We start from the raw sequence: 57,671 nt of genomic DNA, 5'->3' as shown, positions 1-57,671 counted from the left end.
AAGCCATACAACGATTTACTCAACTATACGAGCATTACCAAAGGGTGAGTTGAAAAAAGACTTATTATCCTGTCTGCGTCATGAAAATAAAAAGCGAAAAGCTAACGGTGAACCTAAAAAAGATTCTATATTACAGGATATTAAAACTATTCATGAGCGCCCAGCCGAAGTTCAAGAAAGAAAAATACCGGGTCATTGGGAAGCCGATTTAATTAAAGGTAAAGACAATAAAAGTTCGATAGCAACACTTATTGAACGAAATACACGGCTCTGTATCTTGGCAACATTACCTGATGCAAAGGCAGAATCCGTGCGCAAGGCTTTAACTGAAGCTCTGAAATATTTACCTGCAGAACTGCGTAAAACGTTGACCTATGACCGTGGACGTGAGATGTCAGAACATAAAAAACTCGAAGAAGATTTAGGCATAGATGTATATTTCTGTGACCCACATTCACCCTGGCAAAAAGGCACATGCGAAAATATGAATGGTTTAATTAGGCAATATTTACCTAAAGGGATTGATTTAAATCAGGCAGATCAGCATTATTTAAATCAAGTTGCCATGTCACTGAATACTCGTCCTAGAAAAGCGTTAGATTGGCTTACACCATTAGAGAAGTTTGCTCAGCTTGTTGATTATCATAAGGCTTTTGAAACTGTCGCACCTCATGTTTGAATTCGCCATGTCTCAAATTATTCCTACAACTTTAAAAATAACTGAAACAAGAGCAGATCTACATACTTGGATGGGTGATTTTACAGGCGACAGACAATATAATGATAGAGCAAGAACCCTTCTAATTGATCATCAAATTAATAGAATAAGAAATGAAATTGATGACAACAGAATTTATGTCGATTCTTATAGATTTAATGAATGGATATGCGATGATATATTAAGGGAATTTAATAGCTGTTTATCAAGTTTGAGCCAAAATGGTTTATTAGATTATTATGACTCTCCTCAATTATTATTACTAATAGAAAAAGCATACTTTGAATTTTGTAATAATAAAATATTTGGAATTTCATCATATCTTGGTCGGAGAATTAGACATGGTACTTTTAAAGGACATTTGTTTTCAAATGTAATTATCCCTTTAGAGGAACAATACGAAGTTCTTCTGTCCGACCCTTCCTTTCTAACCCAATGGAAAATTTGGAAAAATGAATATGAGAAAAAAATTGATAATATCATTCGACATAATTTACATATTAAATCCACCAAAAATAAAGATGGTTTAATACAAACTGACCTAAATTCTCCTAGTAAAACAGATGTTGCTTATGCTTGTGCCAAAAATATAATTTCTGAATTTATTTCAAAAAATGGCACTAGTACTTTAAGTACCGTTATTGTTGAATATTGCTGGCGCTTAATCGTAATTGATTTAAGAAACATTAATGATTTTCTTAAAAATCAAAAAAATGAAATATTAAATAAAACAAAAATAGAACAATTAAAAATCAATCAAAATCAAAGAATTAAAGAACTAACAACTAGTTTTACATTAGAGTTACATAGAACAATTAATGATAAATTTATTTCTATATATGAATGGTTCAAAAGACCTCATTCAGTGGCTCCTAAAGCAAGTTTATCACTTCTTTTTAAAGCTGTTATTGAAGAAGTCAGAGACACGTTTCCTTTGTTCAAAGATATAGATGGAGATAATCAATTCGATTTCGAGTTGTTTGGTGGAGCGTATCATGTTATATATGATGCATTATATGTGATTATCTATAATGCAGCGAAACATGGAAAACCAACTAGCCATTTAGAAAAATTCTATACAATTGATCCATCAAATTATAAAATTATAGTTTCTGTTAGCTCTGATATAAAAGATAGCGACAACGAAGATTATATCAATAGCAGACTCCAAGTCGATCAAGAAATGGACATTGATAATGCACAATTATCTGAAGATCGAAGCGGAATAAAAAAACTATACCATCTTATGAAATATGATAATAATTTCGTAATTGAAAAAATTGAATGTTCAAACCGCAAAGTAAATATAATATTCTCATATAAGGTATTACATAATGTTTGATATTTTAATTGTAGAGGATGATAGTTTTAAATTAAAAAGTTTAAAGGATTTTCTCTATGCCAATATGGTAAATATTAATATTGTAGTAGCTACAAACCTTCAAAATGCTATAACCCTAATCAATGAATCTATTTTTCACTTAATATTAGTTGATATGGCAATACCAAGCCATCCTATAGAATCAGGAACAGGTTCCCCAATAAGCTTGCTGAATGGAGGCTTACAAGTAATTCTTGAAATTCAATATTTAGATCGTAAAGATGATTGTATCGTTCTGACTCAATATCCTGATGTTGAAATATGTGGTGAATATTTTCCTATTGATCTTGCCTCTTCCAATATTAAAGATTTGCTAGATTGTACCGTGTTAGGATGTATACAATATTCAGAAGATACAACAACATGGAAAGAAGACCTCAAAGAGCTTTTACAATCGTATGAAAATTTTAATTCTTGAAGATGAAACCCATAAATTTAATTTAATTTCAGAAGAAATTTTAAATTTTAACCCTGACATAAAAATTGATCGTTCTGAAGATCGTACTAATTTTATCAAAAAGTTAGAGCGTGAAATTTATGATCTAATTATTATTGATTTAATTGTACCTACACATCCTCAAAGTGACCCAATCGATTTAAGTGGATCGATTATATATGACTTAAGAGATGAAGATTGCCCAAATATTAGGACTCCTGTACTTGCTCTAACACAGTTTGATGCCGTTGCTATTGATAATTTTGAAGAATTAAATAGTCATAATATCAATGTAATAACTTTTTCTTGTGAAAAAGAAGCTTGGAGAAAACCACTTCTACAGCGCTTAATAGATAATTTTCCCCCACCCAAATATGATTTTGTTATTGTATGTGCTTTACCAAAAGAAAGCATTGCATATAGAAGTATAGGTCTAGACATTTCTGAATCTAAATCAATTCAAGGTCTAGACTGTTTAGATATTAAACTAGACAGCCTCAAAGGATTAGTAATTACTTGCCCTAGGATGGGATTAGTTGATGCAGCTATTACTTCAACTATGGCATTACAGATATTCAAACCTAAGCTGATTGCAATGAGTGGAATTTGTGCAGGAATAGAGGGGGAAGCAGAAATTTATGATATTACTATTCCCGAACTATGTTACCAACATGATTCTGGTAAATGGACTGCAGATGGATTTACACCTGAACCCTACTCAATTCAGCTTGATCATACAGTGAAATTAAAGATCAAAGAATTAATTTCTAGAGAGGGATTTGTTAATCATATCCTTAGTGATATTTCTCCTAATAGATCTGAAATACCTCAACATCTTGAAAAAATTAGCACTTCCATTAAATTAGGTATTTTATCTAGTGGTAGTGCAGTAGTTGCAGATGAAAATTTTAATAAGATTATAAATATGCAACATAGAAAAATTGCAGCATTTGAAATGGAATCATATGCTCTTTATGAAGCGGCAAGATTAACAGATTTTAAACCAATGTTTTTTAGTGCTAAAGCAGTTGTTGATAATGGGACACCAGGAAAAAATGATGACTTCCATAGAATAGCTTGTCTAGTATCTGCAAAAACAACCATTGAAATTATTAAAGTACTTCTTTGATAAAATTCACAAATGGTTCTAAACCTCTAGAGCCATTTGTACTTTTAAAATCACAACTCCACATTCTAGCAAACATACTAGTTCTTTATTATTTGACTATACCTTTAAAATAATTTCTTAAAAGCCTTATTTTTTTATCAAAAGAGTTCCTGGCAGGAATTAAATTATTAATTTATCATTTTCGTTGCAAGTTAATAGGTAAATAATAATGACTGTTAGAATTTATGTAAGAGCAAGTACGAAAGAACAAGATGCAGAACGTGTATTAGATGACTTGAAAAAATTTGCAAAAAATCATATTGAAAGTGACCTAATACAATATATTGAGAATGAGTCAGGTACTAAGTTGGAACGCCCAATTCTAAACAAATTACTTGAAGAATCATCCAATGGAGATATTTTATTAATCGAAAGTGTAGACCGCTTATCACGGCTTTCTCAAAATGATTTTGAAATACTGAAGAATCGTATCAAAGAAAAGGGATTAAGATTAATAGTTGCTGATTTGCCCACTACACATATGCTAGTTGCACAAGATGAAAGTATCACTAGCTCAATTCTAACTCTTATTAATAATATGCTGATTGATCTCCTAGCCACTATGGCTAGATTAGATAATGACAAACGCAGAGAACGCATTAAGCAAGGTTTAATGAGAAGTGGCTACATTCCAACTGGAAAAAAGGCGAACTTAGAAAAGCATCGAAGAATTAAAGAGCTAAATATTAAAGGGCTAACAAAAGAAGAAATTGCAAAAGCCGTCGAGTGTGGAATAGCAACTGTGTATAGAGTTCTAAAAAATTAGTAAAAAAAAAGCGATACAAAAGTATCGCCTTTAAAATCATTGTGTTATTGATTGATTGGTTTTATTATACCACCAAAGTTCTACTGCCTTAGCATCAAAATATACGGCGGATTGTCTATTAGTTCCATCCTTAATTGGACGAGGAAATTTTTCATCATTATTAATTAATTTAATCAATTTATCTTGTTTTATAGACAACATGTAACACACTTCTTTTTTTGTTAGTCTTAATTTCTTCATTTCTATCATTTTCTTCCCCCTTTTTTTCTTTTATATTTCTTATTATTCTTAATTTTAGATTTGCTTTAGATTTATCAATATTTCTATCACTTATGATTATTTTCATTTTAGTAGCTTTCTTTGTTCATTTTTTATATTTAAGTCTATACCATACTCATTTAAAATTTTTTTCTTCTTTAAATGAATCATTGTCCTAGAATAATAATCTGAAATACAGCCTTCTTCATAAAGTGTTATAAATTTTCTATCAGATTTATTTTCTATATCTAGAATATTATTTCTCTTATCAACATTGGGAAGCTTTAATTTAGAAAATACATCATCGAACATTCTTCTTATTTTTTCTAAATCATTCCATTGGCTTGCATACATCAAATTCCAGTCTTTAAGTTGAGCATTTAGAATTTTACACTCTGCTCTAACCATTCTTTCAGCAATTTCATAAATTTTTGGCTCTATAGAAAATCTTTGATTTTTTTCTCTCAACTCATTTCCTTTGTGATAATACTTTAAACTCCATCTAGTTTTACTACTCATACCGAAATAACAGCCATTTTTATATAGTTGTTTAGCCTTATAAGGAAAATAACCAAGCATTTGTACATTATTTAAATATCTTAAAGCATCTTGCTTAGATGCAAAAATATAATCAAGTTTCACATCAACTCGATATACTCTGAAATTCCCATTCTTGATATTTTTAAACTGTTCTTCTGAAAAAGAAATCAAATCTTTAGACTTTAAAACATTAACAAATTCCACAATCAAATTAAGTAAATTTTTTTCACCAGTAACATTTTGTGATTTCAACCACTTATAAATATTTCCTGAAACATGAATATAATCTTTTTTGTATGTCAAAGTAACAGTTTTACCTTTATCAGATGATATAATTTTAGGCTTAAATTTTATCTGACAATTTTGATCAGACAATTTATAAACGTCATCGACTGTATCTAAATGCAAAGTTGTATACAAGATTGAACCCTCTGTAATTTTCTCTGCATTCCCATCAACAAATAAATCAAAATCAATCCAATCTATTTCATAATTATTATTTTTCTTCATATCAAAATCTCCTTTTTTTATAATTTTTCCAAATTAGGAACAAAAAATAGAACCCAATAAAAAAATTATGGATTCAAAATTAAAATAGTATTTTAAAAAATTAAACAATTGTCGCCTTAATATATATAATATGAGCTTTTATTATTTTTAAATATATATTTTATACTTGTTATTATACTGCTTTATATTATAAAAGTCAAATTTCAACTAAAAACTACCATAATAAATTAGATGACTAACTTCTTTCTCATACTCATTTAAATTAAACACAATATGACCAAAATTTTTAAAAAATTTTATATTATTATCATCATTTCTTAACAAAAATACTTTTGGAATTATTTTACTTAGATCATCTAATTTTATATTTTCAATTTTTGGATAAATTAAACCATATCCTATCCAGCACTCAATCGCATAAGATAAAACATGGCGAATTCAAACATGAGGTGCGACAGTTTCAAAAGCCTTATGATAATCAACAAGCTGAGCAAACTTCTCTAATGGTGTAAGCCAATCTAACGCTTTTCTAGGACGAGTATTCAGTGACATGGCAACTTGATTTAAATAATGCTGATCTGCCTGATTTAAATCAATCCCTTTAGGTAAATATTGCCTAATTAAACCATTCATATTTTCGCATGTGCCTTTTTGCCAGGGTGAATGTGGGTCACAGAAATATACATCTATGCCTAAATCTTCTTCGAGTTTTTTATGTTCTGACATCTCACGTCCACGGTCATAGGTCAACGTTTTACGCAGTTCTGCAGGTAAATATTTCAGAGCTTCAGTTAAAGCCTTGCGCACGGATTCTGCCTTTGCATCAGGTAATGTTGCCAAGATACAGAGCCGTGTATTTCGTTCAATAAGTGTTGCTATCGAACTTTTATTGTCTTTACCTTTAATTAAATCGGCTTCCCAATGACCCGGTATTTTTCTTTCTTGAACTTCGGCTGGGCGCTCATGAATAGTTTTAATATCCTGTAATATAGAATCTTTTTTAGGTTCACCGTTAGCTTTTCGCTTTTTATTTTCATGACGCAGACAGGATAATAAGTCTTTTTTCAACTCACCCTTTGGTAATGCTCGTATAGTTGAGTAAATCGTTGTATGGCTTACATTCATTGTTTGATCCAAATCAGGAAATGTCTTTAAACGCTTTGCTATTTGCTGAGGAGACCATAAACAACGGATCGCTTCAACAATAAATTTCCAAAGGATTGAATCGATTTTGAGTTTTCTATGACCACGTCTACGTCTAGCGAAGGTGTGATCAGAAGCATATCGGGCTTGATAAACGTCATTGATGCTATTTCTTTTAAGTTCACGATAGATCGTACTAGGATGTCTTTTAATAAGTTCAGCAAATTTTCTGGGTGAAAAGCCTTCTTTTCTTGATTCAAGCATTAATGCAGTACGATCTTCAAAGTTAAGATGATGGTATGACAATTTTATATACTCCATAAACCCTTTAAATTAATTAGGTGGTTTATGTCGCACTTCAAGTTTTACTCTGCCCATCATTATTTTCACTTATATCTTCAGCCAAAATTGATTCAACATTTTGGTATTTCATTAAATCTTTGACTGAACATTTAACAACCCTACTATTCGCTAAGAAGAGCTTCATTCATTTTCTCTTTTGATTTTAAATTCAGTAAGTCTCCATATTCATGAGGAGTTATATACGGATTATTTTCAATATAGGTTAGCCAGTTACTCCATATATTCATAATTTTTCTACGTTCTTCTAAGTATTCTGCAATATGAGTATACGCTCCAACGGTATCATTCTTTTCTATATGACTCATTTGCTTTTCTAAAGCATCTCTTTGGAACAAACCCATTTCAGCTAAAGAAGATCTTGCTAAAGCCCTAAAACCATGTAAACAAATCTCTTCTTTGTCATATCCCATACGCTTTAAAGCATTATTAGGTGCTTCCCCACTCAAGAATTTATTTTTGTCTTTCACACTTGGAAAAACGTGATTACAGTTACCACTATAAGTATAAATTTCTTTTAAGATTTCTATCACCTGTGGAGATAATGGCACAAGATGTTCTCTTCTTGATTTTGCCCCTCGATTCGAATACTTAATCCCTTCAATTAATTCTCTTCTAGCAGGTACACGCCACTGTTTCTTTTTAAAATCAATCTCAGTCCAACGTGCGTATCTAACTTCAGAAGAACGAAGGAATGTATGTAATACTAGTTTTAAACAACTCTTAGTTAGAAAATGTCCAGTATCTTTCTTAATCCCTTTTATAAGGTTTGGGATTTCATCTAGTGATTTAAAAGTAGCTCTATGTTTTTTGGGAGCAGATAAATCTAAAGTATCTTTCAAATCTCTAGCTATATTTGTTTCGATAAAACCATGCTGTAGTGCATATGCATAGATTAATATCAAGTCTGCTCTGATTCTCTGTGCATGATCTGCTGACTTTTCATAGATTCTATTTAAAAGATTCATCAATTCTTTTAATGTAATTTTTTCAATCAGTTTATCTTGAAGGATTGGAAAAACATGATTCTCAAATTTTCTTAGTCTTTTATGCTTAGTTTCTTCATCTAATTCAGCTTTTTTTGCATAAACTTCTAACCAAGCAAGTGTGATTTTCTTAAATGTGTGCTGATTATCTTTTTTCTGATTTTGTAAATGCTTTTGTTCTTTTGGATCTAAACCTTCTGCAAGCATTGTTCTGTAAGCTGAACGATATTCTCTAGCTTTAGCTAAACTTAGTTCAGGATAGGTTCCTAACGTCATTTTAGACACTTTATCAGCTATTTTATTTTTATATTTGAATTGCCAACTTTTCGTACCAGAGGGTCTAACAAGTAAAATTAGACCATCACCATCATGCAATGGATATTCTGTATCTTTAGGTTTGGCAGAAGCACATTTAGTATCAGTTAGAGGTTTAACTTTTATTGCCATTCCAAATCAATACCTTGAGCATATGAGGTACTCATTAAGGTACTCATTTGGCATAGGTGTATCAAGGAATATAACGTGATATAACGATTGATAATTTAGATAAATGCAGGATTTACAAAGATATTTTATTATATTAATCCATATATCTTAAAAGATATGGTCCCGAGGGTCGGACTCGAACCGACACGTCATCGCTGACAGTGGATTTTGAGTCCACCGCGTCTACCAATTTCACCACCTCGGGAGAGGTTGTGTGCGTATAATAGCGCGTTTCATTTTCTTGTCAACGACAAGTTTTCACATTTGTTTAATTTTAAGGCAGTTCTGGTTTTTTTGGATTATAAAACATCAATTTCAGCCATTAATTTGAAAAACGACTATACTAGCGGCAGTTTTTAAATCCCAAATGTCAGTTTTTCTTCCTCATGATGCAACTCTCCGATTTTAATTTCGAACTTCCCGACGAACTCATTGCGCGCTACCCACTTGAAACACGTAGCGCTTCTCGCCTTTTACATCTCAATGCAGATGGTTCATACCAAGATCTTCACTTCACCGATGTTTTTGATTTATTCAATGAAGGTGATTTATTGGTACTCAATGATACCAAAGTAATGAAAGCACGTTTAAAAGGTAAACGCGCCTCTGGTGGTGCTATTGAAGTTTTGGTTGAACGTATTTTTGATCAGACCATTGCACATTGTCATATCAAAGCCAGCAATTCGCCTAAAGCAGGTGCTGAATTATTTATTGGCAAGGATGAAGTCAAAGTGACAGTAACAGGTCGTCATGAAAACTTATTTGTGGTGGAGTTTTCACAGCCTATTTTGCAAGTTTTAGATTTATATGGACAATTGCCTATTCCGCCTTACTTTAACCGTGAAGCAGAAGCCATTGACACAGAACGCTATCAAACCGTGTTTAACGATCCAACCAAATTAGCAAGCGTAGCGGCACCAACAGCAAGTTTGCATTTTGACCAAGCCCTATTAGAAAAATTAGAGCAAAAAGGCGTAAATAAAGCGTTTGTAACCTTACATGTGGGTGCTGGAACATTCTTACCCGTACGTACAGATCAGATCGAAAATCACATCATGCACAGTGAATGGTGTGATGTACCTGAAGCAACAGCAAAATTGATTCAAGAAACCAAAGCACGTGGCAACAAAGTGATTGCCGTTGGAACGACAGCAACACGCGCTTTAGAAAGTGCAGCACAAGCATCTGGTGGAAAAATTGCCGCGTGGACAGGTGATACACAAATCTTTATTTATCCAGGGTATCAATTCTGTGTGGTTGATCGCTTGATCACCAACTTTCATTTACCAGAATCTACCTTGTTAATGTTGGTATCTGCATTATCCAACCGTGACAATATTATGAATGCATATCAACATGCTGTTGCAAGCAAATATCGCTTCTTTAGTTATGGCGATGCAATGTTGATTGAAAACGCAAATGGTTAGATTCAACTAAGCGCAATCTATTTAAAAATTATTGCTTAGTCAGCATACCAATATGCAAAGTGTGGTTTAAACACCACACTTTGCATTCAAAATCATTTTTTCGTTACAATCAGGCATCTAAGCACTTGCTACAATAATGAATAAAGATGAATGATTTACTCACAAAAATTCAAAATGCCTTTAGTCAACAACACGCCAACAATGGAAAGACTCAGCACAATATCCATGCGATCAATCAGTTACTCTCGTCAAATCAGGATTTTGAACAGATCATTGCAAGTTTAAAGAATTGGCAAGATGATCCGAGTCTGTCTATTCAAAATTATACTTTTTGGCTTTTTATCGCGATCGCGATTGGTTTATTTGTGCTGGCTATTTTTACCCACCCGATGCTCTTACTGGTTGCGGGTGCGAGTGTGGCTTTTGCTTTCTATAAGCGCACTTCGACAAAAGCCCTCAATCAATTGGTTGAAGATGCTCATCAAAAGAACCTAGAAGCGAAATATCAAATCCGCTTCTATCCCAATGCCTTCGATGAAAATATTGAGTCTCCTTATAATTTCCCGTTATTTGGATTAGGGGATCATGAAAATACGATTGGTCATTGCATTTATGGCGCTTGGCAGGTCAACGGCATCAACTATCCATATATGCTGTTTAATTATCATTATGTGGATGAAGTCGAAACGCGTGATTCAGAAGGCAAAAAAAAGACTGAATATCGTCATTATGATTTATGGGGGATCATTCTAGAAAACTTCCCTGCTCAAGGTATCAGTATTTCATCTAAACAAAATCGAGCCTGCCGTCTTGGGGTAAAATGGTCGAGTGGGGATATTCGTTTCGACAATCAGTACCAATTAAGTGGTACAAATGAAATGCAACTTGCCAAATTTTTCACACCAAATCATGTATTAATGCTTGATCAAGCCATGGCTTATTTTAAAGGTGATTTTTATGTTCAAGCCCAGCGCCCTTCTTTGTGCTGGCTGTTTAAAACGGATATTACCAAAGCGCAGATGCAAGTCGATAAAGTTCAAACTGTCTATGATTTGGCTGCACAACTTGAAAGTATGAACATGCCTGATTATGAGCAGCTTAAAGATTCACTGATCACGATTCTACAAGAAGTCCAGCCTCATTACGCGACAAATAAAGTTGAAAAATAAACAATTTACTTTGTCGATACAATAATTTATCGCATACTGATCAATCTGGAATTCGAACTTTAATAAACTTCAATCATGATTATTTGCTATGCCTATAGAAACCGTTGAGCGATTACTTCACCTACGCACAAGAAAAAATAAACATGTGATGCGCAATATCGCTCGGCTTTGGGAAATTGGACAACAGGCTCAATCTGCACAAGATATTTTAGATGGCTTACATCCGTGGGGAGAATGTAGAGAGTTATTTTTTCATAACCTCATCCCCAGACTGCTGTTTATGATTGGGGTACTGACTGCAATTTTTGGTTGGCTGATTCATCACTATATTCCCTACCCACTGAGTCTATTAGCAGCCTTGTTATGCTGTTTTGCTGCTTATTTAATTTATGAGCAAAGCGATCCAATTGATGAAGTCATCAATTTTTTAGAACAGCGCATGATGTTTCTCCGCTACGAGTTAGATTTTAATAAAACCCCAAGTCATATCTCCACAACAAGCAATAGCTTTTTGGTCATGAGCAAGTTAAAACAAAGTTTTCCGTTGTTTTCGCAAGGCAATGTGTTGAATGAGATTGAACAATTTGCATCCACCAAATGGTTTGATGGTGAACAAGAACATCATGTGATGTTATTTCAGTATCATTATGTCGATGAGTTTTCACTGCCCAATACTCAGGGTGAAAAACAGAAAATTAAGGAAACTCATAAAAACCAATGGGGCGCTTTTATTTTTCAATTACCCGCCCTCGGCTTTGCCGCCAGTAATAAACATCATGAATTTATTCCGCCCTATACCCAAATATGGAAAACTGCGGATATTCTGGTCAGTCAAAATTTATATATTTTTGGCTATGATCAACATCAACTTGCCCGTACCATTAGTCCAAGTATCACCTTAAAATTAAGTGATTTTTTTCAACACTATTCAGGTGATATTGTTTATCATTTTGAAGAAAATATGCTGTGCTATATGGGAGATCAAGATCTCTTTCGCATTCGTCGTAAAAAACAAAAGCTTCAGGATATTTCAGCACTTCGTGGACATTTAAGAACATTAACCATGCCTGAATATGAAAAATTTAAACAGTGCATGCTAAACTTGATTTCATAAATCAAAAGGAATAATCAAAATGGGTTTAATCATATTTATTGGGATTTTTATTGTTCTGATCGTTTGGGGTATTCTGGTCAGAAATAACATTGTGCGTTATTTCAATGCGACACAACGCGCATGGGCTGAAGTTGCCAACTTTGAACGCCAGAAAGTAAAAACACTGGAAACTTTAGAGCAAACTTTGGCGCAATATACACAGTTTGAAAAATCAACTTTGGAAAAAGTGACCGAGTTACGTCAGCAAATTTTGAATCTAAATCTAAACAATACCGATGTTTCTCAACTGCAACATGTTGAAAAACTCAATCAAGATTTAATGAAAAGTTTAAATGTGGTGGTTGAAAATTATCCTGAACTCAAAGCAGATACTTTGTATGCAAAAATGATGGATGATATTCAAGAACAAAATGAAAATGTCGGTGCAGCAATCACCATCTTTAACCGTAATGTTGAAGAATTTAATAACACCATCGAAATTTTCCCAAACAATATGATCAATACCATTACTTTGGCAAAGAAAACAATTCGTCCATTTTCCGACAATGTGGTTACTCAGAATTTTGATTACAAGCCTAATTTTAACTAAGCTTTACTCTATATTATTGGAAAAACCATCCTTCCCAAAGAAATATTGGGAAGGTTCTTTAATCAAACATCACTTAAATAAATACGTAAAAAACAAATAATCACAATGGATTTATCAACAGGCTTGGTAAAAAACAATTGGCAACAGTCCAGTCCTTGCATGCGATTAAACTGAAATTTCAAATCGTCTGTAGGGTTTAAATCGGGTATAAATTACCAGCAAATTACACCAGCAGCATTATTTAGAATTACAAACCCTATGTTGAAAATCTTTTCCCCCCATCCCTTTCGCCTTCTTTTCAAAAACTGGAATATATTTGAAATTGTTTGGCTTTTTAGTTTTATTTTCATCGGCTGTATCATTACTTTAGTTCAACAAGATACATGGTTTAATTTCGTGGTATTACTCAGCGGAATTCTCTGTGTGGTATTGGCAGCAAAAGGCAATATTCTCAATTATAGTTTTGGTTTATTTAATAGCTGTGCTTATGCATGGATTTGCTATAACAACGGGCTTTATGGCGAAATGGGACTGAATCTCTTGTTCTTTGTCCCAACCGCTTTGATCGGCATGCTACTTTGGCAGCAACATACCAAAGAAAAACAATTACAGCAGGCCTATACCCTTCGGCAGGCTTATTTGATTTTGATCATCCTGAGCAATATAGGTTGTATTGCGATACTCGGTTATCTGCTTGCCCAAGTTGCCACTCAAAATACGCCTTATATCGATGCAACCACCAATATCCTTGCAATCACAGCAACGATTTTGATGCTGCTGCGTTTTAAAGAACAATGGTGGTTCTATATTACTTTAAATATCTTCAGTATTTTAATGTGGGCGATCCGGACCATTGATGGGAGTGGTGATGGTGCAATGATGTTATTGATGTGGTCAGCCTTTCTGATCAATGCCATCTACGGCTACTTTAACTGGAATAAACTTGCACAAAACCACTCAAACCCATCCTATTGAATTTAAAAACTATGAAAAAAATCGGACTGACACTCGGTAAATATGCACCCTTACATGCAGGTCATATGCATATATTTGAAACAGCATTACAAGAGGTAGATGAGCTGTATGTATTGATCTATCAAAGTTCAATTACAAGCATCCCCTTAAACATTCGCGCCCAATGGATCCGTGATTTATTTCCTCAAATTCATGTAATTGAAGCATGGGATGGGCCTGAGGGTTATTCCAATGATCGGGCGTTTGAAATAGAACAAGAAAATTACATCATTCAAAAGCTCAATGGTGTGAAAATTTCGCATTTTTATAGTAGTGAATTTTATGGTGAGCATGTCAGCACAGCACTCAATGCAATTGATCGTAGAGTGGATGAGTCACGTTTACAGGTGCCGATCTCCGCTACAATGATTCGAGCAAATGCCTTTCAAAATCGAAAATTTATTCCCAACTGTGTCTATGCAGATTTAATTAGCAAAGTCGTCTTTGTCGGTGCCATGTCTACAGGCAAGTCTACCTTGGTTGAAGCACTTGCGAAAAAGTATGCAACAACTTTTGCCCCAGAATATGGACGTGAATATTGGGAAACTCACCAAATTGATCGTCGTATCGGTTTTGAGGATTTCAACATTATTGCAGATCGTCATATCGCCTACGAAGATCAGGCCACTTTAGATGCAAACCGTTATTTATTTGTAGATACCAACGCGATAACCACAGCGATGTTTTGTATGGATTATCATGGACGATTACCAGAACATCTCAAACAACTTGCACTCGAAAATGCACAACGCTATGACTTATTTTTCTTGTGTGAAGATGATATTGCTTATGACGACACTTGGGATCGTAGCGGCCCACAAAAAAGAGCTATTTTTCATCAGCAAATTATTGCGGATCTCAAACAACGTCGGATTCCATACATTGCTTTAACAGGAAGTTTAGAACAACGGATTGCCAAGGTTGAACAAGTGCTAAATCAGTTTGATAAATTCAATAATTTTTTTGGATCAGCTTTTAAGCCATGAACAGGAATCGATTATGGTGATTGAGTATATTTGCCTCGGAACATATCACCTAAATCACCATGTGGAAATTTGAATAAAAAATTCAGTCATAATCCTGTTTATTTTCAACATAAAAAATGACATTTTGATGATTTTCTGATATTTTCAGACCGCTAAAAAATGACTATTTTTAGAACAAAACGATCAACTTAAAATGATCAACTTAATAAAAAGACAATCTAAAGATTGGAGTAAATCAAATGTTAAAAAAATTATTCATGATGTTATGTCTGTGTTTTCTTTGGCAAGCCCCTGCTCAAGCGAAAGGCCTGTTAGTTTTCAATACAGGCGATGAAATGTTTAAGGTTGGCCCATTTCCACAAGAGCTGTTAAGTCAATATGAAGATCTTAAAAGTTTAAGCGTAGGCTATAAATGTAGTCACTTTGGAATCTTATGGGCAGATGTCAAAACATGGGACTGCACCTTGGTCGGTATGACTGATGCAGAACCAGATACGTTTTATGAATTACCTGATGATGTCATTTCAACCTTAAGTAAAAACCCTGAATACCAAGAAAATAAAATGCAACGTAATTTTTGGAATCATTATGGAATATTCATCATGATTCTGGGAGTTATCGCCTTGATCATTATCGGTCGTAAAGCAAAAGACTAATTTTCTATCTTGTCCAAATCTAAGCTCAAAAGCGAACCACTATTCGCTTTTGAGCTGCATAAAAATAATACCTTGATATTCAAACAATAATTATTCAACGATAAAAAAATGATTCTCCTATCAACCTATTGCTCTTCAAGGCGCTAAATCAATAATTTTAAATTTAACATTATGAAAAACAACATGACTGGTATTCGACCATAAAATCAGGGAAAATAGCCCCCTTTTGCAATTATCAATCAGCGAACTGTTTTTTCGCCAGATTTAGGTTATTTATGAAGTTTGAAAAATTAGGTCAGTCGGGGCGTGCTCGTCGTGGTCGTTTAACTTTAGAACATGGTGTGATTGAAACACCTGTGTTCATGCCTGTGGGAACTTATGGCACAGTTAAAGGCATGTTGCCACGCGATATCGAAGACATCAAAGCACAAATTATTTTAGGCAATACCTTCCATCTTTATTTACGTCCTGGACTAGATGTTATCCGTGAACACGGCGGTTTGCATGAGTTTATGAAATGGGGCAAACCGATTCTTACTGATTCAGGCGGCTTCCAAGTCTTCAGTCTGGGTGCTATGCGTAAAATCAAAGAGGAAGGGGTGACTTTCCGCTCACCTATTGATGGTTCAAAAGTCTTTTTATCTCCTGAAATTTCAATGGATATTCAACATACATTGAACTCAGATATTGTGATGATTTTTGATGAATGTACGCCATACCCAGCAACCCATGAAGAAGCACAGAAATCGCTTCAACTGTCATTACGTTGGGCGAAGCGTTGTAAAACACAACATCACGATGTTTTAAAAAATAGAAACGCATTGTTTGGAATCATTCAAGGCGGCATGTATGAAGACCTTCGTGAAGAGTCTTTAAACGGTCTTAAAGAAATTGATTTTGATGGCTTTGCGATTGGTGGTTTATCTGTCGGTGAACCCAAAGAAGAAATGATCAAAGTTTTGGATTATCTGCCTGCAAAAATGCCAGAAGATAAACCACGTTATTTGATGGGTGTGGGTAAACCAGAAGATATCGTTGAAGCAATTCGTCGCGGTGTCGATATGTTCGACTGTGTCATGCCAACTCGTAATGCACGTAATGGTCATTATTTTGTTACCGATGGTTTGGTTCGGATTCGTAACAGCCAATATCGTCATGATCAAAGTCCACTGGATCCACATTGTGACTGTTACACCTGTACCAACTTCACTCGTGCCTATTTATTCCATTTAGAAAAATGCGGTGAAATGCTCGGTTCAATGTTGGGCACGATCCACAATTTACGTTATTACCAACGTTTTACCCAAGATATTCGTGATGCTTTAGATCAGGGAACTTTTGACGAATACGTGACTGATTTCTATCAACGTCGCGGTTTAGAAGTTCCTCCTTGTCCTGCTGACTAATGCCCCAATATAAAGTTGAATTGAAGATTAATTCAACAGTATTTGCGCTGAAACCCAAGACAAGGTAAATTGCTGAACAAGTCAATTTAAAAGCCATGAAAATGGCAGATAATTTTTAACATTAGGAAATTAGAATGAGCTTATTTATTTCTTCTGCTCACGCTGCAGCAGCGCCTGCACAAGGCCCAGGCATGATGGCAAACATATTGATGATTGTAGTATTTGTTGCAATCTTTTATTTTCTCATCTGGCGTCCTCAAGCAAAACGTGCAAAAGAACACCGTACTTTAATCGAAAGCTTAGGTGTTGGCAGTGAAATTGTCTTTGCAGGCGGCTTAATGGGTCGTATCCTAAAAATTGATGGCGACTTTGCAGTGGTTGAATTAAGCAAAGGAAATGAAGTCAAAGTTCAACGTGCAAGTGTTATTTCAGTACTCCCTGAAGGCACATTAAATAACCTTTAATCATAAAACGGTCGTGCACTTAGCACGACTTTTTCATTTTAAGAAGAAAGCGAATGCGTTACCCTGCATGGAAATATATATTGATTCTAGTGGTACTAGTGATCAGTACATTATATGCGCTGCCGAGTTTGTATCCTGACGAACCTGCTGTTCAAATTTCTGGTGCCAAGGCTGGTACCACAATTGATCAGTCTGTCATACAAAAAGCAGAGCAAATTTTAAAAAGTGAAAATATTAGCAGTCATGATAATACCTTCACCAACAATGCTGCCCTTCTGCGTTTAAATACGTCTGAAGCACAGTTAAAAGCAAAAGATGTCCTCAGCAAAGGTTTGGGTGAGAACTATACCGTTGCATTAAACCTTGCACCAACCACACCTGAGTGGTTGCAAAAAATTGGCGCTAAGCCAATGAAGCTTGGTTTGGACTTACGTGGTGGTGTTCATTTCTTACTTGAAGTAGATATGGACAAAGCTATTGCACAACGTATGGAAACCTCAGCAACAGACTTACGTCGTGAGTTCCGTGACAATAAGATTAAATTTAATAGTCTTTCATTGAACAACAATACCATTACGATTCAGTTTGCAAATAATGATGACCGTGCAGCGGTAATGGACTTTTTACGTCGTGATGGGAATAAGTTCAATCAACAAGCTTTAGCAACGGATACAGGTTCTACGCTTAAGTTGACTTATAACGATGCGACCAAGCAAGATATTCAATCTTATGCACTTAACCAAAACTTAACGACTTTACGTAACCGTATTAATGAGTTAGGTGTGGCTGAAGCATTGGTACAAAGCCAAGGTAGCAACCGTATTGTGGTTGAATTGCCTGGTGTACAAGATACTGCCGAAGCTAAACGTGTCTTGGGGCGTACTGCAAACCTTGAATTCCGTTTAGTGTCTGATTTAAATGATCAATATATTGACCGTTTCACAGGTAAATATAATGGTCAACCTTTACCGCCAGGTACTGAAGTTTTTGCTTACGAATCTTTGGACAGTGGTCGTGAACTGTTATTAAATCGCAGCCGTATCCTTACGGGTGAACGTGTACAAAATGCATCAAGTGGTTTTAGCCAAGATAGCGGTGGTGCTGAAGTAAATATTACTTTAGATACTGCTGGTGGTAAGTTGATGTCAGATGCAACCCGTACTGCTGTTGGCAAACGCATGGCGGTTTTGTTTATTGAAAATAAACAAAAAATCACCTCTGTTGCTGATCCAGTTACAGGTGCAATGACAGAAGTTCGTACCCCATATACTGAATCTGTGGTAATCAATGCTGCAAATATTCAAGCGGTTTTAGGTTCATCTTTCCGTATTACTGGTTTAGATTCTCCTCAAGAAGCGGCTGAACTTGCATTGATGTTACGTGCTGGTGCTTTAGCTGCACCAATGTACTTTGTAGAAGAACGAGTTGTTGGTCCAAGTTTGGGGCAAGAGAACATCGACAAAGGCGTATTATCAACGCAAGTTGGCTTCCTGCTTGTTGCAATCTGGATGATCGTGTTCTTCCGTCTATTTGGTTTAATTGCTGATGTAGCATTAGTGATTAACTTAGCAATGCTTCTCACCATTATGTCTTGGATCGGGGCTTCACTGACCTTACCAGGTATTGCCGGTATCGTAATCACCATTGGTATGGCGGTCGATGCCAACGTACTGATCTGTGAGCGAATACGAGAAGAAATGCGCTGGGGGGCCTCGCCCAAACAGGCCATTATTGCCGGTTATGATCGAGCCTATAACACCATTCTCGACTCAAACTTAACCACATTCTTGGTTGCATTTATTCTGTTTGCGATTGGTACAGGTCCGATCAAAGGCTTCGCTGTAACGCTGATGATTGGTATTATTTGCTCAATGTTTACTGCAATTACAGTAACACGTGCAATTGTCCAATTGGTATATGGCAGAAAACGTAACTTGAATAAGTTGAGCATATAGGAGATCGAAGATGACTGATGTGACTCAACCGAAAAAGAAATATGGTCGCCCAGATGATGAGCATGTAATTAATTTCATGAAGATTGCCAAACCAGCGGCAATCATCTCAATCCTTTTGACCATTGCAAGTATCTTCTTTATTGCCACCAAAGGCTTAAATCTTGGTTTAGATTTTACTGGTGGTGTTTCTGCAGAATTGAACTATCAATATGCAGCAAAACCAGCAGACGTGATTTCGAATTTGGATAAAGCCGGCTTTAAAGATGCAGTTGTACAAACATTAGGTTCAAACAAAGACTTAATTGTACGTATGCCTGCGCAAGACCTTAAAGTTGAAGACTTAAGCAATACCATCACCAAAGCGGTTCAACTGCCAAATAACACTGCTGTTGTTCATAAGGTTGACTCTGTCGGTGGTCAAGTTGGTAATGAGCTATATTTACGTTCTGCAGGTGCTGTAGCGCTTGCAATGCTACTTATGCTGATCTACGTGACCATTCGCTTCGAGTTTAAACTTGCAGTTGGTGCAGTGCTTTCATTACTGCACGATGTGATCGTAACGATTGGTATTTTTGCAATGATGCAATGGCCATTTGACCTTACTGTTTTAGCGGCTATTCTTGCCTTAATCGGCTTCTCGTTAAACGATAACATTGTTGTATCGGATCGTATCCGTGAAAACTTCCGTAAGATTCGTGGCGCGACACCGTTAGAAATTGTGAATATTGCCTTAACTGAAACCTTAAAACGTACCATTCATACCTCGATGACATTATTGCTGGTTGTACTTGCAATGATGTTCTTGGGTGGTGACGGTCTACACTGGTTCTCAGTTGCGATGTTTATTGGTGTATTTGTAGGTACGTATTCTTCAATCTATATCGGTACTGCATTTGCATTGTGGCGTGGTCTTAACCGTCAAGACTTTATCGTACAAGTTAAACCTGAATTTGAAGATGAAGAGCATATTCCTCACTAAGTTTCAGTTTTAATTGAAAAAGCTCATCTTTGGATGGGCTTTTTTATGCTTAAAAATTTAACATCACACCGTAAAAGAAGTTGTTCTATTCATAAGACCTTACTCTGCCCTACAATTCAGCATCTGTTGATTTACATCATATAGCGATATCAATACAGAATAGGTATACGAGGTAAATTGTGACTACTGAGCATAATATTTTGCAGTTGGATAATACTTGGTCTTTTCCTTCCATTTTCCATTGACCAGATTGCGATCTGTGACTTCAACTTGATCACCTTGTGGTGATGTTGCATCCTCAATAAACTCTCGAACCAGCAATAAACCTTTTCTAGGCACAACTTGATACTCAGAACGAATATGGTAGCAACAGCCACTTTTATTAAAGGTGATGATACGTTTGCGCTTTTTGTCTAGCTCGAACATACCTAAATTTTCTTGAGTGAGTGCAGACAGTTCCTGACTTAAAACAAATTTATTCTTGCTTTGATTAAATACATAAATGTCATACACCGGACCGCCATAAGAACCATAATTGCCGTTTCTAATCGCGAGGTCTTCTGTTCCATCGAAGTTAAAATCATCAAAAATCAAAGGACTTTGTTCGCCATAAAGCTGTATAACATTAACACTCGGTTTAAACTTTTCATCCAAATACATGGTCAGTTCATCAGAGTGAAATGCTTGAAATACCGCTTTACTGCCCTTTTTTAATAGTTTTACTTCAGCCTTAGCCCCACATTCATCTTTTTCACATGCAATATCAATTACGGCATCATAGTGTTTCGAGCCATCTTGAATTTCAAAAACTTGTGCATGCGTTATAGACAAGGAAAATGCCAGATAGATGCCCAAGCTGTTACAGATTATTTTAAATGGTTGATTCATCATTTTTTTATTCAGTCAATTTTATTAAAATCATAGCATTAAAATTGCTTAAATAAAAAACCGCCCGAAGGCGGTTAGGCTCCCTCCTTTATCAAAGGAGGCTTGGGGTGGATTTAATCCGATAGCGGCTTAGTGCCCACCACCATTGATTGCTTTTGTCATCTCTTCAACAACTTTCTTAGCATCACCAAAGATCATCATGGTTTTGTCATTGTAGAATAAGTCATTGTCTAAACCTGCATAACCTGTTGCCATAGAGCGCTTGATTACCATAATGGTACGTGCTTTATGTGCTTCAAGAATCGGCATGCCATAAATTGGTGAGCTTGGATCATCTTTAGCCGCTGGGTTAACAACGTCATTCGCACCAATCACCAATACAACATCAGTCGCCGGGAAATCAGAGTTGATCTCGTCCATTTCCAAGATGTCTTCATATGCAACATCAGCTTCCGCCAACAATACATTCATATGACCAGGCATACGACCTGCAACTGGATGGATTGCAAAACGAACTGTTACACCTTGCTCTTTTAAGATTTCACACAATTCTTTCACTGCGTTTTGTGCACGACCTTGCGCCATACCATAACCCGGTACAATCACAACGCTGTCTGCATTTGACATCAAGAAGCCCGCATCATCCGCAGAACCGGAACGGTAATTACGTTGAACTTGCTCACCTTTATCAACCGATGCTACAGCCGTACCACCCATCGCACCACCAAACAATACATTGATGATTGAACGGTTCATTGCTTTACACATGATGTAAGACAGAATTGCACCTGATGAACCCACCAGAGAACCCGCTACAATTAGCATGTTGTTTTCAAGTGTGAAACCAATACCTGCCGCAGCCCAACCAGAGAATGAGTTCAGTAGTGAAACCACCACTGGCATATCACCGCCACCGACTGGTGCAATCCAAACCCAACCAAATGCCAATGCCAGTGCAGTCATCGCCCAGAATGCTTGCATATTGCCTGTGGTAAAGAAATACACACCACACGCCAGCATAGCCAGAAAAATGATCGCTTGAACGGGTTTAACCCAAGCACCTGAAATGGTTTTTGCCCATTTCTTTGCAGCTAACTTACCATAAGCAAATACAGATGCAGTAAAGGTAATCGCACCAACGAAGCAACCGACGAATAATTCAAATAAATGAACTTTACTCATATGCGCATGCTGTACACCAGCAGCGGTTAAAGCAGATTCGTTTTGTGCAAACAAAGCAGTCAGTTGGTTATTATGTAAAATTGCAGCAATTGCAATTAATACCGCAGCCAAACCAACAAGTGAGTGCATCAACGCCACTGTTTCTGGCATTTGTGTCATTGGAACTGTACGTGCACGTGCAATACCGACAATTGCACCCAACACCATTGCACCACCAATCATCCATACAACAGGATGATCTGCGACAAAGAATGTAGTGATTACCGCAATCGCCATAGCGATCATACCGTAACGGTTACCAGCAATCGCAGTTTTAGGGCCTGAAAGACCACGTAAGGTTAAGATGAAAAGGACAGCACCTACAAGGTAGAACCAATCCGCATATTCTCGAATAAATTCCATAGATTAGCCCTCTTTTTTCTTTTGTTTTGGCTTAAACATTTCAAGCATACGTGCAGTCACTGCGAAGCCACCAAAAATGTTAATACTTGCCAAGAACACTGCAATTGCACCAAGTACACTAACAACATTCACGGACTGGAATTGTACACTTGCATCTACAACACCAGGAATTCCAACTGTTTGTATCATCGCACCCACAACGATAATTGAGGACAATGCATTGGTTACTGCCATTAACGGCGTATGCAATGCAGGTGTGACACCCCAAACCACGTAGTAACCAACAAAGATGGCTAAGACGAAAATAGTAATAGTTTCAACCATGATGACTCTCCTTAACCACGCTTCAGCAGTACTTGACCGCCATGAGTTACTAGAAGTGCTTTTTGAATTTCGTCTTGTTGATTGATGGCAAAGTTTTTCTCTTGATCAAACAAAGTTTCTACGAAATTGAAAACATTACGTGCATACAGTGCCGAAGCTTCTGTCGATACTGTAGAAGGAATATTTGGAATACCTAAAATCGTCACGCCATTGTCAGTGACAACATTTTCACCATTCTTAGAACCTTCAACATTGCCGCCTGATTCAACCGCCATATCTAGAATGATTGAACCCGGTTTCATTTTGGCAACAGTTTCAGCTTTGATTAAGCGAGGTGCATCACGACCTGGCAACAACGCAGTAGTAATCACGATGTCTGCATTTGACACGGCTTTATCTACGATGATGGCTTGGTCTTGAATATATTGCTCGCCTGGCATCCAGCCATAACCATTTTTAGCGGCATCGGCAGCTTTTTGTTTTTCTTCATCAGACATCGGTACATCTAACCACTTACCACCAAGTGATTCGACTTGGTCACGTGCAGTTGGACGTAAATCTGTTGCTTCAACAACTGCGCCTAAGCGTTTTGCAGTTGCAATGGCTTGAAGACCTGCGACACCCACACCCATAATCACGATACGAGCGGGTTTCACAGTACCTGCAGCAGTCATCAGCATTGGGAACATACGTTGATATTCCGCAGCGGCCAATAACACCGACTTATAACCTGCAAGGTTGGCTTGAGAAGACAATACATCCATATTTTGCGCACGAGACAGTGTTCGTGGCAAAAGCTCTAACGCAAATGCAGACACTTGTTGTGACGCAAATTGGTCAAGTTCAGTATTACGGTATGGGTCAAACATTGCTACCACAGCTGTTCCAGCGGCAAGCTTTTGAATTTCCTCACCTTGTGGTGCACGAACTTTCAAAATAATTTGACTACCTGTATAGGCATCATCTGTAATTTTAGCGCCGACTTGTTCATAAGCACTGTCAATATAAGCCGCTTTTTTACCAGCGCCTCGTTCAATGACAATACTATGACCAGCACTAATCAACTTTTTTACTGTCTCTGGCGTAGCGGCTACGCGGTTTTCACCGACGACAGATTCTTTTGGGATTCCAATCTGCATGAGCGTTCCTCAAGCTAATTTTTCTTCAAGTAAACATCGTAAATAACCCGATGTTTCCCCCAGATGCGTTGTTATGAATTTTTGGATTCTAATTGAACTTTTTTAAAATACCACCCAATATTTATTTAATAAATACCCATATTTTGAACTGATGATTCATAAATATAATTGTGCGACATACCCTATATTCAATTTATTGTATTTTTCTCGTATTATCCTGCTCAGTTTTTTTGACATATCCTGTCTCCAATTTTTAAAAACGATGTTTTTTTAAGCTTATTAGCATATTTTAGGCTGCTCACCCTACCCTACTGATTGGCATTTACAGCAGTATGATTCACTTTTAAGCATTCCAGCTTGCTGTTTAAATACTCCATAAAACAATAGATTTAGCACAAAAACCAACATCCCTATTGACCTTTCTGACAAATTACATGGTTTTTTTATCAGCTTATATTGGCCTTTTCTATCATTTTTTCCGTCAAAAATGTAAGTCGGTTTTTATTACATTTTTTAATTTCATTAATAAAAAAAAGTACTTGGAATAACCATTAGAATTACCCTAGAACTAAGTCTAAAGCAATTACAAAAAATTTTAGTTTTTTTTTATTTGCCATTTTGTCAGTTAATAATACTCGAACAGCTTGAACCAACCATTACGATGTTGCACCTTTTTTGTGCAAAAAATAGCATATTGAATTTGAGCAGTTTATAAACAAGGATTTCAAGGTTGATTTTTATACAATTTTTATTTCAATCTATTTAAATGCTACTTAAATCCACACAAAAAGAAGTAAGCAAGTGTGTTTTATATTCCTTTTATTGCGTCAATTCATTCTTTTTTTGTATTTCCACAGATTGAAAACAACATTTATACTGCTTGTTCAAATTTACATGTCGTATAGCGACATCGTCAATGCAGTCAAATTCATGAAACTTTCTTTATCCAGTACCCAACTCGGTTCGATTTTCGCACTTGGTGCGGCTTTCTTATTTAGTACCAAAGCTATTTTTATTAAACAGGCTTACGCATTATCACCATTGGTTGACAGCACCGTGCTTATGGCATTGCGAATGGCAAGTGCCTTCCCCTTTTTCCTTTTACTGTGTTGGTTCAATCGCCATCATAATAAAAATATGACAGAAAAAGACTGGGCCTTATTGGTTGCTGCAGGTTTGATGGGCTATTATCTTTCAAGTTGGCTCGACTTCGCTGGTCTGATGTATATCAGTGCTTCGTTAGAACGTATTATTTTATTTCTCTATCCAACACTGACAGTGATTGCCACAAGCTTTATTTATAAGCAAAAACTCAACTTTAGAACCATACTAGCGATTGCATTAAGCTATGGTGGTACAGTGATTGTGATGCTACAAGAGCAAAGCACAGTACCGCATGAAGGAAATTTCTGGCTAGGCGTGAGTTTAGTCTTTGCCAGTGCGGTCTGTTTTGCGACGTACTTACTCATGACCCCACGTTTAATTCAAAAATTTGGTTCATGGAATTACACTGGTTTGGCATTAAGCATTGCATGTTTTGGTACGCTAACCCATTTTATCATTGCAACACCCCAGCCGATTCAACTGCTTACTCAACTTCCGACACAAGTCATTTGGTATGGTATCGCCTTAGGCTTATTGGTGACGGTTTTACCGACGATTTTGGTCGCGCAAAGTATTTCTCGTTTAGGTGCTGCTCAAGCAGCTATGATTGGTTCGATTGGCCCGATCCTAACCATTATTTTGGCTGTGGCTTTGCTCGGTGAGCATATGAATGCGATACAATGGTTTGGTTGTTTACTGAATATCATCGGTGTCATGATGATTACTTTGTCTAAAAAGAAACTTGCACACTAAATTGTGCGGAAGCTTGGAAGGAATATGCATTTTAAAATTGTATCGCCGAGTGCCTGTGTAGATGTTGAAAATATCCAGTTGGCACAGTCGCATTTGGAACAGTTAGGTCATACAGTCAGTTTAGGTGAACATGTATTTTCACAACATCGCTATTTGGCAGGTACAGTTGAACAACGTATTCAAGATTTAAAACAAGCATGTTTAGATCCAAACATTGATGCAATTTGGTGTGGCCGTGGTGGTACCGGCGCTGCAATGTTATTGCCATTTTTAGGTGAGTGGATTTTGAATAAACCCATTATTGGCTATTCAGATACCACCGTGTTATTAAACTATATCGCGATGCATCATGGACAATCTTTACATGCGCCTGTATTTCAGGAAATTGCCGTTAAAAATTTAGACAATAGCCCCCTGTCGTATGATGCTTTAAAAACCATCAGCCTGTTATCTGCGGATATAAACCAACATGATCATTATCCCTTATCCAGCGCAAATGGTTTTGCTCAAGATCAGCACATTGAAGATGTTAAAATCTTAGGCGGAAATCTTACAGTACTGTGTACTTTACAAGGCACACCGTCTGCCTTAAAACTAAATCAGCCGAGTGTTTTACTGATTGAAGATGTAGGCGAACCCTATTATCGAATTGAACGTTCATTGACTCAACTCCTACAAAGTATTGATACTTCAAACTTAAAGGCTTTGGTCTTGGGTGATTTTTATCAATGCCCACAAAAAAATGTCCCGCAAAGTATTGTTGAGATTGTGAAAGAACATCTCGATCCACTGCTCATCCCACTTTACCAATGTGACTGGTTTGGTCATGGTGAAGTCAACCGTCCATTTTGGTTAGGGAAAACGGGCAAGATTGTAGATTCACAACTCATTATTTAACGGCTAGGTTATTTAATGACTGGGTTATTTTAGTACAGGGCTATTTCAGCTCATTGAATATAAAAAATAGCCAATACCTTGCTTAAGATAGGCCTCTACGAAATCCTAGTCAGTGCTTACTGGGATTTCCTAAGAGCATCAAAGCAAAGATAAACAAACTATATACTTTTAATACTGAGCAATACTTCACTTGCATTGTGCTTCTTCTGATTACTTTTCTATATGACGGTTTTCTTGTTTAACAGCCCCTTGATTGTTCATTCATAAATACGATCAGTTGCTTCGGTTTTTTCTTGGCATTTTCACTTGACCTTAAGTTAACTTGAGCTTTGATACTGACGGAAATTTCTAGTCAATCAAAAGAGTCATCCATGAATTCCAGATCAGAATCCGCGCAGATCAAATCGTTCCAAATGATTAACCCAAATACACTTTATAATCCAACAGCATTTGCGTATAGTCATGTGGCTGAAATACGCCATTATTTGCGTATTTTGCATATATCTGGACAAGGTGGTGAAAACCAACAAGGACAATTATCCCAAGATTTTGCACAACAAGTTCATCAAGCTTTTGTCAATCTGCAACATGCCCTACAAGCGGCTGATGCATCATTATTGGATATTGCTGTTTTAAGAGTGCTTGTGGTCGATCACAGTACCAAAAAACATCAGTTTTTAATTCAGGAAATGCAACAACTTTGGAAAGATCAACCTTTCCCTGCGTGTACACTGATTCCTGTCCCGTGTCTTGCTTTACAAGGAATGCTCATTGAAATTGAAGCAACTGCCTATTGTATGTAACTCCAAGAACTAGGATATTTTTATGAATGCTCAACTCGATATTAGCCAAAATAAAGCATTACTTTGGCTGATGGCGATTGCCTGCGGTTTATGCGCAGGAGCAAACTATTATAGTCAGCCGCTGATTCACTCGATTCAACTCTATTTCAACATGCCAGAATCACAAGTGGCACTTACAGTGACCTTTGCCCAAGTATCTTATGCGCTTGGTCTTTTATTCATTGTGCCCATGGGTGATATTGTCAATAAAATCAAATTTATTCCTTGGTTAATGTTTTGTGCTGCGATTGGTTTATTGATGTGTGCTTTTGCTGTCAATTTACCCATGCTTTGGGTTGGCACAATTATTACAGGTCTATTTTCAGTTGCGGCTCAGGTGTTAATCCCTCTTGCAACGATGGCAGTTAAACCTGAAAAAACAGGTGAAGTTGTTGGCTTTTTAATGAGTGGGCTTTTAGTCGGGTTATTGCTTTCCACCAGTCTTGCCGGTTTGTTATCTAACCTGTTTAACTGGAAACTGATTTACTTTGTCAGTGCGGTATTAATGTTGATTCTTGCCTATTTATTGAAAAAACGTTTGCCACATGTACCTGTGTTTAAAATGAGTTATGGCAAAATTTTCTACTCAATGGGTGTGTTGTTAAAAGAAGAACGTCGTTTAGTCTATCGTGCAATTATTGGTGGCTTTGCATTTGCAGCCATGAGTATTTTATTTTCAACGATTGCTGTTTTACTGACTTCTGAACCGTTTAAATTACCTGATGTTTTGGTTGGTGTTGCAACGATCATTGGGGTATTTGGTGCTTTAGCCACTGCAAAAATTGGTAAAATCGCAGACCGTGGACATACCAGTATCCTGACATGGATTGGGGTAGCGTTGATGATCATCAGTTGGGCATTGCTTTATTTCGGTGGAAAGTACCTCACCAGTTATATTTTAGGGTATGGCCTGATTAGCTTTGGACTCGCTGTGGTTCATACCAGCAATCAAAATATCATTTTCCGTTTACGCCCAGATGCCAAATCTCGGATTAACTCTATCTATATGACAGCCTATTTCACAGGTGGTGCATGTGGTTCCGCTTTAGGGGTTTATGCATGGCATCATGGAGGTTGGACCATGACTTGTCTTGTCGGTGTATGTCTGGTTATGGGGTCTGCACTATTTTCTCTGCTAGATCGTCTATATCTCAATAGAGCACAGACCATTTAAAGCATTCTAAAATCAAAATCCTTCAAAATTTGAGGGATTTTGATTTTTTAAGAAACTTATTATTTTAATAAAAATACGGATACCCAAATCATTCTATTTGAATAATATTCACTGTAACTATTGTGTGAAAAAACCGATCATAATATATTCACATCAATAGTCTGCGATAACATTCCAAAAAATGCGATGTACACAATTTCAATTTAAATGAATATGCGGGTTACTATCTTGAAGCTATATGAATAAACAGTTGAGGAGCAGTAATTGTACGGAAAATAAATCTCAGAGCTTTAAAGAAATTTGTACAGGACAATCTATATTTTTGGAAAAAAACATCCAAATATCCATGATTATTCAAATTTAAAGTTGATACACTTTGGTCAAAATGATACCTCTGTTTGTCTTTGTTTGTCTTTGTTTGTCTTTGCTAAAGCGTGATTGACGATACTCAAGCAAGGTTTTATTCAGCTCGCACAACAGTCAACATTCATCCTGATAGATCAATCAAGAGTTTATCCCTTATGAAAAAAATACGATTAGCATGCTTACCGATCAGTTTTTTATGTTCTTTTTCAAGCTTGGTCTTCGCTGCACCAATAGGAAATGAAAACTTATTAAGCCAAGCTTTTATAAACTGTGACAACAGTGCCCAAGGTATTATAGAACAGGCAACTTGTCTAAAAGATGAGGCTGAACGTCAAGATGCGCGATTGAATAGTACCTATAAAAAATTACAATCGCATTTGAGTGCTACCCAGAAAACAAAACTGGTTGCATCACAACGCATTTGGCTACAATCACGTCAAAGTGATGCTGAACTGGAAACAACGCTGTATGGTCAATCACAGCCAGACAACTTGCAAACTGAACTTAATGATATACAGCGTATCGCAGGCCGTACTGCACAATTGCAACGCTATCTGAATTTACTTCAATAATGCGAATCAAAGCATAGAGATATTCAAGAACGAACATCGAGATCAAGATAAAACTAAAGGTCAAATATATGAAAAAATTTAAAAGTACTACATTGTTGTTCATCTCTCTTCTTCCTTTTGCAGCTTTTGCCGATGATGAAATGTCTCGTCCCCTTCCAGATGATTCTTATATTCATGCCAAATTAAGCAGCAGTTATGGCCAATGTATCAAGCAAAGTGGTGCAGTAACATTTGAAATGCAAAGCTGTATGGACCAAGAATATGCCCAACATAAGAACCGCGTTCAACAGGCCTTTGCCAAAATCATCAGTCGTCCAGACAGTGTGAAAAAAGACCGGCAGATGGATGAAATCGCAGCATGGTGGGAAAACACCGACAAGTATTGTAATTGGGATCCGAAAACCGAAGGACAAGGACAAATGTTAGATGCACAGTCTTGCCGTCTGAACCGTATTGCCAATCTTGCGGATAAAATCAGCCACTATTGAGTCTCACAAATTAAAACTTAGCATCCCATCGTATTCAATAAAGTACTGTTGATTGGCATATAGTGATCCGCGAAACTAGGCTTACCTATGCCCAACGGTTGCATACTTATCTTCACATATTCACTTGGACTTTCTGAGAGTCTGTCAATCTTGTTGAGTAAGTAATTGATGCCCGAATGTAGCTAAAAAGTATTTTTATAAATTATTGTCATTCACAATCAATACAATAGCGTATCTGCTATTTTGAGGTTGTACTTTTGGATAAATTTGCCTTCTTAAAGAATATTCAGGAATGGTCTGATCAGTATCCATGGCTAGAGATGCTAACATCATTATCCATTCTAATTTTTTTCGCCTTTGTCGCAAATTATATTGCAAAACAAGTTGTTGTCCGTGGGATTCGTAAACTTATTTCAAAAATGAAGTTTGCACACAGTGAAATTTTTTCCCAGCATAGTGTTATCCGCAGAGTGGCGAATATTGTTCCTGCAATTGTTATTTTAAATGGTATTACCACAGTTCCACATTTGTCCTTAAAAGCGGTTGGCCTGATACAAATGGCTGCACAGGCGTTTATCTTCCTGACCATTGCATTGGCCATCAGTGAACTTTTAAATGTTTTCAATTTGCTTTATCAACGTAATCCAAAATCACTGAATAAGCCCATCAAAGGCTATCTTCAACTGATCAAGTTGATTCTGTTTATCGTTTGTGGTCTGCTGATCTTAGGTACCTTCTTAAAGAAAGATGTTTTTACCCTGCTTGCTGGTTTTGGTGCGATGGCAGCGGTATTATTACTGGTTTTTCAAAATACGATTCTGTCCTTGGTAGCATCGGTGCAAATCTCTTCCTACGATATGGTTCGTATCGGTGACTGGATTGAAATGCCAACATTAAATGCAGATGGTGATGTTATTGATATGTCCTTACATACCATTACCGTACAGAATTTTGATAAAACCTTTACCACAATTCCGACCAATAAGTTGGTGACGGACACCTTTAAAAACTGGCGTGGGATGAAATTGTTGGGGGCGAGACGCATTAAGCGCTCAATCTTTATTGATCAAACCAGCATTCATTTTATTACCCATGAAGAACAACAGAAATTAAAAGCGTTCCTGTTACTGGATCAATATCTGGATAATAAACAATCTGAATTGGACAGCTTTAATCAACAATTTGAAGATCAGTCAGTTTATAACCAGCGCCGCCTAACCAATATTGGAACATTTCGGGCCTATGTCGAGTTCTACTTAAAACAACACGCTGGTATTGCTAAAAACCAATCCCTAATTATCCGTCAGTTACAACCAACGAGTGAGGGATTACCGCTGGAAATCTATGCATTTGCCAATACAACGGTATGGAATGATTATGAAGCAATCCAGTCTGATATATTTGACCATCTGATGGCAATTATCCCTGAATTTGGGCTAAAAATTTATCAGGCTCCTTCTGGTTCAGATTTACGTTCATTGTCAAAACATGCTGAAAGTAGTTCGGAACTTCTGTCCTGAGTTGTTCATTTACATCAAAAAAGCCCATGCGGTAACCATGGGCTTGCTTGCAATGAAAGAAGAAGGTTTGTAGCGTCCTCCATAATCAATTCAAAGCATAAACTTGACGGCTAAAACCCTCACTAAATATCTTGAACATAATTCTATTTTTATTTCACCGCTATCTAATTATAAAAGGTCTATCGGTTCTATTTCAGCGAGATAGTCATTATCCAAAACTTTTAACGTTTTATTTTTAAGCTGAATGATGTTTAAGTCTGATAAATCTTTTAAAATCCGATTTAGCTGTCTGGTCGAAATTCCTAACATAGCAGCAATAGAATCACGTTTTTCCAAGTGAATCATACTCCCCTCCATTTCCACCCTAATTGCTAAATATTTACGTACTTTTATAAATGCTGGAAGCGTTGCATTTGTTAACAGTTGAGTAGAAGCATATAATTTTTGACTGAGATGAGAGCAGATAAAACGTAGAAAAGCTGGATCGTTAAACGCATATTGCTCAATTTTGTTCAGGGATATCTCGAGAATATCCGCTTTTGAAATCGCAGTCACCGTACTTACTGTACCTATATCTCTATCTAAAAAAAGCTCTAAATCACCAATCACGGAAAAAGCCCTTTCAATAGAGAATACGGCACAACTCCCATCTTTTTGGTAATGTTCTACTTGTAATTTTCCATTCACAAGTAAATAGAGGCTACTTAGCGAGCTTCCTTGTGCAAGCAGATACTCACCTGCTTCTATTTGTTTTAATAAGAAATTTTCTAACAATATTGGAGAAAAATAACGCGATAAAAAAAACTTATCGATATAATTCTGTATTAATTCATCATTACTACTAGTCCTCATCTTTCACGACTCTTCATTCAAAACTATCTATATTTTCAAAGTCTTTATCAATATTTGAAACCTATACTGGGCCTAGATAATAGGTAATAAACAGTGACATGACCCAAGTTATCTTCTTGAGACAAGGTATTTTACGGTCAATATAAAAAAAGGTCATCTGTCCTTTTTTTAATTTATCTTGAAGCATAAGCTGTAGACCACTCCAATAGCCAAAGTTGTGTCACGATGAGCCCCTTACTGATCCATATACAATGCTTCGGCTGATAAATTTACAATGCAGCGATCAACGCATACGCCTAAATTGAAGATGTTAGCAAAAAGTCATCTGGATATTATGTTATTGATTGCTTCTATTTAATACATAAGCCTGTAGCTGCTCTCGTAGTAACCAGAATCAAAACAGATTACTTTAAAAAGCATTTATTAAGCTTATTAAAAGTAAAAATCTATAATTTTGATAGGAATAAGAAACCGAAATGAATACTGACATTATTAAAGGTCGTCTACTCTTTTTGAAAGAGGCTGAAAACCTGAAAAATATAATGCGTTCCTCTCATACCTCTAAAGGTAGAATTGAAAGTACAGCCGAGCATACATGGAGGCTTGCCCTGTTAGCTCTTGTATTTGAAGATGAATTAAAATATCTAAACTTTTCAAAGGTTTTAAAGATGTGTCTTGTTCATGATTTAGGCGAGACAATCAATGGTGATGTTCCAGCGACTGAAAAGAAAAACCATCCAGATAAAGACGTTCAAGAACGTAACGATCTATTATTACTTACTCAATCCCTAGATGCTCCCCTAAGAAACACCATACTTGGGTTATGGGAAGAATATGAAGCTGGTCTAACGCAAGAAGCTGTTGCAGTAAAGGCTTTGGATAAGCTAGAAACAATTTTACAGCATAATCAAGGAATTAATCCTGATGACTTTGATTATGAGTTTAATCTTAGCTATGGTGAAAAATATACAGATAAACATCCATTATTTAAAAGTATCCGTGCCCTCATGGATACAGAAACAATGCAAAAAATTAATAACAGCAAATAGAGATAAAAAGTCCATGCTCTAACCATGGGCTTGCTATAAAAAACTATATCATTTATAAATTCACACCTTTAATAGCGACAGATTTTATTGTGTCAGATAATTGACAAATTAAAACTGAGTCTAGAAGTCAACTCAGTTTTAATAGTTAAGCGTATTCAATATTTAGAAATTCATATTAAATTTCACCCCACCGACCCATGCATCACCATAGGCTTTATTGGCACCAATATTTTTTACATATTGAATATTTGGACGTACTGTCAACCAACGAGTCGCTTTTAAGCCATAATAAATTTCTGCATCCAATTCATCATCAAACTTTTCATTCTCGACTTTGCCATTAAATTTGATCGCATCAGTATTTACCCCAATCCGTGCTAATCCGATTCCAATTTCATCGCTTGGGCGAGCATCAAATAATCCCTTATAGACCACTGCAATATTTTGCGCATCGCTATATGCACTGGTTTTGTCATCATAAAAAGTGGCTTGCCCCATCAGGGTCAAACCACGAGATTCATCGCCATGATGGCGAGTCAATTGTTGCTTTGCTGAAAGCCATGCAGCCCATTTATGATGATCAGCATCAAATTTTTGGGAGATTCCCGGAGCAGAATAATCCACCTGAACATTCTGCGTATCCACCGTACTTGCAAAATATCCAAGTCGGTACTCTCCTGGTAAACTCAAATTGTTACTGGTTTTTTTTGGTTGCCAGACAATTTCCAATGGAATCACTGCACCATCTGAGCCATCTGTACTTAAGTTAAAACCATCACTGGCAGTAGTCGCATTGGCGTTGACCGTATTACGTTCATAAATTCCCATTTGAACGGCCAATTCTGGGTGAATATTGTATTTAACTCTTCCTGCCCATTGGCTGACAGGACCGTTATACCATTGATCTCCAGCCCAATTGGCAACCTGTCCACCACATAAAGCAAGGTTTTGAAATTCACAATCAAAACCTGCAAAGTCTTCACCAATACCAAAACGCCCTAGTTTTACATCCAATCGCTGATCTACAAATTTTTTCTTAATCCATAAGTCTGTTAAACGCCAAGTTTGTCCTCGACCATAGACTTCTTGCGTTTGGTTAAATTGAGGTGCCATAACATCCGCTTCAGTATTCAGGGCTTTTCCACCACGATGGGTAATGACAATTTTTGCTTCTGTATCACGCCAACCCAATATCTTATTTAAATCAAAGTTTGCACCAAATGCCCACTGATCAGCATAAACATTGCCCTTACCATCACGATCTGCATTGATGACACCTGCGAACTCACCTGTATAACCGATATTAAAGTCATAGCCTTGGTCCTTTAACTCAGTTCTTTTACCATTCCAATCTCCAAACATCCATGGGCTATCTACACGAAAAGCATCTGCTGCCATGGCAGAGCTCATCGTTAAACCACTTGATAATGCAAGGATTGCGAAGTGTACTTTTCTACGGCTTCCATTTTGAATTTTCATTATATTGTCCTTAATCCTATAATTTTCGCCTTTTATTATTAAATGGCGGTGTTATCACGCTTATCGCACTCACTGCGATAAAATCGGGATATTAATTGATCTGTGCCAATGCGATTTTTTGATAACTCTTCGCATAGAAAAATACGATCACAAAGCAGATCAATGGCAATAGATAGGAAATATGAGTTCCATAGTGATCAGCCAATTTCCCCATGAAAAAAGGCATGATTGCACCGCCCACAATCGCCATGATCATAAATGAGCTACCAATTTTTGTTTTAGATCCTAGATTCTTTACTCCCATCGCAAAAATGGTCGGGAACATAATCGACATAAAGAAGAAAATACCAATCGCTGCAATCACTGAAATATACTCAGCGCCAGATAAAATCACGATACACAGCACACTGTTAATCACGGCATAAATCAGCAACAAATGGTTGGCAGATATTTTTGACATGATGCCTGTACTGACAAACCGCCCAATCAGAAAAGCCAGCATGGCAATAGATAAGAAATATGCGCCTTGTTGGCTTGAACTCTGTGGCCAAGTTTCTACCACCAAGTTAATGAAAAATGCACCTACCCCCACCTGCGCGGCGACATAGAAAAACAGGGTGATGACGCCAAATTTAAATTCTGCGTGTGACCACATCGATGCATTGTTATTTTGAAGATTGGCTGCATCCAGTTTCGCCTCATTTTCACGCAAATCAGGTAGTTTTGCTTTAGCAAAAAATACAATCAAAACAATGACAATTGCGGCAATACCAACATAGGTATAGGTCACAGCATCAAAACTTGCAGCACTGTCACCCTCTACAGAGTTAAAGAAAAATAAACCGCCAATCAGTGGACCAAAGAATTGCCCTAGACCATTAAAAGACTGAGATAAATTGAGCCGCTGTTCAGCAGTTGACGGATGTCCCAATGCAGATGAGTAAGGATTTGCAGCTGTTTCTAAACAACCTAATCCCAAGGCAAGTACAAATAATGCAAATAAGAAAAAACTAAATGTCATCATATTTGCGGCAGGGACAAAGAGCAGTGCCCCGATTGCATAAAGGGAAAGACCGAGAATAATCCCAGCTTTGTAGCCTTTTTTTTCGATAAATAAACCCGCAGGTAATGCAATCACAAAATAGGCACCAAAATACGCAGCCTGAATCAGCCCCGATTGTGCTTTAGAAATGTGCAAAGCTTCCTGAAAATGTTTATTTAAAACATCGACCAAACCATACGACAATCCCCACATAAAGAAGAGTGTCGTGACCAATATCAACCCCATCCTAAATTGAGGTTCTGTAATTTTTGCCTTCATGGCTGAATTCCTTATATCATTCGGATTATTGTTTTAGATCAAATATTTTTTCCATTTCGATCCATTTTTCACCACGTTTTGCACTAGGCAGTACTTGCTGGTACTGCGACATCAAACTTTCCCACTCAAGATTTTTCGGTTCTGAAACAGCAACATTTTCTGCAACATCAGGGTCATAATCGTCGGTAGTATCCATGATCATAAAAAGATGATTTTCGACTTGCCAAATCTGCATATCCAGCACACCACGATTGCGAATATTGGTGATGATTTCGGGCCATACTTTTTGATGATACTGCTGATATTGTTGAATCTTTTCAGCATCATCCACTAGGTCTAAAGCCAAACAATAGCGTTTCATTTTTCGCTCCACTTTGCGGCATATCAGTCTTCGTTTTGATCTAAGGCTCGATCTAAATGGGTATAACCACCATCGACATATAAAAGTTGTCCAGTGGTATGCGAAGAACGATCAGACAGTAAAAATACCGTGGTATCTGCAATTTCATTGGTCGTCGTCATACGATGACCAAACGGAATATTTTGGGTAATTTGTGCTAACTTTTGGGTTGGGTTATCAAAGCTATCTACCCAGCGTTGATAAAGTGGTGTCATGACTTCAGCAGGTAAAACCGCATTGACTCTGACACCATCATCTTTAAATTGCGCTGCCCACTCTCGTGTTAAAGCCAATCGGCCACCATTTGCAGCAGCATATCCACTGGTATGTCCCTGCCCTGTGACTGCGACTTTAGAACCAATATTGACAATGCTGCCTTTGCTTTGTTTGAGATGCGGTATGCAAAAGTGAGCCATTGTAAAATAATGAATCAGGTTTTTATCTAAAGACTGTCTAAACGCATCAATACTGTCTTCAAGTCCGACATTGTCATTTATTCCTGCATTGTTGACTAAACCATCCAGACGTCCATATAGGTCAATGACATTCTGAACTTTTTCTTGGCAGGCTTTTTCATCAGTCAAGTCCAGTTGATGGAAGGAGTAGTTTGCCTCTGTTCCCTGTAAAGATATTTCAAATTCGGAACTCAGGTCTGAACGACCAAAAATGGCAACCGTTGCACCTTCTTGTGCGAGCAATAATGAAATTGCGCCACCAATTCCTGCACCACCACCCGTAACGATAAAGACTTTATTTTTGAGGTGTAAATCCATCTTTCCTATCTCCTATATTTAAAATCTTTTAAATTTCATAGCTTATATAAGCGCTTAGGTGTATCTATTTCGACTTGTTGACGTTCTGAGGCACTCCATTTGCATGTCCATTCATCCCAAAATGCCAATAATGTTTCATAACGATGGGTCGCAAAAGACACAGGCCAATCAGAACCCCAAAGCAAGCGTTCAGGACCAAAAAGTTCTAAAGCAATATCGAGGTGGGCTTGAAAATCCTGTGCTTTGCAGTGTGCGCCCGCCTCTGTCACCAAACCTGAAATTTTGCAATTTACATGCGCTAAAGCGGCTAATTCTTTCATGCTCTTTTTCCACACAGAAAAACCTTCACTGGAATACATCTGAGGTTTTGCTAAATGATCTATTACCAACTCATATTGATCATGCTGTTGGGAAAATTTTACGGCTGCATCCAAATCTTTCTGGTGAATCAAAACGCCATAAAGCAACTCAGCCTGCTGAATTTTTTCTACGCCCAGATTAAATTGGTGGTTGTTCAACATATAGGCTGTAGGATCAGGCTCATCTTGAAGCATGTGACGAAAGCCTTTTATCCGCTTATTTTGTTTGAATTTTTCCAACTGTATTTCAGCGTCTTTTTTAAAATCAAACCATGCCACAATGCCTTTGATGATAGAGTGTTGCTCTGCCAGCCCATTCAGATATTCATTTTCCACCCAAGAAGGTCTTGCCTGAACAGCGATCAAACCCTCTATTCTGGCAGGCAATTGTGCCAACAAATCTTCAGGCGACATATCTTGTGCAATGACACTTAAATCACCCGTCATCCACGGGAATTCAACTGGATTGTATTTCCAAAAATGAATATGACTATCAATCACTTATATACTCCTTGTGGCTTTATGCACTTTCATTCTTTCCAGATTGGATGAACGTTAAAATCACCCTTAAAAACTCATCCACGATAAAACCACAAATCAGTTAGATTTACTTTATGAATCATGTCCTGTGGTACTAAAATTTGTTGACATTTCAACCATGTATTGTATATCAGACTGATCTAATAGTACTTGCATACCACTTCCCTTTGGCATGCATGAGCTTGACCCTCAATAACTCAGTCAATCAACCCTTAAATCGATATTTCTCTATGGATGCCTGTTTCATTTCAATTGAAAAACCCGCGAGTGTTGGAGGCATATAAGCTGCATTTTGAATCACACAAGGATCGATAAAGTGCTCATGTAAATGGTCAACGTATTCTGTGACACGACCTTCTTTGGAAGTTGAGAACCATAAATAATCAATCATAGAAAGATGCTGAACATATTCACATAAGCCTACGCCACCTGCATGCGGACAAACTTTAAGTTTGTATTTTGCGGCCATCAGTAATACAGCTAATACCTCGTTAATTCCTCCCATTCGACAAGCATCAATCTGAACAATATCAATTGCTTCACGCATAATAAATTGTTTAAACATGATGCGATTCTGGCACATTTCACCTGTAGCCACTTGAATCGGCTGAATCGCAAATCGAATAGCACGATGCGCTTCGACATCATCAGGTGATGTTGGTTCTTCAATAAACCATGGGGTTGAAAATGCCAACTGTTTAACCCAGTCGATGGCTTGTTCACGTTCCCAAATCTGATTGGCGTCAATCATTAAATGACGGTCAGGACCAATAATGTCACGCGCAATCTTGACACGGCGCTTATCCTCTTCAATATCGCGACCCACTTTTAATTTGATATAGTTAAAGCCTTCATCAACAGCTTCCTGACAAAGCCGTGCAAGTTTTTCATCGCTATAACCTAACCAGCCGGCTGAAGTTGTATAACAAGGATAGCCTTCTACACGCAGGGTATTCTCACGTTGTGCTTTACCAATCTCATTAGATTTCAATAAATCCAAAGCTTCCTCAGGCGTAATACAGTCGGTTAAATAACGAAAATCAATACAGTTCACTAACTGTTCAGGAGTCATATCTGCAACCAGTTTCCAAACCGGTTTAGCTTCGCTTTTCGCCCATAAATCCCAAATTGCATTGACCACTGCACCTGTCGCTAAATGCATCGCCCCTTTGTCTGGACCAATCCAGCGCAATTGACTATCCGAAGTTAAATGTCGCCACATCAAAGCAGGATTTTTCTTAATTTCATCGATATCTAGACCAATAACAAGATGACGCATCGCTTCAATTGCTGCACAGCAAATTTCATTACCACGACCAATGGTAAATGTCAGACCATGTCCTGTCAGCGCTGGATGATCCGTCTTTAAGATGACATAAGCAGCTGAATAATCTGGATCTGGATTCATTGCATCTGAACCATCCAACTGCTGTGAAGTAGGGAAACGAATATCCAATACTTCTAAATCCGTTATTTTTAACATTCCTATTCCTTTTTTAAATTCTGAGCTTTTTTAAAGACAAGTCTTCCTAAGACATCGAATTTAAATGCCTCTTTTGTATTACTTAAAAATTAAATCTATTGAGATAAATCTGGCTTATTCAGCATCAACAACTTTCTGTTGTTGTTCGCCTAATCCCTCAATACCTAACCGCATCACTTGCCCTGCTTTTAAATACACAGGTGGTTTTTGCCCAAGTCCTACACCTGGCGGTGTGCCTGTAGAAATTACATCACCTGCCTGTAAACTCATAAACTGACTTAAATAGCTCACAATGGTTGGTACATCAAAAATCATGGTATCGGTATTGCCATCCTGATAACGATGACCATCGACCTCTAACCAAATTTTCAAATTATGTGGATTTTCAATTTCATCTTTGGTGACTAACCATGGACCGGTTGGACCAAAAGTATCGCAGCCTTTTCCTTTATCCCAAGTTCCTGTGCCTTCAAGCTGAAATGTGCGTTCAGAAACATCGTTAATCACGCAATAACCTGCAACATAGTCCATTGCCTGTTCTTTACTAATGTAACGGCCATCTTTACCAATGATGACACCCAATTCAACTTCCCAGTCTGTCTTGAATGAATTCTTTGGAATTTCCACATTATCATTTGGTCCAACCACTGCACTGGTCCATTTATTGCAAACCACTGGTTCAGCGGGAACTTCTGCACCTGTTTCTGCGGCATGGTCAGAATAATTCAAACCAATGCAGATAAATTTACCGATATTACCCACACATGCACCAAGGCGCACACCCTCAGCAACCAAAGGCAGACTCGATAAATCCAGATTTCGAATTTGATCTAACTCGGCCGCAAGCACCTGACCATTGATGTCTTGAATCACTGAGGACAAATCCCGAATTTGTCCCTGTGGATCTAAGATTCCTGGCTTTTCCTGTCCTTTTACACCATATCTTAATAATTTCATTGTTCTATCCTAGATCTGCTTGAAAATTAATTTGACCAACCACCATCGATCATATTGATGGTTCCAGTTGTGAATGAGGATTCATCACTTGCAAGATAGAGTGCGAGTGCTGCTATTTCTTCTGCTTTACCGACTCGTCCCATAGGTTGGCGAGCAACGAACTGAGCATAGACTTCATCAATGGTTTTGTTTTGTTCTTTTGCTTGAGCTTCAATACGATCATGCAGTGAAGGAGAATCCACAGTTCCCGGACAAATCGCATTGCAACGGATCCCTTGACCGATAAAATCAGCTGCTATGGATTTGGTCATACCAATGACTGCCGCTTTAGTGACACTATAGGAAAAGCGGTTCGGCACACCTTTGATACTTGATGCCGCTGAAGACATATTGATAATTGAGGCATTGGCACTTTTCAGCATTGCTGGTAAAAAAGCCTGAATCATGTGGTACATCGAATCTACATTCATTGTAAAAGCACGTTGCCACTGTGTTTCATCACATTCTAAGATTGAACCCGCTGGAACCCAACCTGCACAATTAAACAACACATCGACTTTCTGATATTTTTTAGAAAATTCAATAATTTGCTGAGGATTAGTAATATCTAAATATTCAACTTGAATATTGTCAGAATGACTTTTGAGTTGTTCAAGCAGCTCCAAATTAATGTCTGTTGCGATTACTTTTGCACCTTGTTCTGCAAAGCTTAATGCAGTGGCTCTACCAATTCCCTGAGCTGCTGCCGTAATCACACACGTTTTATTTATCAATCTCATACCTTCGTCCCTGCTTTTTACTTTATACTATGGTAAATGCCAAATTGACTAGACCAATTAATTGGTCTAGTCAATTTAATTGATCAAAAGGGTTTTGGCAAGACCAATTTTTTGTAAAAGTTGAAATTTATGACTCAAACTCGTCTTTATCAAAATATCTTTAATAAAATTCAAGATGATATAAAAAATGGAATTTATCAGTTAGGCTCCAAATTACCGCCTGAGCGCGATCTTGCCCAGCAGTTAGGTGTGAGTCGTACTTCTGTACGTGAAGCAATCATTGCACTTGAAGTCAATGGGATTGTCGAAGTTAAACTTGGCAGTGGCGTGTATGTCATTAAAGATCAACAAGATCAGGATTTAGAACAAACGGGTTTTAATACCAATATTCATCCGTTATTGATCCCTCATTTAAAAGAGGATTCTGCTGTTACACCTTTTGAAGTTTTAGAAGCACGTTTGCAAATTGAACCGTATCTCGCTGAACTTGCCGCAAAACATCGTACAGATGAACAATTAGAAGAGATTAAAGAAGCGTTTTTTATGAATGTCCGAGATAATTTGGAACATTCTAGTGAGCATATTGGAGATCGTTTATTTCATATTCGTATTGCCGAAGCGAGCCAAAACAGTGCTTTTTCTTTTTTTCTGAAATACTTACTTGGGAAGCAATATACCGAGTTGTTCAGTCGTATGCGTAGTCTATACACTCCTGAAGATATGCCTTTAAGGTCTCAGCATGAACATCAGGAAATTATGGCAGCAATCCAGAGCCAAGATGGTGCTGCGGCATATAAAGCCATGCAGAAGCATTTGCAGAATGTCATTAATATATTTTCAAGAAAAGTATAAATTTGGGTTATTTAGGATGAGCAACTTTTGATTTTAAAATAAAGCACATTTAATTCGCTTTGTGCTTTTCTAACTTTTTCAGATTTAGTTTATGTTTAAATAAAAAGCACAACTCATCTCATCCGAAGACATCATATTGATACATAAGAAGATGAGGTACCGAATAAAAATCTTTTTAATAGGTAATGGATTGCCTTAATGTCTTAATTAACAGCTCATATAAATGATCAACCGCTTTTGAATTAAGCGAGACTCGACTTCTATATACAGATGCTTCCATGGGTGCTAATGGACCTAGTCCATGCTCTGCTCCTAAAATTTCTAAATGCGGAGGCGCGCTACATTGTGTAAAAACTGCGACGGCCAAACCACTTTCAACTGCTGCAATTTGCCCGATTAAACTAGAACTATTATAAACTACCCGATAACGGCGACCTTGCAATGCGAGCGAATTGATCGCACTTTTTTTGGCTAAACTGGTACTTTCATAAACAGCAATCGGTATCGGATCTTCACGCCATAATTCAAATTGGGGAGAACCTACCCACACCATTGGCTCATGAAACAATAAGGTGCCTTGACGGGGGTTATCCCTTGAAATCAATGCTAAATCAATCTCACCATTTTCTATACGTGGGATCAATGAAGTCGATTGTTCACAAATAAATTCTATTTCAACGCCACTATAACGTGGTGCAAAACGCTTAAGCACTGGCGTTAAATATTTAGCAGCGTAATCATCGGGTACACCTAGTCTTATCCGACCAGTTAACTCTTCTCCATTAAAAGCCATTTGTGTTTCATGATGTAGATCAAGTATCCGTCTTGCATAACCTAAAAGAAGTTGCCCTTCAGAAGTAAGTTGAATTTGTCTATGCGTTCTAACTAAAAGTTGGCATTTTAAAGCACCTTCCAATTTTTTTAACTGCATACTGACAGCGGACTGTGAACGGTATAGCTCAGGTGCTGCATTTGAAAGAGAACCTGTATCAACAACTGCGACAAAACATTTTAACCAATCAATCTGTAGATTTTGTAGATTCATGATTTCACCAAATTATTCGATTTTCGAATAGTATATGTAAGAATTATGCGCTTTTCATTCTAACTTTCTAAGTCCATAATTTATTAAGAAAAGAAGGAAATTTCCCCTAATTTTCATCAGCGATCATTAGGTATATAGCTCACTAGAAAATTTAAAAAGATAAGGAAATTATTTTGTCGAATGTTGACCCAAATATTTACAGTTTAAGTCATTCCCAAGTTTGGTCAGGCTTTAAGAGCCTTCTTCCAATTTCATCTTTCGTGGTAATTTTTGGGGCTGCTTTCGGTTTAGCAGCAACGCAAACAGGACTAAACAATAGCTCTATCATGTTAATGAGTAGCTTTGTTTTTGCAGGAGCATCTCAATTTGCGACTTTAGAACTATGGGGCGCGCAAATATCACTGATTCCCTTAATAGTCACAGTTTTCTTTATCAATGCTCGGCACCTTTTAATGGGCGCATCTCTTTACCCTTGGTTACGCCACCTGCCTCCCATCAAACGATACAGTATCTTGCTGGTTATTTCTGATGCCAATTGGGCACTCTCACTACAAGCATTTAATCGTGGTGAATCAGGGATGGGCTTATTGTTTGGAGGAGGCCTTGCGCTTTGGCTCGCGTGGGTTTTAGGCACAGGACTGGGTTTCTATTTTGGTAATGTCATTCATCATCCTGCATTGCTGGGATTAGATATGGTCATGGCTTGTTTTCTACTGGCGATGGTTGTCGGTGGACAAAAAAATCTCAGAATACTCATCATCTGGACAATCGCAGCCTGTAGCTCATTATTGGCTTATTGGTACTTACCAGAAAATAGTCATGTCGTTGTGGGTGCTTTATTTGGCGGAATTGTCGGAATTTTCTGGAAAGAGAAACAGCTATGAACTTAGAGATTAGCACCACTTATCCATTAATTATTATTTTTATTATGGCCATTGTGACATTAGCCACTCGCTGGGGTGGTGTTTTGATTATGTCTTATGTACCTATTAGCGATCGTGTGCAACGATTCATTAATGCAATGTCAGGATCTGTACTGGTTGCACTTTTGGCTCCTATTGCGGTTGAAGGTGATCATGGCGCTCGTTTGGCGTTACTGACAACATTGATCGTTATGCTACTGCTTAAAAAACCACTGTTGGCGATTGCTGCAGGAATATTGGCCGCAGCCTTATTCCGTCAGTATTTTGTATGAAATGATAGGGAGCTCAAAGAAGCTGCCTTTGGCTATATTAAACCTAAACAAAATTGAGCAATGACTACACATTGCGCATAAACGACATCGGGTTCATTTAGTGAAACTACAGTGTATCGTGATTCATTTTTTTGAATAGAAGAATCAACCAATTAATAAATTCACTTAGTCTGCGGGGTTGATTATTTCGCGATTCATATAAAATCGACAAAGACATCGGTGCACTGGTAAACGCTGTTAATACTTCAATAAGGTCACCATTTGCCAATTGTTGTCTAACACCAATTCTGGGAATTTGAATAATCCCTAGTCCATTTAAACCTGCAGCTAAATAGGCATCCGTTGTGCCGACACTGATTAGACTTGGAGTTGGTACAAGGTAGGTTTGATTATTTTGATTGTATTCAAAAGCATTTTGCGACTGGGTGTCAGCATGAGAATAATCAACAATATAATGATTTTTAAGATCCTCTAATGATGTTGGTATACCGTAATGTTCCGCATAACTGGGACTAATACAATTAACCATTTCCATAATACCCAAATGGCGTCCTATTAAATTACTGTTTTCAAGCTGACCTCCACGGATTACGCAATCTACTCGTTCCTTGATAGGATCAATACGATAATCAACGCCAAGCAGCTTAATCTGTGTTTTTGGATATTGTTGAAACCATGCAGGTAAATGGGGAGCCACCACGCTAGAAAAAAACCGACTTGGCATATCGATGTTAATCACACCACTGAGTTCTTCACTTTGTTGTTGAAATTGGTTATCTAAGCCTTCTAACTCATCCAATAATCTTAAGCATTCGACATAATAGCGCTGACCTGCTTCTGAAAGAGAAAGGTGTCTTGTATTTCGATAAAGTAAACGAGTTTTTAAATGATCTTCAAGCTTAGTGATTGACATAGAGATTGCTGACTTAGGAATCTTGAGCTGTTCTGAAGCACGGGTAAAGCTACCATTTTGTACAACAGCGATAAAACGTTTCATCGTCTCAATCTTATCCATACATCACTTCCAATTGTTCATTATTTATGAACAGTCTTATCTGATTACTTACATTTATCAAGACAATTAATTCCTGTACTTTAATTTTATCAACAGTTAATCAGCATAATATGAGGTCAGTACATGAATAAAATCGCATTCATCACCGGAGGGAGTCGTGGAATAGGTCGAGATGCAGCGCTTAAACTCGCTGAGCAAAATATTGACATTATTTTGACTTATCATCGCAATGAAAAAGCCGCTCTAGACGTGGTTGAGAAAATTAAAGAAAAAGGTCAAAACGCATTTGCCATTCAATCTGATATTCGAGATATCACATTATTTGATGATTTGGTAAAAAGCTTGAGTTTCGTATTAAAAGAGCAATTTGGTCGTGAAAGTTTTGACTACCTACTCAATAATGCGGGGACAGGTTTACATACGAGTATTGAAGAAACTAGTATTGATGATCTAGATGATATGCTCAATATCCATGTGAAAGGCCCATTTTTTCTCACTCAAAAATTGCTACCACTCATTGAAAATGGCGGTCATATTGTAAATATATCCTCTGGTCTAACACGCTTTTCTATGCCTGGGTCAGCTGCATACGCCATGGCAAAAGGCGCTGTAGAAGTCATGACACGTTATATGGCAAAAGAATTCGCCTCCAAAGGGATTCGTGTCAACACGATTGCGCCCGGTGCGATTGCGACTGATTTTAGAGACGGTGCAGTCCGCAATAGTGAGCAAGTTCAGGGGATGATCGCATCTATCACTGCATTAGGCCGTGTTGGTGAAGCGGATGATGTTGGAAAAGCAATCGCTGCTATTTTTAGTGAAGGATTTAACTGGATCACAGGTCAGAGAATAGAAGCCTCTGGTGGTATGCTGTTGTAGTTTTAACTCGCACAGCTTTAACATATTGGTGGAGTTATGCAAATTTCATATAACTCTGCCATATCGGGGTTCTAAGCAAATACAAAAAATTAATATTCATTAATTTTACAAATTCTATCTTTTGAGTATGACTATTGATTTTAAAATAAAGCACGTATAATCCGCACTTGCTTTTTTTCTATCTTTTTCAGGTTGACTGTATGTCTGAGCTCCAATCTTTAACGCCTCGTATTTCGGTCGCTCCGATGATGGATTGGACCAGTAAAATTTTATTTTTAATTTAAATCAAAAACTTATTAGAAATTTTAAAATTTTTAGGCGTAAAATAGGCGCAAATAAAGTCCATATTTCGTCCAATTTCACTATACTATTATTTTAATTTTAAGCGCTCGTTTATTAATCAATATAGTAGCATTTAGCTCATTTTATCTCAACTCTACACCTAAATTTGATCATTTCAACCTATAGCGTTGCTTCGGACTTTTCGGCTTATCTGGAATAGTGCATTTGACCAAACCAACTTCTATTGCAGGATTCAAATAATTCTTTGGAATGTTACTCGATGGGTTAATCCGACCAATTGGATCAACTCAGCCAAAGTATAGCCTGCTACTTCTTAGACCTGCTGAATGGGTAATTTCAACGTGCCAAGCAATGCGATAAAAACTAACGTAGTTAAAATTATCAATAAGATATTGACTCCCCACTTTTCAAGAATAAATGCAGAGATGAGAGGGCCAAAAGCCAATGCAATCATGATAGGCCGACCTAATAAGCCCATTCTGGTTGCATAGCCTTCTCGCCCAAATAAGGCAAGAGGTAATGTGCCTCGAATAATAGTGAGAATACCATTGCCTGCGCCATATAAAGCCGCGCCAAGCAAGGCTAAGGCATATCCATCCGTAAACAAAAAAATGATGCCAAAGAAACTAATCAATACTCCAACACGACTCGACCAACTTGGATGTAAGTTTTTAAACAAAGAGAACTCAAGCAGTCTCGCAATGATCTGCGCTGGACCAATCATCATCCCGATCGCAAGGGCTGTTGATACACTAAAACCAATGGTTTTTAGCATCGATAATAAATGAACTGAAATTGTCGCCACAACAAAAGATTGTACCGTCAAAATAACGGCTACCAACATAAAGAGTCGATTACCTTCTTTGTGTAGATTGGTTTGGCTATTGAGTTCTTTAGCATGAGCTTCCGTGCTTTGTTCTTCTCTAGGAAGTAAAAAGTAATGCAACGGTAAACCAAGCAGCAGATGAAATAATGCAAGAATGAAGCAAGTAATTCTCCAACCGTATAAGCCTTCTAAAAATACGATGAGCGCCCATCCGATAGTACTGGCTAAGCCACCTAATAGTGTTACTCCTACTATCGCTGTTTTTGCATCTTGACCAAGTAATCGCCCCAAGGTTGAAAATGCAGCATCATATAAGCCAAAAGCCATACCAATACCGAGCATTGTCCATGCAAAATAATAAACCAATAGATGAGAGGAAAGCCCTAAACATAACAGTCCGATAGCGAAGAATATTGAACTAATAGAGAGTGCTTTTCTTCCACCAAATTGCTCGATAAACCGTCCAACTTTTGGAGAGCAAATACCTGTAACAATAAATCCCCAAGACAATCCTGCAATCACTAAAGTTAGAGACCATCCTGTGTCTTTGGCAATAAGATTAGCCAGTACTGCGGGTAGATAAAATGTAGAGCTCCACGCAAGAATCTGTGTGAAGCCCATAACAGCAATGAGTTTATATTTTCTTGAATGAAGTAACATCACAATAAAGAAGTACCCATAAAGTATTGAGGGGTAATGCAAACCTTTCTATACACTGCCTTAAATGCATAGCTCTTAAACATTAGCCAAATAAGCATATATTTGATCTACCGCTGCTCTTGCTGTTCTAGAAACCCCAATGAGTGTAGCGGATGCCATGCCTGTCCACTCCCCATAGCCAACCAACCAAAGGTTATTTACTTTTATTGAGCGTCCATCATTCACATCAACCGTCTGATCAGGTTTGACAACATCCAGACTTCTTAAGTGATCCAGTGAAGCCTTGAATCCTGTACACCAAATTACAGCATCTACCGCTTGTCTTGTACCATCAGCCCAAACAACGGAATGCTCCTCAAATGAGGTAAAGGGTTCTCGACTATGTAGTACGCCACGTTCACGTGCCTCTTTGACACTGTCTATCATGACAATATCACCCAGACCACCAACGGGTTGATCAATCACACGACCTTCCTGTTGAGCTTTTAAACGTTCAGTTGCCCGAAGAAACAAGACCCGCCCATCAACGTCATCTGATAAAAATTGAGGTGGTGTTGCTGTGACCCAAGTGGTATCTGCAACCTTTGAGACTTCGGCAAGAATTTGTGCCCCTGAGTTACCACCACCAACTACGATCACTTTTTTATTAATAAAAGGATCTGGATTCACATAATGTGCTGAATGCGTTTGTAATCCTTCAAATCGTTCACGTCCTTTATAATGCGGAATATAAGGCTGACTCCATGTCCCTGTAGCACTGACCACCGCTTTAGCTCGCCAATATTGATCGCCAGCATACACGTCTAAGTAGCCATCTTTTTGTTCGATATGATCGACATGAACTGGTCGAATAATCGGAAATTGATAGCGTTGCTCATATGCCGACAAGTAGTCAATCACTTCATTTCGCGTTGGGTAGGTTTGTTCAGTTGTTGGCATCATCCAACCTGACAAAGAGCTCCAAGTATTTGGAGAAAAAAGACGAAGCGATTCCCAAGCATGTGACCATGCACCGCCCGCCTGAGATTGATCATCTAAAATAATAAATGGAATTTTCTTACGTTTGAGGAAATAAGCTGTAGCAAGTGCTGCCTGACCACCACCAATAATGACTACATCGACTTCAGCTTGTAATTGAGTCAAAGTATATCTCCTATTATTTATTGTCATAATCAAAATTTAACGCCCAGTCTGCAATAGACTGGGCGTATTTCATACAGTTTTCAAGCGTTTAAATGAGCCTTTCAATTGCTCAATTGATCAAGATACTTTTCGGCATCCAAAGCTGCCATACAACCTGAGCCTGCCGAAGTAATTGCTTGGCGATAAATGCTGTCAGCAACGTCACCCGCAGCAAATACCCCAGCCACAGAAGTTGCTGTTGCATTGCCTGAAGTACCACTTTGTACTTGAATGTAACCATCACGTAGAGTGAGTTGACTGTCAAACATACCTGTATTCGGTTTGTGACCAATAGCAACAAATAAGCCCTGAACTTCAACATCTTGTATGCTTTCGTCCAAAGTTGACTTCAAGCGAACTGAAGTAACACCAGTATTATCACCTAAGACTTCATCAACTTGCTTATTCCAAAGAATACTAATTTTGCCTTCTTTTTCTTTGGCAAAAAGATGATCTTGTAGAATTTTCTCTGAACGTAAACTGTCTCTACGGTGAACTAAGGTGACATGTTCAGCAATATTAGAAAGATAAAGTGCTTCTTCAACTGCTGTGTTACCACCACCCACGACCATGACTTTTTGATTCTTATAAAAGAAACCATCACAAGTTGCACATGCGCTGACACCTTGACCCATGAATTTAGCTTCAGATTCAAGACCCAAGTATTGTGCTGTCGCACCTGTTGCAATAATCAGTGCATCACAAGTAAATTCTTCCATGTCACCTTTAAGCACAAATGGACGGACGCTTAAATCAACTTCATTAATGTGGTCATACACAATCTCTGTGCCAAAGCGTTCAGCATGGGCTTGCATTCGTTCCATAAGTGCAGGACCAGTTAAACCTTCTGGGTCGCCTGGCCAGTTATCTACCTCAGTGGTCGTTGTTAATTGACCACCAAGTTGTATACCTGCAATCAATGTGGGTTTTAAGTTTGCGCGTGCTGCATATACAGCGGCACTATAACCCGCAGGTCCTGAACCTAAGATCACTAATTTAGAATGTCTCTTTTGCATTTCTGATCACCTAAAGTTTATAAGCTACGTTGATTGACACGCTTAGATAATTCTTCTGCCGACTCTTTTCGCTCTGAATAACGGTCTGTGAGGTACTGACTTTGCCCACGAGTGAGCAAGGTGAACTTATATAGTTCTTCCATGACATCGACAATTCGATCATAGAAGGATGAAGGTTTCATCCGTCCATCTTCTTCAAACTCTAAAAAAGCTTTTGGAATAGAGGATTGGTTCGGAATAGTGATCATACGCATCCAACGGCCTAAAATACGCATCTGGTTTAGGCTGTTAAAAGACTGTGAACCGCCACTGACCTGCATCAATGCCAAAGTTTTTCCTTGCGTTGCGCGAATCGCACCACCTGCCAATGGAATCCAATCAATTTGCGATTTGAAAATTGAACTCATTGAGCCGTGACGTTCAGGTGAGCACCACACCATTCCTTCTGCCCAAGCGAGTAAATCATGCAACTCTTTAACCTTTGGATGTTCAGTGTCCGCATCTTCAGGTAAAGGCAGCCCTTTAGGATGAAAGATTTTTACTTCGGCACCAAACTGCTCCAAGATACGTCCTGCTTCCATTACGGCCAATCGGCTGTATGAACGCTCACGGTTAGAACCATACAGCAGTAAAATACGCGGTGGATGATCCAACTCTTTAGCTTGTACTTTTTCTAAAGTAGGTTGATCCAAAAGATTCATATCTACATTTGGGAGAGTCATAGAAATTACACCTCTGCTTTAAAAAACTTTTTTCTGAGCCATAAAGACACGCTAACTAAAGCAATCAACACAGGCACTTCAACCAGTGGGCCAATTACAGTGGTAAACGCCACAGGTGAGGCTAAACCAAAAGTTGCAATCGCTACAGCAAGTGCCAATTCAAAGTTATTTCCCGTAGCAGTAAAAGAAATTGCTGTGGTTTTAGGATAATCGTTCCCCATCCATTTGCTCATGAAGAAGCTGATGAAGAACATGACAATAAAGTAAATGGTCAATGGAATCGCAATACGCAAGACATCCATCGGTAAGCTCACCACATCGTTCCCTTTCAGGCTAAACATCGCCACAATCGTGAACAATAAAGCCAGTAGACTCAGTGGACTAATCTTAGGTAAGAAGACATTTTGATACCAAGCCAAACCTTTAGCACGAACTAAAATGAATCGGGTCATAAAGCCAAGAAAAAATGGAATCCCTAAATACACCAGTACCGCATGGGTAATCGTCCAGAAATCCACATTGATCACTTGCCCTGCAACACCAAAATACGGTGGTAAGAAGGTCAAGAACAACCAAGCATAGGTACTGAAAAATAAAATTTGGAAGATACTGTTAAAGGCCACCAATGCAGCAACATATTGGTTATCCCCACAGGCCAAACCGTTCCACACCAAGACCATCGCAATACAACGAGCCAGTCCTATCAGGATTAAGCCTGTCATATACTCTGGATAGCTATGTAGAAAAATAATGGCTAATGCAAACATCAATACTGGTGCTATCACCCAGTTCTGTACCAAAGACAAAGTTAAGGTTTTTTTGTCTTTAAACACTTGTGGTAGCGCTGCATAATCCACTTTTGCCAAAGGTGGATACATCATCAAAATCAAACCAATCGCAATTGGAATATTGACGGAATCCACACTCATTTTATCCAATGCCACTGAGGCTTGTGGAAAGAACACACCGATCGCAATTCCCAACCCCATCGCAATGAAAATCCATAGCGTGAGGTTACGATCTAAAAATGACAGTCTTTGTTGAGCCATGATGTTCTCATTCAATATCTGAGATGTGATTGATTGCAGCAATCAATTCAGAACGAGACATATGCGCTGTATCCAGTGCCAACAATGCATCTAAACGACGATTGATATGGTCTACAGTCACTTGGAATGCTTTTAGTTTTTCTTCTTTAGGTAAGTCTAAGTGTGATGGATCAGCCAAGCCCCAATGTGCCTTGATCGCTCCACCCAAATAAAGCGGACACGCTTCTTGCGCTGCTGAATCACACACGGTAATCACCACATCAGGCTGATATTGTTCACAATCATCAATGGTTTTGCTCCACAAACCATCGGTCGAAAGCCCTAAGTTTTCTAACGTTTCAATGGTCAATGGATGTACCTGTCCAGATGGCTTACTGCCTGCACTGTACGCTTTCCAACTTGCAGGCGCACGACTGTTAAACAGCACTTCAGACAAAATGCTACGGCAACTATTTCCAGTACACAAAAAAAGGAATTTCATAATCTATTACTCACAATAACTATTTATAGGAAACATATTGGTATCGACCACAACTTGATTGGGTGATGTTTTTTGTAAAGTGCCTAGAATTTCAAAACACCAAGCTGGTAGTTGTGGATTAATGCTGTAGTACACCCATTGGCTTTGTCGTCTGTCCTGCAACAATCCTGAAGAACGTAATAACGCCAAATGCCTCGAAATCTTGGGTTGGCTCAGTTGTAGCTTTTCTGTCAGATCACAGACACAGAGTTCTCTATTCTCAGCAATTAAAGTCACGATATTGAGACGGGTTTCATCTGATAAACATTTAAAAAAATTAACTTGATCCATCTTTGCTACCTATTTATTCATTTGGATATACAGATAATCATATACAAAAATTAAATTTTTTAATTTACTCTCTGACCATTTTCATCAATCACTTGTTCACCATCTTCTTTAGTGAAAGCACCCTTTTGCGGTAATGGCAAAATATCCAAAACCACTTCTGACGGGCGGCTTAAGCGAGTGCCTAGTTCAGTCACCACGAATGGACGGTTAATCAAAATTGGATACTGAAGCATAAAGTTAAGCAATTGATCTTCAGTCCAATCCTCTTGATCAATTCCTAAATCTGTATATGGAGCAACATTTTTACGAATCGCTTCTCTCACTGTTAAACCCGCATCCGCAATCAGCTGAATAAGCTCACTTTTAGATGGCGGATTGACAAGATATTCAATAACTTCAGGTTCAATATTGGCATTACGAATTAATGCCAATGTATTACGTGATGTACCACATTCAGGGTTGTGATAAATTTTAACGTTTGGAGTAGCAGACATTTGCTCAAACTCAACAGGATCTTTAAATATATTTATATACGAATAAACATATATATGCAATTCCCAATATACCCATTTTCATAATAAAACTTCTACTTCAAAATTCTAACTTTAATTAAGAAGATACAAACAGCGATAATTTCACCGCTGTTCGATTTTCAACTTAACTATATGCGGCTAGCAATCTGATACGTAACAAAAGAGAAGAAATATGCTAGTGAAAACAGATAGGTAGCCATAGTAATTGGTTGTTTCCAACTACCTGTTTCACGCTTGATTGTTGCTAATGTTGCAAGACAATGAGGTGCAAAAATAAACCAAACCAAGAGTGATAAGCCTGTTGCAAGTCCCCATCCATCAGGCCCAGAAATTTGACTGAGCAGAGTTTGTGTGACTGTATCTTCATCCCCAGACATAGCGTAAATCACACCTAATGCAGCAATAATTACTTCACGGGCTGCCATTGCAGGAATGAGCGCAATACAAATTTCCCATGTAAAGCCGATTGGGGCAAAAATAGGGTGAATGATGTGCCCCAATTGCCCTGCTAGGCTGTAATTAATTGCAGGCATTGTGGCGTTATCTGGTGGCTGAGGGAATGTCACGAGTACCCATAACAAAATTGATAAAGCGACAATAATTCCACCAACTCGCTTTAAGAAAATTGTTGCTCTGTCATATAGGCCTAATGCAACATTTCTAATATCTGGTAAACGGTAAGTTGGTAATTCAAAAATAAAAATGCTTTCAGTTTTATCTTTTCGAACTAACTTTAAAAATAAAGAAACCAATAGCGCAGATATGATTCCTGACATGTAAAGTCCAAACAGGACTAAACCTTGTAAGCTGAGCCACCCATAAACCAACTTATTAGGAATGAACGCGGCTATTAATAAAGCATATACAGGTAGTCGAGCAGAACATGTCATTAATGGCGCAATCATAATCGTTGCTAAACGATCTCGTTCAGAGCTAATACTTCTTGTTGCCATGACTCCGGGAATAGCACAAGCGAAACTGGAAAGTAATGGAATGAATGAACGACCGCTTAACCCTGCTTTAGACATAAGTTTGTCTAATAAGAAGGCTGCTCTTGGCAAATAACCCGATTCCTCTAAGATCAAAATAAAGAAGAAAAGGATAAGAATTTGAGGCATATAGGCTAGAACGCTGCCTGCACCCGCAATCACACCATCAACAATCAAACTTCTTAATAGTGGATGCGAAATCAAGGGGCCAATTGCACCACTTAGCCAAGTAATTGAGTCTTCAATAAAAGCAATGAAAGGCTGTGCCCAAATAAAAACGGCCTGAAACATGACAAACATGGTCAGCGTTAAAATTAGTAGGCCAAAGACAGGATGTAAAAATATTTTGTCTAAAAATGCAGTTCGTTTATCACCACTGTCATTTTTTAAAATAACTTGCTTAGTAATGTATTTAATCTGATCAAAATGATTTAGCTCAGAATGATAAGGTGCAACAAATAGATTTTTTTGATCTAACTGCGTTAATAGCTCCTGAATCCCTTTTGTTTTCACAGCGATGGATTCAACAACAGGCACTCCTAAAAGTTGTGATAGTTTTGAGGTGTCAATTGAAATTCCACGTTTTTTTACTTCATCCATCATATTCAAGACGAGTAACATCGGTCTATTTAACGCTCTGACCTCTAGTACTAGGCTTAAATGAAGGTGAAGATTTGTAGCATCAACAACACAAACAAAAATGTCAGGTAATACTTCACCTTTTAGCTCACCGAAGCAGACAGCTCTTGTTACTTCTTCATCTAAGCTACTTGGTTTTAAACTATAAGTCCCGGGCAAATCCAATACTCGAACAGTGTCTCCTGAAGGTAACTTAAAGAAACCTTCCTTACGTTCAACAGTCACACCTGCATAGTTTGCAACTTTTTGCCGAGTACCAGTAAGGGTGTTAAACAGTGAGGTTTTACCACAATTGGGATTACCAATGAGTGCAATATTTTTAGTGTTCATTGACAATCTCTACAAAAATTCGTTCAGCTTCATTTTTTCTTAGGGCAAAGCGCGATGTTTCAATTTGGACTAAGATCGGATCACCACCGAATAGACCTTTTTCGAGGACTTGCAGCGATTCACCAACTCTAAAACCCAGTAACTCAAGCCTTTCAAGTACAGGATCGTTGTTGCTGTATTGTTCCCCTTTTTTGAGATCAATAATTTTTGCAAACTGATTAGGTTTCACTTGAAATAAGTTCATGATTAATCGTCCTATTTCAAAGCCAAAATTTTTCGAGCACCATTCAGCACGAATAAAGAAACAATAATTCCAATAATCAAGTCAGGGTAAGCTGAACCTGTCCAAGCAACGAGTGCGCCTGCGAGGATTACGCCCATGTTAACGATCACATCATTCGCTGAGAAAATCCAACTTGCCTTCATATGAGCTCCACCATCTTTATGCCCTGATATGAGATACAAACAACTGACATTCGCTATAAGTGCAAAGAATCCGATAATAATCATAAGATTAGATTCAGGTTCACTTCCAAACATAAATCGTCTAACGACATCAACAATTACAATTACAGCGAGTATGAGCTGAATCCAACCAGCGAAATGAGCTGCCCGCACTTGATATTTTGCTGCTTTACCTACTGCATAAAGTGCAATGCCATAAACGGCAGCATCAGCAAACATATCAAGAGAGTCTGCAATTAACCCTGTGGAAGCGGCAATAATGCCACTAATAAATTCAATGACAAAAAGCACTGCATTAATTGCGAGTAGTATTTTGAGCACTTTAGCTTGCCGAGTTGGATCAGGACTATCTGGTAAAGTTCTTATTGATTCAACAGTACTTTCAAGCTTAGCTCCAAAACCGAGTCCCTCAAGTTTCGTTGTGATTTCTGAAATTCCATCGGTATGGAAAACCTGTAATTTTCTATTCGGAAGATCAAAAACTAAGGCTTTTACCTCACTCAATGGTGCTAAAGCCATTCGCACCATTTGCTCTTCTGCGGAACAATCCATTTTAGGGATAATATAGGTACTGGTCTGTTTCGAGTTTTTATTATCATTATAGATTTCAGTTGAATTTAACTTTGCTCCAAATCCGAGTGCTTCAAGTTTTGACGTAATTAAATCAGTATTGCCTTCATACAAAACTTTTAGATTTCGATTTGGTAAGTCAAAAATTAAACTATTAACGCTTTCTAAAGAGGACAAAGACATTCTGACCATCTGCTCCTCTGCGGAACAATCCATTTTAGGAATGGTATAGTCGCTAATGAGGGCTGCTCTGCCTGTTTCTTTATTTATATTTTGTTGCTGATTACTTGTATCAGTTCCACAGCATGATTTAGCCTTTGCTGAACAAGGCTGACTACCACCACAAGCATCTACAGTGATCTGCTCTTTAGACTCGCTAGCAATACCTTTATCACAACAAGACTTTTTATTTGTTTCAGTATTTAAATCTGTACCA

At 37.6% G+C, this 57,671-nt stretch carries 58 protein-coding genes, 1 tRNA gene and 1 pseudogene (2 of these 60 running past the window's edge); 28 read left to right on the top strand and 32 right to left on the bottom strand.

Annotated features, from left to right (window positions below):
• The 5 genes from MTO68_RS03295 to MTO68_RS03275 all read left to right on the top strand — a co-directional run.
• A protein-coding gene (locus tag MTO68_RS03295; protein ID WP_235663160.1) for an IS30 family transposase crosses the window boundary here: on the top strand, positions 1–679 show its 3' portion. It extends 290 nt beyond the left edge of the window; only the last 679 of its 969 coding nucleotides appear in the window; its start codon lies off the left edge, out of view; the stop codon is at positions 677–679.
• A gap of 7 nt (positions 680–686) precedes the next feature.
• The gene (locus MTO68_RS03290) at positions 687–2,060 is read left to right on the top strand and encodes a hypothetical protein (RefSeq protein ID WP_244014996.1); all 1,374 of its coding nucleotides are present in this window, start codon (positions 687–689) and stop codon (positions 2,058–2,060) included.
• Complete coding sequence (locus MTO68_RS03285) at positions 2,053–2,517, top strand: response regulator (RefSeq protein WP_004891443.1); 465 nt, start codon at positions 2,053–2,055, stop codon at positions 2,515–2,517. Before MTO68_RS03290 ends, MTO68_RS03285 begins: the two co-directional genes overlap by 8 nt.
• Positions 2,498–3,664, top strand: coding sequence for a hypothetical protein (locus MTO68_RS03280; protein ID WP_180181382.1), 1,167 nt, complete (start codon positions 2,498–2,500; stop codon positions 3,662–3,664). Before MTO68_RS03285 ends, MTO68_RS03280 begins: the two co-directional genes overlap by 20 nt.
• A 208-nt stretch (positions 3,665–3,872) precedes the next feature.
• Positions 3,873–4,469 (top strand): recombinase family protein, encoded by a 597-nt coding sequence (locus MTO68_RS03275; protein WP_180181381.1) that lies wholly within the window; start codon positions 3,873–3,875, stop codon positions 4,467–4,469.
• Positions 4,470–4,505: 36 nt separating this feature from the next.
• Here the strand turns inward: MTO68_RS03275 and MTO68_RS03270 are convergent, their stop codons facing one another.
• The 5 genes from MTO68_RS03270 to MTO68_RS03250 form a co-directional block, all read right to left on the bottom strand.
• Entirely contained in the window at positions 4,506–4,709 is a 204-nt protein-coding gene (locus MTO68_RS03270; protein ID WP_026056749.1) for an AlpA family transcriptional regulator, read from the bottom strand.
• A 102-nt stretch (positions 4,710–4,811) separates the two neighbouring features.
• The gene (locus MTO68_RS03265) at positions 4,812–5,777 is read right to left on the bottom strand and encodes a phage/plasmid replication protein, II/X family (protein ID WP_244014994.1); all 966 of its coding nucleotides are present in this window, start codon (positions 5,775–5,777) and stop codon (positions 4,812–4,814) included.
• Between the two features lie 438 nt (positions 5,778–6,215).
• Entirely contained in the window at positions 6,216–7,184 is a 969-nt protein-coding gene (locus MTO68_RS03260) for an IS30 family transposase (protein ID WP_235663160.1), read from the bottom strand.
• 200 nt (positions 7,185–7,384) lie between these two features.
• Positions 7,385–8,713 (bottom strand): integrase arm-type DNA-binding domain-containing protein, encoded by a 1,329-nt coding sequence (locus tag MTO68_RS03255; protein ID WP_058951641.1) that lies wholly within the window; start codon positions 8,711–8,713, stop codon positions 7,385–7,387.
• Positions 8,714–8,870: 157 nt separating this feature from the next.
• A tRNA-Leu gene (locus MTO68_RS03250) sits at positions 8,871–8,957 on the bottom strand.
• 184 nt (positions 8,958–9,141) lie between these two features.
• Between MTO68_RS03250 and queA the strand changes: the two genes are divergently transcribed.
• From queA to secF, 11 genes are all read left to right on the top strand, one after another.
• On the top strand, positions 9,142–10,179 hold the full coding sequence (gene queA, locus MTO68_RS03245; protein ID WP_056514968.1) for a tRNA preQ1(34) S-adenosylmethionine ribosyltransferase-isomerase QueA: 1,038 nt from the start codon (positions 9,142–9,144) through the stop codon (positions 10,177–10,179).
• 146 nt (positions 10,180–10,325) lie between these two features.
• Positions 10,326–11,348, top strand: a complete 1,023-nt coding sequence (locus MTO68_RS03240) for a PRA1 family protein (protein WP_244014992.1) — start codon at positions 10,326–10,328, stop codon at positions 11,346–11,348.
• An 88-nt stretch (positions 11,349–11,436) separates the two neighbouring features.
• Positions 11,437–12,462 carry a hypothetical protein gene (locus tag MTO68_RS03235; RefSeq protein WP_244014990.1) on the top strand — a complete coding sequence of 342 codons (1,026 nt, stop codon included), beginning with the start codon at positions 11,437–11,439 and terminating at the stop codon, positions 12,460–12,462.
• 19 nt (positions 12,463–12,481) lie between these two features.
• A complete protein-coding gene (locus tag MTO68_RS03230) occupies positions 12,482–13,051 on the top strand; it encodes a LemA family protein (RefSeq protein WP_004723147.1) in 570 nt (189 codons plus the stop codon).
• A 258-nt stretch (positions 13,052–13,309) separates the two neighbouring features.
• Complete coding sequence (pnuC, locus tag MTO68_RS03225; RefSeq protein ID WP_244014989.1) at positions 13,310–14,026, top strand: nicotinamide riboside transporter PnuC; 717 nt, start codon at positions 13,310–13,312, stop codon at positions 14,024–14,026.
• A gap of 11 nt (positions 14,027–14,037) precedes the next feature.
• A complete protein-coding gene (locus tag MTO68_RS03220; RefSeq protein ID WP_244014987.1) occupies positions 14,038–15,051 on the top strand; it encodes an AAA family ATPase in 1,014 nt (337 codons plus the stop codon).
• A gap of 239 nt (positions 15,052–15,290) precedes the next feature.
• Entirely contained in the window at positions 15,291–15,707 is a 417-nt protein-coding gene (locus tag MTO68_RS03215; RefSeq protein ID WP_244014985.1) for a hypothetical protein, read from the top strand.
• Between the two features lie 275 nt (positions 15,708–15,982).
• Positions 15,983–17,113 (top strand): tRNA guanosine(34) transglycosylase Tgt, encoded by a 1,131-nt coding sequence (gene tgt, locus MTO68_RS03210; protein ID WP_004723155.1) that lies wholly within the window; start codon positions 15,983–15,985, stop codon positions 17,111–17,113.
• Between the two features lie 134 nt (positions 17,114–17,247).
• Complete coding sequence (yajC, locus tag MTO68_RS03205; RefSeq protein WP_004723156.1) at positions 17,248–17,577, top strand: preprotein translocase subunit YajC; 330 nt, start codon at positions 17,248–17,250, stop codon at positions 17,575–17,577.
• A 53-nt stretch (positions 17,578–17,630) separates the two neighbouring features.
• Positions 17,631–19,532 carry a protein translocase subunit SecD gene (gene secD / locus MTO68_RS03200; RefSeq protein ID WP_004723158.1) on the top strand — a complete coding sequence of 634 codons (1,902 nt, stop codon included), beginning with the start codon at positions 17,631–17,633 and terminating at the stop codon, positions 19,530–19,532.
• Positions 19,533–19,542: 10 nt separating this feature from the next.
• Positions 19,543–20,511, top strand: coding sequence for a protein translocase subunit SecF (gene secF / locus MTO68_RS03195; RefSeq protein ID WP_004723159.1), 969 nt, complete (start codon positions 19,543–19,545; stop codon positions 20,509–20,511).
• 183 nt (positions 20,512–20,694) lie between these two features.
• Here secF and MTO68_RS03190 read toward each other — a convergent pair whose 3' ends face one another.
• The 4 genes from MTO68_RS03190 to MTO68_RS03175 form a co-directional block, all read right to left on the bottom strand.
• Positions 20,695–21,402 carry an FG-GAP repeat protein gene (locus MTO68_RS03190; RefSeq protein ID WP_244014983.1) on the bottom strand — a complete coding sequence of 236 codons (708 nt, stop codon included), beginning with the start codon at positions 21,400–21,402 and terminating at the stop codon, positions 20,695–20,697.
• A gap of 126 nt (positions 21,403–21,528) precedes the next feature.
• On the bottom strand, positions 21,529–22,983 hold the full coding sequence (locus tag MTO68_RS03185) for an NAD(P)(+) transhydrogenase (Re/Si-specific) subunit beta (protein ID WP_151801647.1): 1,455 nt from the start codon (positions 22,981–22,983) through the stop codon (positions 21,529–21,531).
• A 3-nt stretch (positions 22,984–22,986) separates the two neighbouring features.
• A complete protein-coding gene (locus MTO68_RS03180) occupies positions 22,987–23,307 on the bottom strand; it encodes a proton-translocating transhydrogenase family protein (protein WP_004723166.1) in 321 nt (106 codons plus the stop codon).
• 11 nt (positions 23,308–23,318) lie between these two features.
• Positions 23,319–24,446: a Re/Si-specific NAD(P)(+) transhydrogenase subunit alpha gene (locus MTO68_RS03175; protein ID WP_004723168.1), complete on the bottom strand. Its 1,128-nt coding sequence runs from the start codon at positions 24,444–24,446 to the stop codon at positions 23,319–23,321.
• A gap of 930 nt (positions 24,447–25,376) precedes the next feature.
• On the opposite strand from MTO68_RS03175, the gene MTO68_RS03170 reads away from it, so the two are divergent.
• From MTO68_RS03170 to MTO68_RS03140, 7 genes are all read left to right on the top strand, one after another.
• Positions 25,377–26,303, top strand: coding sequence for a DMT family transporter (locus MTO68_RS03170; RefSeq protein WP_244014982.1), 927 nt, complete (start codon positions 25,377–25,379; stop codon positions 26,301–26,303).
• 24 nt (positions 26,304–26,327) lie between these two features.
• Complete coding sequence (locus MTO68_RS03165; RefSeq protein ID WP_244014980.1) at positions 26,328–27,200, top strand: LD-carboxypeptidase; 873 nt, start codon at positions 26,328–26,330, stop codon at positions 27,198–27,200.
• A 371-nt stretch (positions 27,201–27,571) separates the two neighbouring features.
• The gene (locus MTO68_RS03160; protein WP_244014978.1) at positions 27,572–28,003 is read left to right on the top strand and encodes a RidA family protein; all 432 of its coding nucleotides are present in this window, start codon (positions 27,572–27,574) and stop codon (positions 28,001–28,003) included.
• Between the two features lie 22 nt (positions 28,004–28,025).
• The gene (locus tag MTO68_RS03155; protein ID WP_239046468.1) at positions 28,026–29,216 is read left to right on the top strand and encodes an MFS transporter; all 1,191 of its coding nucleotides are present in this window, start codon (positions 28,026–28,028) and stop codon (positions 29,214–29,216) included.
• A 521-nt stretch (positions 29,217–29,737) separates the two neighbouring features.
• Positions 29,738–30,154, top strand: coding sequence for a lysozyme inhibitor LprI family protein (locus tag MTO68_RS03150; RefSeq protein WP_244014976.1), 417 nt, complete (start codon positions 29,738–29,740; stop codon positions 30,152–30,154).
• A gap of 92 nt (positions 30,155–30,246) precedes the next feature.
• The gene (locus MTO68_RS03145; protein WP_228128926.1) at positions 30,247–30,642 is read left to right on the top strand and encodes a hypothetical protein; all 396 of its coding nucleotides are present in this window, start codon (positions 30,247–30,249) and stop codon (positions 30,640–30,642) included.
• Between the two features lie 257 nt (positions 30,643–30,899).
• On the top strand, positions 30,900–32,162 hold the full coding sequence (locus tag MTO68_RS03140) for a mechanosensitive ion channel domain-containing protein (protein WP_004819007.1): 1,263 nt from the start codon (positions 30,900–30,902) through the stop codon (positions 32,160–32,162).
• Between the two features lie 168 nt (positions 32,163–32,330).
• Here the strand turns inward: MTO68_RS03140 and MTO68_RS03135 are convergent, their stop codons facing one another.
• Complete coding sequence (locus MTO68_RS03135) at positions 32,331–33,014, bottom strand: Crp/Fnr family transcriptional regulator (RefSeq protein ID WP_244014974.1); 684 nt, start codon at positions 33,012–33,014, stop codon at positions 32,331–32,333.
• Between the two features lie 476 nt (positions 33,015–33,490).
• On the opposite strand from MTO68_RS03135, the gene MTO68_RS03130 reads away from it, so the two are divergent.
• A complete protein-coding gene (locus MTO68_RS03130) occupies positions 33,491–34,063 on the top strand; it encodes an HD domain-containing protein (protein ID WP_244014972.1) in 573 nt (190 codons plus the stop codon).
• 162 nt (positions 34,064–34,225) lie between these two features.
• Here MTO68_RS03130 and MTO68_RS03125 read toward each other — a convergent pair whose 3' ends face one another.
• From MTO68_RS03125 to MTO68_RS03090, 8 genes are all read right to left on the bottom strand, one after another.
• On the bottom strand, positions 34,226–35,542 hold the full coding sequence (locus tag MTO68_RS03125; RefSeq protein WP_244014970.1) for a carbohydrate porin: 1,317 nt from the start codon (positions 35,540–35,542) through the stop codon (positions 34,226–34,228).
• A 91-nt stretch (positions 35,543–35,633) separates the two neighbouring features.
• Complete coding sequence (gene fucP, locus MTO68_RS03120; protein ID WP_004818999.1) at positions 35,634–36,863, bottom strand: L-fucose:H+ symporter permease; 1,230 nt, start codon at positions 36,861–36,863, stop codon at positions 35,634–35,636.
• Positions 36,864–36,888: 25 nt separating this feature from the next.
• Complete coding sequence (locus MTO68_RS03115; RefSeq protein WP_244014968.1) at positions 36,889–37,224, bottom strand: L-rhamnose mutarotase; 336 nt, start codon at positions 37,222–37,224, stop codon at positions 36,889–36,891.
• A 23-nt stretch (positions 37,225–37,247) separates the two neighbouring features.
• Entirely contained in the window at positions 37,248–38,036 is a 789-nt protein-coding gene (locus MTO68_RS03110; RefSeq protein WP_244014966.1) for an SDR family oxidoreductase, read from the bottom strand.
• A 35-nt stretch (positions 38,037–38,071) separates the two neighbouring features.
• Positions 38,072–38,896 carry an amidohydrolase family protein gene (locus MTO68_RS03105; RefSeq protein WP_244014964.1) on the bottom strand — a complete coding sequence of 275 codons (825 nt, stop codon included), beginning with the start codon at positions 38,894–38,896 and terminating at the stop codon, positions 38,072–38,074.
• A gap of 244 nt (positions 38,897–39,140) precedes the next feature.
• Positions 39,141–40,418 (bottom strand): L-fuconate dehydratase, encoded by a 1,278-nt coding sequence (locus MTO68_RS03100; protein ID WP_244014963.1) that lies wholly within the window; start codon positions 40,416–40,418, stop codon positions 39,141–39,143.
• A 114-nt stretch (positions 40,419–40,532) separates the two neighbouring features.
• Positions 40,533–41,375 (bottom strand): fumarylacetoacetate hydrolase family protein, encoded by an 843-nt coding sequence (locus MTO68_RS03095; protein WP_244014961.1) that lies wholly within the window; start codon positions 41,373–41,375, stop codon positions 40,533–40,535.
• Positions 41,376–41,401: 26 nt separating this feature from the next.
• Positions 41,402–42,154 (bottom strand): SDR family oxidoreductase, encoded by a 753-nt coding sequence (locus MTO68_RS03090; RefSeq protein WP_004818987.1) that lies wholly within the window; start codon positions 42,152–42,154, stop codon positions 41,402–41,404.
• A 129-nt stretch (positions 42,155–42,283) separates the two neighbouring features.
• On the opposite strand from MTO68_RS03090, the gene MTO68_RS03085 reads away from it, so the two are divergent.
• On the top strand, positions 42,284–43,006 hold the full coding sequence (locus MTO68_RS03085) for a FadR/GntR family transcriptional regulator (protein WP_004818986.1): 723 nt from the start codon (positions 42,284–42,286) through the stop codon (positions 43,004–43,006).
• 175 nt (positions 43,007–43,181) lie between these two features.
• Here the strand turns inward: MTO68_RS03085 and MTO68_RS03080 are convergent, their stop codons facing one another.
• Positions 43,182–44,051 carry a LysR family transcriptional regulator gene (locus MTO68_RS03080; RefSeq protein ID WP_244014959.1) on the bottom strand — a complete coding sequence of 290 codons (870 nt, stop codon included), beginning with the start codon at positions 44,049–44,051 and terminating at the stop codon, positions 43,182–43,184.
• 173 nt (positions 44,052–44,224) lie between these two features.
• Between MTO68_RS03080 and MTO68_RS03075 the strand changes: the two genes are divergently transcribed.
• Positions 44,225–44,935, top strand: a complete 711-nt coding sequence (locus tag MTO68_RS03075) for an AzlC family ABC transporter permease (protein ID WP_244014957.1) — start codon at positions 44,225–44,227, stop codon at positions 44,933–44,935.
• Positions 44,932–45,246 (top strand): AzlD domain-containing protein, encoded by a 315-nt coding sequence (locus tag MTO68_RS03070; protein ID WP_004723188.1) that lies wholly within the window; start codon positions 44,932–44,934, stop codon positions 45,244–45,246. Before MTO68_RS03075 ends, MTO68_RS03070 begins: the two co-directional genes overlap by 4 nt.
• 106 nt (positions 45,247–45,352) lie before the next feature.
• Here the strand turns inward: MTO68_RS03070 and MTO68_RS03065 are convergent, their stop codons facing one another.
• Positions 45,353–46,261 (bottom strand): LysR family transcriptional regulator, encoded by a 909-nt coding sequence (locus MTO68_RS03065; RefSeq protein ID WP_244014955.1) that lies wholly within the window; start codon positions 46,259–46,261, stop codon positions 45,353–45,355.
• Between the two features lie 123 nt (positions 46,262–46,384).
• On the opposite strand from MTO68_RS03065, the gene MTO68_RS03060 reads away from it, so the two are divergent.
• A complete protein-coding gene (locus MTO68_RS03060) occupies positions 46,385–47,140 on the top strand; it encodes an SDR family oxidoreductase (RefSeq protein WP_244014953.1) in 756 nt (251 codons plus the stop codon).
• 452 nt (positions 47,141–47,592) lie between these two features.
• Here the strand turns inward: MTO68_RS03060 and MTO68_RS03055 are convergent.
• The 12 genes and pseudogenes from MTO68_RS03055 to MTO68_RS03000 form a co-directional block, all read right to left on the bottom strand.
• A pseudogene (locus MTO68_RS03055) lies at positions 47,593–47,744 on the bottom strand (Fic family protein); the annotation flags it as partial.
• A 12-nt stretch (positions 47,745–47,756) separates the two neighbouring features.
• A complete protein-coding gene (locus MTO68_RS03050; protein ID WP_035301146.1) occupies positions 47,757–48,890 on the bottom strand; it encodes an MFS transporter in 1,134 nt (377 codons plus the stop codon).
• Positions 48,891–49,004: 114 nt separating this feature from the next.
• Positions 49,005–50,072, bottom strand: coding sequence for an ArsO family NAD(P)H-dependent flavin-containing monooxygenase (locus tag MTO68_RS03045; RefSeq protein WP_005312214.1), 1,068 nt, complete (start codon positions 50,070–50,072; stop codon positions 49,005–49,007).
• A gap of 101 nt (positions 50,073–50,173) precedes the next feature.
• Positions 50,174–51,127, bottom strand: a complete 954-nt coding sequence (trxB, locus tag MTO68_RS03040) for a thioredoxin-disulfide reductase (RefSeq protein WP_009585686.1) — start codon at positions 51,125–51,127, stop codon at positions 50,174–50,176.
• 17 nt (positions 51,128–51,144) lie between these two features.
• Positions 51,145–51,849: an arsenical resistance protein ArsH gene (arsH, locus tag MTO68_RS03035; RefSeq protein ID WP_000174605.1), complete on the bottom strand. Its 705-nt coding sequence runs from the start codon at positions 51,847–51,849 to the stop codon at positions 51,145–51,147.
• A gap of 5 nt (positions 51,850–51,854) precedes the next feature.
• Positions 51,855–52,898, bottom strand: a complete 1,044-nt coding sequence (gene arsB / locus MTO68_RS03030) for an ACR3 family arsenite efflux transporter (protein WP_005312206.1) — start codon at positions 52,896–52,898, stop codon at positions 51,855–51,857.
• 7 nt (positions 52,899–52,905) lie between these two features.
• Positions 52,906–53,379, bottom strand: coding sequence for an arsenate reductase ArsC (locus MTO68_RS03025; protein ID WP_009585692.1), 474 nt, complete (start codon positions 53,377–53,379; stop codon positions 52,906–52,908).
• A gap of 6 nt (positions 53,380–53,385) precedes the next feature.
• The gene (locus MTO68_RS03020; RefSeq protein WP_244014951.1) at positions 53,386–53,709 is read right to left on the bottom strand and encodes a metalloregulator ArsR/SmtB family transcription factor; all 324 of its coding nucleotides are present in this window, start codon (positions 53,707–53,709) and stop codon (positions 53,386–53,388) included.
• A 59-nt stretch (positions 53,710–53,768) separates the two neighbouring features.
• A complete protein-coding gene (gene arsC, locus MTO68_RS03015; protein WP_005312198.1) occupies positions 53,769–54,203 on the bottom strand; it encodes an arsenate reductase (glutaredoxin) in 435 nt (144 codons plus the stop codon).
• 167 nt (positions 54,204–54,370) lie between these two features.
• Entirely contained in the window at positions 54,371–56,200 is a 1,830-nt protein-coding gene (locus MTO68_RS03010; RefSeq protein ID WP_009585756.1) for a ferrous iron transporter B, read from the bottom strand.
• Positions 56,190–56,444, bottom strand: a complete 255-nt coding sequence (locus MTO68_RS03005; RefSeq protein WP_009585673.1) for a FeoA family protein — start codon at positions 56,442–56,444, stop codon at positions 56,190–56,192. The genes MTO68_RS03010 and MTO68_RS03005 overlap by 11 nt, the downstream gene beginning before the upstream one ends.
• An 11-nt stretch (positions 56,445–56,455) precedes the next feature.
• A protein-coding gene (locus tag MTO68_RS03000) for a cation diffusion facilitator family transporter (protein WP_009585719.1) crosses the window boundary here: on the bottom strand, positions 56,456–57,671 show its 3' portion. The gene runs 80 nt beyond the window's last position; the window shows 1,216 of its 1,296 coding nt (coding positions 81–1,296); its start codon lies beyond the right edge, outside the window; the stop codon is at positions 56,456–56,458.

Source organism: Acinetobacter sp. NyZ410 (assembly GCF_022828975.1).
Lineage (GTDB): Bacteria > Pseudomonadota > Gammaproteobacteria > Pseudomonadales > Moraxellaceae > Acinetobacter > Acinetobacter guillouiae.
Note: the sequence above shows the minus strand (reverse complement) of the source record. Positions and strands in the feature narration are given on the sequence as shown.

What these genes read in the sequence shown, in the direction of transcription:
- MTO68_RS03090 (WP_004818987.1), bottom strand. Translation starts at nt 42,154, where the DNA reads ATGAGATTGATAAATAAAACGTGTGTGATTACGGCAGCAGCTCAGGGA.
- MTO68_RS03215 (WP_244014985.1), top strand. Translation starts at nt 15,291, where the DNA reads ATGTTAAAAAAATTATTCATGATGTTATGTCTGTGTTTTCTTTGGCAA.
- MTO68_RS03150 (WP_244014976.1), top strand. Translation starts at nt 29,738, where the DNA reads ATGAAAAAAATACGATTAGCATGCTTACCGATCAGTTTTTTATGTTCT.
- MTO68_RS03005 (WP_009585673.1), bottom strand. Translation starts at nt 56,444, where the DNA reads ATGAACTTATTTCAAGTGAAACCTAATCAGTTTGCAAAAATTATTGAT.
- MTO68_RS03170 (WP_244014982.1), top strand. Translation starts at nt 25,377, where the DNA reads ATGAAACTTTCTTTATCCAGTACCCAACTCGGTTCGATTTTCGCACTT.
- MTO68_RS03270 (WP_026056749.1), bottom strand. Translation starts at nt 4,709, where the DNA reads ATGAAGAAATTAAGACTAACAAAAAAAGAAGTGTGTTACATGTTGTCT.
- MTO68_RS03285 (WP_004891443.1), top strand. Translation starts at nt 2,053, where the DNA reads ATGTTTGATATTTTAATTGTAGAGGATGATAGTTTTAAATTAAAAAGT.
- MTO68_RS03110 (WP_244014966.1), bottom strand. Translation starts at nt 38,036, where the DNA reads ATGGATTTACACCTCAAAAATAAAGTCTTTATCGTTACGGGTGGTGGT.
- MTO68_RS03115 (WP_244014968.1), bottom strand. Translation starts at nt 37,224, where the DNA reads ATGAAACGCTATTGTTTGGCTTTAGACCTAGTGGATGATGCTGAAAAG.
- MTO68_RS03275 (WP_180181381.1), top strand. Translation starts at nt 3,873, where the DNA reads ATGACTGTTAGAATTTATGTAAGAGCAAGTACGAAAGAACAAGATGCA.
- fucP (WP_004818999.1), bottom strand. Translation starts at nt 36,863, where the DNA reads ATGAAGGCAAAAATTACAGAACCTCAATTTAGGATGGGGTTGATATTG.
- MTO68_RS03065 (WP_244014955.1), bottom strand. Translation starts at nt 46,261, where the DNA reads ATGGATAAGATTGAGACGATGAAACGTTTTATCGCTGTTGTACAAAAT.
- MTO68_RS03060 (WP_244014953.1), top strand. Translation starts at nt 46,385, where the DNA reads ATGAATAAAATCGCATTCATCACCGGAGGGAGTCGTGGAATAGGTCGA.
- MTO68_RS03180 (WP_004723166.1), bottom strand. Translation starts at nt 23,307, where the DNA reads ATGGTTGAAACTATTACTATTTTCGTCTTAGCCATCTTTGTTGGTTAC.
- MTO68_RS03230 (WP_004723147.1), top strand. Translation starts at nt 12,482, where the DNA reads ATGGGTTTAATCATATTTATTGGGATTTTTATTGTTCTGATCGTTTGG.
- trxB (WP_009585686.1), bottom strand. Translation starts at nt 51,127, where the DNA reads ATGCAAAAGAGACATTCTAAATTAGTGATCTTAGGTTCAGGACCTGCG.
- arsB (WP_005312206.1), bottom strand. Translation starts at nt 52,898, where the DNA reads ATGGCTCAACAAAGACTGTCATTTTTAGATCGTAACCTCACGCTATGG.
- arsH (WP_000174605.1), bottom strand. Translation starts at nt 51,849, where the DNA reads ATGACTCTCCCAAATGTAGATATGAATCTTTTGGATCAACCTACTTTA.
- MTO68_RS03235 (WP_244014990.1), top strand. Translation starts at nt 11,437, where the DNA reads ATGCCTATAGAAACCGTTGAGCGATTACTTCACCTACGCACAAGAAAA.
- MTO68_RS03290 (WP_244014996.1), top strand. Translation starts at nt 687, where the DNA reads ATGTCTCAAATTATTCCTACAACTTTAAAAATAACTGAAACAAGAGCA.
- queA (WP_056514968.1), top strand. Translation starts at nt 9,142, where the DNA reads ATGCAACTCTCCGATTTTAATTTCGAACTTCCCGACGAACTCATTGCG.
- MTO68_RS03255 (WP_058951641.1), bottom strand. Translation starts at nt 8,713, where the DNA reads ATGGCAATAAAAGTTAAACCTCTAACTGATACTAAATGTGCTTCTGCC.
- MTO68_RS03025 (WP_009585692.1), bottom strand. Translation starts at nt 53,379, where the DNA reads ATGAAATTCCTTTTTTTGTGTACTGGAAATAGTTGCCGTAGCATTTTG.
- MTO68_RS03080 (WP_244014959.1), bottom strand. Translation starts at nt 44,051, where the DNA reads ATGAATCTACAAAATCTACAGATTGATTGGTTAAAATGTTTTGTCGCA.
- MTO68_RS03010 (WP_009585756.1), bottom strand. Translation starts at nt 56,200, where the DNA reads ATGAACACTAAAAATATTGCACTCATTGGTAATCCCAATTGTGGTAAA.
- MTO68_RS03100 (WP_244014963.1), bottom strand. Translation starts at nt 40,418, where the DNA reads ATGTTAAAAATAACGGATTTAGAAGTATTGGATATTCGTTTCCCTACT.
- MTO68_RS03240 (WP_244014992.1), top strand. Translation starts at nt 10,326, where the DNA reads ATGAATGATTTACTCACAAAAATTCAAAATGCCTTTAGTCAACAACAC.
- MTO68_RS03265 (WP_244014994.1), bottom strand. Translation starts at nt 5,777, where the DNA reads ATGAAGAAAAATAATAATTATGAAATAGATTGGATTGATTTTGATTTA.
- MTO68_RS03050 (WP_035301146.1), bottom strand. Translation starts at nt 48,890, where the DNA reads ATGGGCTTCACACAGATTCTTGCGTGGAGCTCTACATTTTATCTACCC.
- MTO68_RS03135 (WP_244014974.1), bottom strand. Translation starts at nt 33,014, where the DNA reads ATGAGGACTAGTAGTAATGATGAATTAATACAGAATTATATCGATAAG.
- secD (WP_004723158.1), top strand. Translation starts at nt 17,631, where the DNA reads ATGCGTTACCCTGCATGGAAATATATATTGATTCTAGTGGTACTAGTG.
- MTO68_RS03175 (WP_004723168.1), bottom strand. Translation starts at nt 24,446, where the DNA reads ATGCAGATTGGAATCCCAAAAGAATCTGTCGTCGGTGAAAACCGCGTA.
- yajC (WP_004723156.1), top strand. Translation starts at nt 17,248, where the DNA reads ATGAGCTTATTTATTTCTTCTGCTCACGCTGCAGCAGCGCCTGCACAA.
- secF (WP_004723159.1), top strand. Translation starts at nt 19,543, where the DNA reads ATGACTGATGTGACTCAACCGAAAAAGAAATATGGTCGCCCAGATGAT.
- MTO68_RS03020 (WP_244014951.1), bottom strand. Translation starts at nt 53,709, where the DNA reads ATGGATCAAGTTAATTTTTTTAAATGTTTATCAGATGAAACCCGTCTC.
- MTO68_RS03085 (WP_004818986.1), top strand. Translation starts at nt 42,284, where the DNA reads ATGACTCAAACTCGTCTTTATCAAAATATCTTTAATAAAATTCAAGAT.
- MTO68_RS03160 (WP_244014978.1), top strand. Translation starts at nt 27,572, where the DNA reads ATGAATTCCAGATCAGAATCCGCGCAGATCAAATCGTTCCAAATGATT.
- MTO68_RS03070 (WP_004723188.1), top strand. Translation starts at nt 44,932, where the DNA reads ATGAACTTAGAGATTAGCACCACTTATCCATTAATTATTATTTTTATT.
- pnuC (WP_244014989.1), top strand. Translation starts at nt 13,310, where the DNA reads ATGTTGAAAATCTTTTCCCCCCATCCCTTTCGCCTTCTTTTCAAAAAC.
- MTO68_RS03280 (WP_180181382.1), top strand. Translation starts at nt 2,498, where the DNA reads ATGAAAATTTTAATTCTTGAAGATGAAACCCATAAATTTAATTTAATT.
- arsC (WP_005312198.1), bottom strand. Translation starts at nt 54,203, where the DNA reads ATGTCTGCTACTCCAAACGTTAAAATTTATCACAACCCTGAATGTGGT.
- MTO68_RS03155 (WP_239046468.1), top strand. Translation starts at nt 28,026, where the DNA reads ATGAATGCTCAACTCGATATTAGCCAAAATAAAGCATTACTTTGGCTG.
- MTO68_RS03190 (WP_244014983.1), bottom strand. Translation starts at nt 21,402, where the DNA reads ATGATGAATCAACCATTTAAAATAATCTGTAACAGCTTGGGCATCTAT.
- MTO68_RS03125 (WP_244014970.1), bottom strand. Translation starts at nt 35,542, where the DNA reads ATGAAAATTCAAAATGGAAGCCGTAGAAAAGTACACTTCGCAATCCTT.
- MTO68_RS03220 (WP_244014987.1), top strand. Translation starts at nt 14,038, where the DNA reads ATGAAAAAAATCGGACTGACACTCGGTAAATATGCACCCTTACATGCA.
- MTO68_RS03130 (WP_244014972.1), top strand. Translation starts at nt 33,491, where the DNA reads ATGAATACTGACATTATTAAAGGTCGTCTACTCTTTTTGAAAGAGGCT.
- MTO68_RS03165 (WP_244014980.1), top strand. Translation starts at nt 26,328, where the DNA reads ATGCATTTTAAAATTGTATCGCCGAGTGCCTGTGTAGATGTTGAAAAT.
- MTO68_RS03095 (WP_244014961.1), bottom strand. Translation starts at nt 41,375, where the DNA reads ATGAAATTATTAAGATATGGTGTAAAAGGACAGGAAAAGCCAGGAATC.
- tgt (WP_004723155.1), top strand. Translation starts at nt 15,983, where the DNA reads ATGAAGTTTGAAAAATTAGGTCAGTCGGGGCGTGCTCGTCGTGGTCGT.
- MTO68_RS03260 (WP_235663160.1), bottom strand. Translation starts at nt 7,184, where the DNA reads ATGCTTGAATCAAGAAAAGAAGGCTTTTCACCCAGAAAATTTGCTGAA.
- MTO68_RS03185 (WP_151801647.1), bottom strand. Translation starts at nt 22,983, where the DNA reads ATGGAATTTATTCGAGAATATGCGGATTGGTTCTACCTTGTAGGTGCT.